The sequence below is a fragment of the Pseudoxanthomonas broegbernensis genome (genome assembly GCF_014202435.1).
Classification (GTDB): Bacteria; Pseudomonadota; Gammaproteobacteria; order Xanthomonadales; family Xanthomonadaceae; genus Pseudoxanthomonas; species Pseudoxanthomonas broegbernensis.
This window is the reverse complement of the sequence record NZ_JACHGU010000004.1, coordinates 1-57,671: the sequence shown is the minus strand read 5'-3', so window position 1 is coordinate 57,671 and position 57,671 is coordinate 1. Positions and strand designations below refer to the sequence as shown.

The following is a 57,671-nucleotide window of genomic DNA, read 5'->3' as shown; positions in this document are numbered from 1 at the left end:
CATCGCTCGGGAGAAACGGGGTGCGGCACCGGCTGCGCCGGGGGGAGGGGAGCGGCGCAGCCGGGAACGTGCCGCCAGGACGATGATGGCCAAGCCGGCGTGTAGCCGGCTTGACGGATTCCCCCGCCAGGGCCGCCCGGACCGGCACAAACCCGCCCGCCCGGCCGAACCGGGGCCCCTGGAGGCGCGCTCAGGCCTGGCGCAGGGCGCGGTATTCGCGCGGGGTCATGCCCACCAGCGCCACGAAGCGCCGGGTGAACGCGCTCTGGTCGCCGAAGCCGCAGGCCTGGGCGATCTGGGCGATGCTCTCCGGCCCGCCGTGCAGCCGGTGCATCGCGGCCTGGATGCGGATCCGGGTGAGCAGTTGCAGCGGCGCCAGTTGGAACACCTTGTGGAAGGTGCGCTCCAGCTTGGACTCGGAAAAGCCGGTGATCGCCAGCAGGTCGTGGATGCGGATGTTCTCGGCGTGGTGCCGGTTCATGTGCACCAGCGCCTCGCGCAGGGAGCCGTAGTCCGCCTCCAGCCCCTCGCGGCCGGCCAGGTCGCGGGAGATGCCGATCAGCCCGACCACCTCGCCGTCCGCCCGCAGCGGGCGCTTGCAGGTCAGGCACCAGCCCGGCTCCTGGTCGGAGAACAGGTGCAGTTCCAGCACGTTGTCGATCACCGCCCCGGCCAGCACCTGCCGGTCCTGCAGGCCGTAGTTGGCGGCCAGCCCGCCCGGATACACGTCGCCGGCGCGCTTGCCGATGATGTCCCGGCGCGAGCGCAGGCCCAGCCGGCGCAGCATGGTCGCGTTGACGTGGGTGTAGCGGCCCTCGCGGTCCTTGATGAAGAACAGCACTTCCGGGATCGAGTCGAACAGCGCCTCGACCTCGGCGGCATCCACGGTGGAGGAAGCGGGCTTCACGGCGATCCGCGCGGGAGGGACGGGCCGGGGCGCGGCTGCGCACCGGGTGGCGCCGATTCTACGGCCCGCCCGGCCCGCGCGCCCGCGCGGTGCCCCGGCCCGCCGGCCGCCGCCGCCGCGCGCGTGCGCCGCGCGGCCTGCGCGGGGCTTGCACAGGATCAATGCGAGTTGCCGCTGGGCGTGCCGAACGCTTACCATCTTGGGGTTTTCCGCAGGCTGCATCTGGCGGTGGGCAACGTGATTGAGGTGGTGTCGCGGGGTTCCGGCGAGGCCGGCGCGCAGCTCAGGCTGCGCCCGCCGCGGGTCCTGACGGCCCGCCAGTTCAAGGCGTTGTTCGCCGCGCTGGCGGGGGCGATGTGGCTGACGGCCGGGCTCGGCTGGCTGGCCGGCAATGCCTTCGCCCCGGCCTTCGCGCTGCTGCATAGCGCGGGGGTCGCGCTGGCGCTGCGCTGGCTGTGGCGCAGCGGGGAACGCGGCGAGGAGATCGCCATCGGTCCCGGGGCGGTGGAAGTCCGCCGCGGGGCCGGCGCCGTTTTCAGCGCCCACCCGTACTGGGTGCGGATGCAGGTGCAGGCGGACGGCGGAAGGATCATGCTGTCCTCCAGCGGCAGGCATGTGGAGGTGGGCGCTTTCCTGGGCCCGGCCGAACGCACGCAACTGGCGCGGTGTTTGAAGGAATTCCTCGCGGCCGCCGGTGGCCGCAACCGATGACGCAACTAGGGTCTAGGCAATGATGCAAGCGAAGGGATGGTGGAAGCGGTGGACGGCGGCAGGCGCGCTGATGGCGGCTCCTGCGCTGGCCTGGGCCCAGTCGGCGGACCCGCACCGCTGGCAACTGAACATGGGGCGCGGCGTCACCCCCTCCTCGCAGAACGCCTACGACGCGCACATGATCGTGCTGTGGATCTGCGTGGCGATCGGCATCGTCGTGTTCGCCGCGATGGGCTATGCGATGTTCAAGTTCCGCAAGTCCAAGGGCGCGGTCGCCGCCCAGTTCACCCACAACACCACCGCCGAGATCGTCTGGACCACCATCCCGGTGGTGCTGCTGATCGCGATGGCCTGGCCGGCCACGGCCAAGCTGATCGCCATGTACGACACCCGCGAGGCGGAGATGACCGTCAAGGTCACCGGCTACCAGTGGATGTGGAAGTACGAATACCTGGGCGAGGGCGTGGAGTTCACCAGCCGCCTCGACCAGGAATCGGACCGCATCCGCCAGAGCGGCGAGCGCCCGGACCCGGAGAAGCACCCCTACTACCTGCTGGACGTGGACAAGCGCCTGGTCCTGCCGGTCGACACCAAGGTCCGCTTCGTCATCACCGCCGACGACGTCATCCACGCCTGGTGGGTGCCGGCGCTGGGCTGGAAGCAGGACGCGGTGCCCGGGATCATCAACGAGGCCTGGGCCAGCATCCACACCCCCGGCGTGTACCGCGGCCAGTGCGCCGAGCTGTGCGGCAAGGACCACGGCTTCATGCCGATCGTGGTCGAGGCGGTGTCCAAGGAGGAGTTCGCCCGCTGGCTGGCCTCGCAGAAGCCGGCCCCGGCCGCCGAGCCCGCGCCCGCCGCCGAGGAGACCGTGCCGGCCGACCCGGCCGCCGAGGACGCCGGAGAAGACCAAGCGCCCGTCGCCGGGACCGTGCCGGCCTGACCCGGACACGACGCACAGGCCCGCCGAGGCGGGCCGCCACGCAGACCGCATTGCAGAGGTAACACGCCATGGCCCATTCCGCAGTCGACCACCACGACGACCACCACGGCCACAAGCAGGGGTTCTTCGAGCGTTGGTTCTTCTCCACCAACCACAAGGACATCGGCACGCTGTACCTGTTGTTCTCCTTCACGATGTTCATCGTCGGCGCGGCGATGAGCGTGATCATCCGCCTGGAGCTGATGCACCCGGGCCTGCAGCACGTCACCCCCTACTTCTTCAACCAGATGACCACCGTGCACGCGCTGGTCATGATCTTCGGCGCGGTGATGCCGGCCTTCGTGGGCCTGGCCAACTGGATGATCCCGCTGCAGATCGGCGCGCCGGACATGGCCCTGCCGCGCATGAACAACTGGTCGTTCTGGCTGCTGCCGGTGGCCTTCAGCCTGCTGCTGATCACCCTGGTGCTGCCGGGCGGCGCGCCGGCCGGCGGCTGGACCATGTACCCGCCGCTGTCGCTGCAGGGCGGCTACAACGTGGCCTTCACCATCTTCGCCATCCACGTGGCCGGCATCAGCTCGATCATGGGCGCGATCAACATCATCGCCACCGTGCTCAACATGCGCGCCCCGGGCATCGACCTGCTGAAGATGCCGATCTTCTGCTGGACCTGGCTGATCACCGCCTTCCTGCTGATCGCGGTGATGCCGGTGCTGGCCGGCGCGGTGACCATGCTGCTGACCGACAAGTTCTTCGGCACCAGCTTCTTCTACGCGGCCGGCGGCGGCGACCCGGTGATGTACCAGCACATCTTCTGGTTCTTCGGCCACCCCGAGGTCTACATCATGATCCTGCCCGCCTTCGGCGTGGTCAGCGAGATCATCCCCACCTTCAGCCGCAAGCCGCTGTTCGGCTACCAGGCCATGGTCTACGCCACCGCGGCCATCGCCTTCCTGTCGTTCATCGTCTGGGCCCACCACATGTTCACCGTGGGCATGCCGCTGGGCGGCGAGATCTACTTCATGTTCGCCACCATGCTGATCTCGGTGCCGACCGGGGTGAAGGTGTTCAACTGGGTCAGCACCATGTGGAAGGGCTCGCTGACCTTCGAGGCGCCGATGCTGTGGTCGGTGGCGTTCGTGATCCTGTTCTCCATCGGCGGCTTCTCCGGGCTGATGCTGGCCATCGTGCCGGCCGACTTCCAGTACCACGACACCTACTTCGTGGTGGCGCACTTCCACTACGTGCTGGTGACCGGCGCGGTGTTCGCGCTGATCGCCGCGGTCTACTACTGGTGGCCCAAGTGGACCGGCCGCATGTACAACGAGAAGTGGGCCAAGGTGCATTTCTGGTGGACGATGGTGTTCTCCAACCTGCTGTTCTTCCCGCAGCACTTCCTCGGCCTGGCCGGCATGCCGCGCCGCATCCCGGACTACAACGTGGCGTTCGCCGACTGGAACCTGGTCAGCTCGATCGGCGCGTTCGGCATGTTCGTCACCCCGTTCCTGATGGGCGCGATCCTGCTGTCCTCGCTGCGCAGCGGCGCCAGGGCCGAAGCGCGGGCGTGGGAGAGCGCCAAGGGCCTGGAGTGGACCGTGCCGTCGCCGGCGCCGCACCACACCTTCGCCGCGCCGCCGGTCATCAAGGACGGCGACCTGGCCCACGGCGACGTCAGCCACTGAGGCGGGTTCCTCGCAAAGGCCCGCATCGTTGATGCGGGTCCCTCGCAAAAGCCGGCGCATCCATGTGCCGGGATTGGACAGGAAAACGACGTGACCGCACCGACCGACAACCAGGACCGCACGCAGCGCCGCAAGGGCGTGATGCGCACGGCGTGGGTGGTCGGCGTCATCGCGATCGCGATCTACGTCGCGTTCATCCTGTCCGGGGTGCTGGCGGCATGAGCGCGCCGCGGACCCCGGACAAGCGCGGCGCGGGCGGGCTGAAGCTGGTCGGCGTGGCGCTGGCCGCGTTCGCCTTCACCTTCTCGCTGGTGCCGCTGTACCGGGTCGCCTGCGAGAAGGTGTTCGGCATTCGCCTGGAGCAGGGGCCGGGGCAGGTGCGCGAGGGCGCGGCCGCGGCGGCGGCGCGGCAGTCGCGCACGGTGACCGTGCAGTTCGACGGCGGGGTGAACTCCAAGCTGCCGTGGGCGTTCCACCCCGAGCAACTGACCATGAAGGTGGTGCCGGGCGAGTTGAACGAGGCCCTGTACTTCGCCCGCAACGACAGCGACCACGCCATCGTCGGCAGCGCGGTGCCCTCGGTGGCGCCGGCGCGGGCCTCGGGCTACTTCACCAAGACCGAGTGCTTCTGCTTCACCGCCCAGACCCTGGAGCCGGGCGAGCAGCGCGACATGCCGGTGCGCTTCGTCGTCGACCCCGGCCTGCCGGCCGACGTGAAGACCATCACCCTGTCCTACACTTTCTTCAAGAACGATGCCTTGACCGCGCGACTGGGCGCGGCCTCGGCCTCGAACATGCCGCACGCGGCGCCCTGACCAGAGCAACGGATACCCACGCCATGGCCCAACCCCCGACCGACGCCACCAACTACTTCGTGCCGGCCAGGAGCAAGGCGCCGATCTTCGCATCGGCGTCGATGTTCGTCCTGGTGATGGGCGTGGCCATCTGGTTCAACGAGGTCGCCTGGGGCAAGTGGGCGTTCTTCACCGGCATCGCGATGATGATCGCCACCCTGTTCTACTGGTTCGGCGAGGTCATCCGCGAGTCGCAGGGCGGCCACTACAACCGGCAGGTCGACGGCTCGTTCCGGATGGGGATGATCTGGTTCATCTTCTCCGAGGTGATGTTCTTCGGCGCCTTCTTCAGCGCGCTGTTCTACACCCGCCAGTTCACCCTGCCGTGGCTGGGCGGCGAGGGCGACGGGGTGATGACCAACGCCTTGCTGTGGGACGGCTACAGCGCCGCCTGGCCGAGCGCCGGCCCGGGCCAGGTGGGCGGGCAGTTCCAGACCATCCCGGCCTGGGGCCTGCCGCTGGTCAACACCCTGATCCTGCTGACCTCGGGCGTGACCCTGACCATCGCCCACCACGCGCTCAAGGCCGGCAAGCGCGGTGCGCTGCTGCTGTGGCTGGGGCTGACGGTGGTCCTGGGCATGGTGTTCCTGTTCTTCCAGGCGGAGGAATACGTCCACGCCTACCGGGAGCTGAACCTGACCCTGGGCTCGGGCATCTACGGCTCGACCTTCTTCATGCTCACCGGCTTCCACGGCGTGCACGTGGCGCTGGGCACCATCATGCTGGCGGTGATGTGGGGCAGGGCGTTCAAGGGCCACTTCACCCGCGACCGCCACTTCGGCTTCGAGGCGGCGGCCTGGTACTGGCACTTCGTGGACGTGGTGTGGCTGGGCCTGTTCCTGTTCGTCTACGTGCTGTGAGGCGATGAGGGGAGCCGGCGAGTCCGGTTCCCCGCGTCTCGGGCCTGCCTGCAGGCCTGCCCCGGGCGCCCCAGTGGCGCCCGTGTCGTTCCTGGCCCGGGCGCGTCGCGCGGTGCGGGGCCTACCGGCCCACGCCGTGCGGCTGGATCACCCCGGTCCAGATGCCCAGGATCACCAGCAGGATCAGCGCCACCGACAGGCCGATGCGCCGGGTGAGCGCATTGACGGTACGCTTGCTCTGGCCGCGGTCGACCATCAGGTAGTACAGGGCCGAGCCGAGGTTCCACAGGATGACCAGCAGGAACGCCACCACGATCAGGATCTTGAGCGAATCGTTCACGGGTTCGGCCTCGTCGGGCGCGCGGAAGAGTCCTCCATTATCGCAGGCCATGGCGCCGCCGGCGTGTGGAGGCGGGCGGTGAGCCGGCGGCGTATGCCGCTGCCGGTCGGGTGGGCCCTGGCGCTGGCCGTGGCCGTATTGTTCGCCGGCCTGGGCGGCTGGCAACTGCAGCGCATGCAGGCCAAGCAGGCGCTGCTGGATGCCTCGGCCCAGGTGCTGCGGCAGCGCCAGGCGGTGCCGCTGGCCCGGGCCGCCGATCCGGCGCGCGCGCGCGACTACGACTGGGCCGCCGGCGCCGGCCGCTTCGCGGCGCTGCCGGCGGTATTGCTGGACAACCAGAGCCGCGACGGCCATCCCGGCGTGCGCGCCTATCGCGTCTTCCTGCCGGAGGCCGATGGCGGCGATGCCGCCCCTGCACTGCTGGTCGAACTGGGCTGGCTGCCGCTGCCGGGCGACCGCCGCCTGCCGACAGTGGCGCTGCCCGATGCCGGGCGCGTCGAAGGCCTGCTGCTGCCGCCGCCCTCGCCCGGCCTGCTGCGCTCGGTGGAGGCGCAGCGCGGCGCCGGGACGCTGCTGGCGATGGACCTGGAGCCGGCCGCCGTGGCCGCCGCGCTGGGCCTGCCGGCGCTGGCCCCGCGCATCCTGCGCCTGGACCCGGCGCTGCCGCTGGGCTACGCGCGGGACCTGGAACTGCTGCCCAACACGCTGCCGCCGCAGCGGCACCTGGGCTATGCGGTGCAATGGTTCGCGCTGGCCGCGGCGGTGCTGGTGGTCGCGCTGGTGCTGACCTTGCGCGGCCGCCGCCGGCCACGGGCCTGAGCGCAGGGCGATGACGGCCACGCAAAAACCCTTCCCGCGGCTGGTCATGCGAAAATCGACGGCATGACCGCTTCCGATTCCGCGCGCACCCTCCGCGGGCGCCTGATCCTGATCGCGCTGTTCGTCCTGTTCTTCGGCTCGGCCCTGGGCGCCGGCCTGCTGCGCTTCAGCGGCTGGATGCCGGCGGGACTGAAGAACCACGGCGAGCTGCTGGACCCGCCGGTGGACCTGCGCGTCCGGCCGCCGCAACTGGCCGATGGCCAGGCGTACGCATGGAATCCGGAATCGCGCACCTGGCGCATCCTGGCGGTAGTGCCGGCCGCGGAGTGCGGCGCCGAGTGCCCGGAAGTGCTGGAGCGGTTGGACAAGGTCTGGCGTCTGTTCGGCCACAACGCCGACCAGGTCGAGATCCTGTGGCTGGGCGCGACGCCCGAGGGCGCCGATGCGATGCCGGCGCTGCGCGCGCTGCGCGAGGACGCGGGCCTGCGCGCCGCGCTGCCGCGCTCGGTCGACCCGGCGGGCGTGCCGCTGTACGTGGTGGACCCCCACGGCTTCGTCATCCTGCGCTATGCGCCGCACGCCGATCCGGTCGGATTGCGCGCCGACGTGGCCAAGCTGCTGAAGCTGCGTTGAGGCCGGGCCGCCGATGAACGCACTCGCCCGTCCCGCGCTGGTCCGCCACTTCCACCGCATCGCCTGGCTGGCGGTGATCCTGACCGCCTGCGTGGTGGTGTTCGGCGCCTTCGTGCGCCTGTCCGACGCCGGGCTGAGCTGCCCGGACTGGCCGACCTGCTACGGCCGCGCCACCTGGCCCTCGGCGTCGCAGGACGCGGCCGGGCACGCGGCCAGCCAGATCCGCCCGTTCGACACCCACAAGGCCTGGCGCGAGCAGGTCCACCGCCACCTGGCCGCCAGCCTGGGCGTGCTGGTGCTGCTGCTGGCGCTGCTGGCCGCGCGCCGCAGGCGCCTGGGCGCGCTGCAGATCGTCGGCGCCTCGCTGCTGGTGGCCGCGGCGATCCCGGCCTACATGTACGGCCACATCGGCCCGGCCTTCGCCCTGGCCGGCGCGGGCGAAGCGGTACTGCTGCTGGCCGCGCTGCGCTGGTCCAACGTCGACCTGGCGCGCGCCGCGGTGCTGACCCTGGCGGTGATCGTGTTCCAGGCGCTGCTGGGCAAGTGGACGGTCACCCTGCTGCTCAAGCCGGTCATCGTCATGGGCCACCTGCTCGGCGGGCTCGCCACGTTCTCGCTGCTGGCATGGATGGCCTGGCGCGCCACCGACCTGCCGATCCACCTGGCCTACGCGCGCGCGCTGCGGCGCTGGGTGGCGCTGGGCATCGCGGTGCTGGGCGTGCAGATCGCCCTGGGCGGCTGGACCAGCGCCAACTACGCCGCGCTGGCCTGCGGCGGCGGCGGCTGGATCACCGCCGAGCACCACTATCTCGATTTCCCGCGCTGCGTGGGCCAGTGGTGGCCGCCGGCGGACTTCCGCGAGGGATTCGTGCTGTGGCGCGGGATCGGCGTGGACTACGAGGGCGGCGTGCTCGACGGCGCCTCGCGCATCGCCATCCAGATGGCGCACCGGCTGATGGCCATCGTGGCGGTGGCCTACCTGCTGTGGCTGGCCGTGCGCCTGCACCGCACCCCGGGGATGCGCGGCTGGGCGTTCGCGCTGGGCCTGCTGGTGGCGCTCCAGGCCGGCCTGGGCGTGCTCAACGTGAAGCTGGCCCTGCCGCTGTCGGTGGCGGTGCTGCACAACGCCGGCGCGACCGCGCTGCTGTTCGTGCTGGTGACGCTGCTGGCGCGGCTGAAGGAACCCGAGTCCGTCGCATGAGCGCCATTCCCCTCTGGCGCCAGTACCTGGAGCTGACCAAGCCGCGCGTGGTCGCGCTGCTGGTGTTCACCGCGCTGGTGGGCATGTTCCTGGCCGTGCCCGGCCTGCCGCCGGCGCGCGAAGCGGTGTTCGGCCTGCTCGGCATCTGGCTGGCTTCTTCCTCGGCCGCGGCGATCAACCACCTGATCGACCAGCGCATCGACAAGGTGATGGTGCGCACCGCGCACCGGCCGCTGGCCACCGGCGCGCTGCGCCCGGTGCAGGTGCTGGTGTTCGCGCTGGCGCTGGGCGCGGCCTCGATGGCGATCCTGGTGGCGTGGGTGAACGCCATCACCGCGCTGCTGACCTTCGCCTCGCTGATCGGCTACGCGGTGGTCTACACCGGCTTCCTCAAGCGCGCCACGCCGCAGAACATCGTCATCGGCGGGGTGGCCGGCGCGGCGCCGCCGCTGCTGGGCTGGGCCGCGGTGACCAACATGGACGGGCCGTGGGACTGGCAGCACGCGCTGCTGCTGGTGCTGATCGTGTTCGTGTGGACGCCGCCGCACTTCTGGGCGCTGGCGATCTTCCGCCGGCAGGACTACGCGCGCGCGCTGATCCCGATGCTGCCGGTCACCCACGGCGTGGTCTACACCCGCTGGCAGATCCTGTTCTACACGGTGCTGCTGGTGGAGGTGAGCGTGCTGCCGGTGCTGTTCGGCATGAGCGGCCTGTTCTACCTGGGCGGCGCGCTGGTGCTGGGCAGCGTGTTCCTCTGGTACGCCTGGCGCCTGCTGGACCCGCCGGACGAGTTCTTCGCCATGCGCGTGTTCAACTGGTCCATCGTCTACCTGATGGCGCTGTTCGCCTTCCTGTTGGCCGACCACTGGCTGCCGCTGCTGCTGGGCGCGTGAGGCCGCGCCGCGCGTCTGCGCTCTTTGGTCCTCGGCCGCGCGGTCTCCGCGTTCTTGCAGAGCCGGCTTCAGCCGGTGACCGCCATGGCGGCAAGCCGGCCGGCCCTGGCCCGATACTTGTCGCAGGCTGAAGCAGGCTGATGCGGGAATCGCCGCGGCGGTGGCCCGTGGCGGCCCGGCGCGGGCTGTAGGAAATCGTTGCCGCCCTGGCCGGCGATGTGGGGTGCGCCGCATCGCCGGGGGAGGCGCCTCAGCCGTCCCCGGCCGCGGCGGCGGCCCGTTGTTCGCGCCGGCGTATCCACAGGTTGATCGTCTCGACGAACACCGAGAAGGCCATCGCCGCATACACGTAGCCCTTGGAGATGTGCTGGCCGAAGCCGTCGGCGATCAGCACCAGGCCGATCATGATCAGGAAGCTCAACGCGAGCACCTTGACCGTGGGATGGCGCTCGACGAAGTCGCCGATGGGGCCGGCGAAGCCGATCATGAACACGATCGAGATCAGGATCGCGGCCACCATCACCCAGCGCTCGTCGACCATGCCCACCGCGGTGATGATCGAGTCCAGCGAGAACACGATGTCCAGCAGCATGATCTGGACGATGGTGCCGCCGAAGGACGTGGCCGCGCGCGCCAGGCCGGGGCCGTCGCCGTCGCCGGCCCCTTCGATCTTCTGGTGGATCTCGTGGGTGGCCTTGGCGATCAGGAACAGGCCGCCGCCGATCAGGATCAGGTCGCGCCAGGAGAACGGGTGGCCGAGGGCCTCGAACAGCGGTGCGGTCAGGCCGATGATCCAGGTGATGGTGAACAGCAGGCCCAGGCGGGTGATCGCCGCCGCGGCGATGCCGAGCCGGCGCGCGCTGTTGCGCTGTTGCGGCGGCAGGCGGCCGGCCAGGATCGAGATGAAGATGATGTTGTCGATGCCCAGCACCAGTTCCAATGCGGTCAGGGTGGCCAGGGCGATCCAGATTTCGGGGGTGAGCAGGGTATCCATGGTCGGTCCGGTCGGTCGCGTGCGTCGACAGGCTGACGGCGTGCCGGTGCATGCGACGTGGTGAAGGCGGGGGAGGCCGGCTCAGCGGCCGGGCGGCGCGATCGCGGGCGAGGGGGCATCGCCGGCGGACGAAGCCGCGTGCCGGATGGCGGCGTCGCAGCCTCCGGCGTGCGCGGAAGGCGGGGTTTCGAAATCGGCAGGGTGCATGCGGGCTCCGGGAGTCACGGGGCCGCGGCGCGGAAGGCATCGGATGCACGGGGACGGTGCGCCTTCGCCGCGGGGCGGCGAAGGTCTTGCCCACAGGCCGCATGGCCTGCCGCTGCGCCGGGGCGGTGGAGCCCGTCATGACGACGACAGCGTGTGGGGGCTACTCCCCTTCGATGCGCGATCCTAGCATGCCGGACGGCCCCGCTCAGCCGCGGCCGGCCAGTGCCTGCAGCAGCATCCGCATCTCGTACTTGTCGGTTTCGTCCAGGCCCTGCGCGCGCTGCTTCTGCTGCAGTTCGTCGATGCGCTGCTGCAGGGTCTGCCGCTCCAGTTGCGCCACCGCGTCGTGCAGTTCGTGGGCCCAGCCGGCCTCGTCGCCGGGCAGGACCTGGGCGGCGAGCCGGCGCAGGGCGTCGGCCTGTTCGTGCTCGGCGAAGCGCTCCAGCAGCGCGCCGGTGCTGATGCCGGGCCGCTGCACCACCGCCTCCAGCAGCTCCAGCAGCAGCGGCATGCCGGGCAGGCGCAGCCCGGCGAAGCGGTAGGGACGCTCGATCTGCAGGCTCAGCGCCGGTTGCTGCAGCAGCAGGGCGATGGCGCTGCGCACCAGGCTGCGCCTCTGCGCCGGTGCGCCGCCGCGGGCGGGCGGGCGCGGCGCCGGGCTGGCCGGTCGCGCCGTGTCCACGCCGGTCCGGCGCTGCAGTTCCTGGCGCATCAGGTCGGCGAAGGCGCCGTCGGGCAGTTGCGCCAGCAGCGGCCGCGCGCGCTCGGCCAGCCGCGCGCGGCCGTCGAGCGTGGCGTGGTTGATGTCCCGGCCCAGTTCCTCGAAGAAGAACTGCGACAGCGGCGTGGCCTGGGCCAGGCGCGCGTCGAACCCGGCGGCGCCCTCCTTGCGCACGATGCTGTCCGGGTCCTCGCCCTCGGGCAGGAACAGGAAGAAGGCCTGGCGGCCGTCCTTCATCCGCGGCAGCGCCGATTCCACCGCGCGCCATGCCGCGCGGCGGCCGGCCGCGTCGCCGTCGAAGCAGAAGTACACGTCCGGCGCGTTGCGGAACAGCAGTTCGGCATGGTCGGGGGTGGTGGCGGTGCCCAGGGTGGCCACGGCCTGGGTGACGCCGTGCTGGAACAGGGCCACCACGTCCATGTAGCCCTCCACCACGATCAGCCGCTCCAGCTTCTGGTTGGCCTGGCGCGCCTGCCACAGGCCGTACAGCTCGCGGCCCTTGTGGAACAGCGCGGTCTCGGGCGAGTTGAGGTACTTGGGGCCGGCATCCTTGCCGTCGGCGGGCGCCGACAGCACGCGGCCGCCGAAGGCGATCACCCGTCCGCGCCGGTCGTGGATGGGGAACATCACCCGGTCGCGGAACTTGTCGTAGACGTGGCCGCGGTCGTTCTTGGACAGCATGCCGGTGCGGTCGAGCAGCTTGAGCCGGCGCTCGTCGGTGCCCAGCGCGTCCTTGAGCGTGGAGAAGCCGTCGGCGGCATAGCCGATGGCGAAGCGGGCGCGGTTCCCCGCGTCCACGCCGCGGCCGTCCAGGTAGTCGCGCGCGCGCGCGCTGTCGGCGAGCTGGCGCTGGAACAGCTTGGCCGCCGCCTCCAGCGCGGCGTACTGGTCGCGCAGGTCGCTGTCCTGGTTGTTCTGCCGGGTCTCGCGCGGCACTTCGATGCCGGCGCGGCGGGCCAGTTCCTCGACCGCGTCGAGGAACTCGAGGCGGTCGTAGTTCATCAGGAAGCTGATCGCGGTGCCGTGCGCGCCGCAGCCGAAGCAGTGGTAGAACTGCTTGGTCGGGGAGACGTAGAACGAGGGCGTGCGCTCGTCGTGGAACGGGCAGGGCGCGGCGTATTCGCGGCCCTTGCGCTTGAGCTGCACGCGCGAGCCGACGATCTCGACGATGTCGGTGCGCGCGAGCAGGTCGTCGATGAATGCGTCGGACAGGCGGGCCATCGGCATAGCATGCCATCGCGGCCCATCCTTGGCGGCATCGAGGCGGGGGCATCGCGCGGCCATCGCCGCTACCGCAGGAGCGGAGAAAAGTGCCCGGGGCCGCGCGGCTTCGGAGCGAGTCCGCCGCCGCCCGGGAGGGGGGCGCCCCGAAGGGTGCGCCCCATGCCCGCAGGACGGCGGCCTCCTTCCGAAGCCGCCGCCTTTGCGCATCTACCCCAGGTCAAGTCGAAGCCGCCAATCGCCAGCGACGATGCGAACGGATTTCCCCGGGTCTATTCCAGGGCGGGCGGCACCCCGCCATCTTCCCGGCCCGCCTCCGCTTCGGCCTCCTCCTCCCGCCCGTGCGCGCGCTCGTCGATCACCGCGGTGATCAGCGCGCCGGCAAAGAACACCACCGCCGCGTAGTACATCCACATCAGCAGCAGCACCAGCGCGCCCATCGAGCCGTAGGCGCTGCCGGGCGCGGCCTGGGCCAGGTACAGGCCGATCAGGTAGCGGCCCAGGGCGAACAGCACGGCGGTGATCGCCCCGCCCAGGAACGCCTGGCGCCATGCCACCCGCCGGTCGGGCAGGTAGTGGTAGAGGAAGGCGAAGGCCAGCGCGTACAGCAGCAGGGTGGTGGCGTAGCCGATGGCGGGCAGCAGCGAGGGCAGGTGCGCGAACGCCACCTGCAGCGCGGTAGTGGCGATCATCGACACGATCAGCAGGAAACCCAGCGCCAGCACCACGCCCAGCGAGAACACCCGCTTGCGCAGCCATGCGCGCAGGCCGCCCAGGCGCTGCCCGCCGGTGCGGAAGATCAGGTTCAGCGCGCCCTGCAACTGGGCGAAGACCACCGTGGCGCCGACGAACAGCAGCGCCGTGCTCCACAGCCCGGCCAGGGAGCCGATGCCGGGCTGGTTGGCGGCGTTGCGGATTACCGTCTCGGCCTCGCCGCCGGCCAGGCCGCCGATCTGCGCCACCAGCGAGGCCTGCGCCGGCGGATACAGCGAGGCGGTCAGCCACAGCAGCAGCACCAGCAACGGGGCCAGCGACAGCAGGGTGTAGAACGAGAGCGAGGCGGCCTGGGTCATCAGGTCGGCCTCCACGAAGCGCCTGACCAGGGCCGCCGGCAGGCTTCGTTCCAGGCGCCCGAGGGAGCGCCGCAACCGGGTGCGGGACAGACGGTTCATCGACCCTGCGGGACAAGTGCGGTGCGGGCCAGCATCGGTCGCGCGGCGTGGCCGCCGCGTGAGCGCGGCTCATGATCGTGCGAGGCGATGCCCGGCGCCCCGCCCTGCGGCGCCGACTCCCATCGACCTCCGCATGCTCTGTGGCGCAGACGCCGGCGGGCGCCTACCGCTGCCGCTTTCCCGGCCGTGCCCGCGGCCTGGCCGGGAAAACGCGCGATCAGCCTGCCAGCCGCCGCTTCACCAGGGCCGAGACCTGGCCCATGTCGGCCTGGCCGGCCAATTGCGGCTTGAGCACGCCCATCAGCTTGCCCATGTCGGCCGGGCCGATGGCGCCACCGCCTTCGGCGGACACGCGGGCGATGGCCGCATCGATCGCGGCCAGGATCGCGGCCTCGTCCAGCTTGGCCGGCAGGTAGTGTTCGATCACCGCGATCTCGGCCCGTTCCACCTCGGCCAGGTCCTCGCGGGCCGCCGCCTCGTACTGGGCGACCGAGTCGCGCCGCTGCTTGACCATCTTGTCCAGCACGGCGACCACGGCGGCATCGTCCAGCTCGATGCGCTCGTCCACTTCCCGTTGCTTGATCGCGGCATTGACCAGCCGGATCGTGCCCAGCCGGGTCTTCTCGCCGCTCTTCATGGCGGCCTTCATGTCCTCGGTCAGTCGCTGTTTCAGGCTCATCGCAGCACCTCGGTGTGTTCGTGGAACGGGGCCGGCTTTCCCGGAAAACACAAAAAGCCGGTCACGCGCGTGCGTGCCGGCTTCCGGTTGCCTCGGACCGCGGGGCGGGCCCGTGCGGGCGCCCCGTGGAACGCAGCGCGGCGAATCAGTACAGGCGCTGGCGCTTGGTGACGTCGCGCGACATGCGGCGCAACTGGCGCTTCACCGCCGCGGCGGCCTTGCGCTTGCGCTCCTGGGTCGGCTTCTCGTAGTACTCGCGCTTGCGGGTCTCGGCCAGGACGCCGGCCTTCTCGCAGGTGCGCTTGAAGCGGCGGAGCGCAAATTCGAACGGCTCGTTTTCGCGGACTTTGACGCTGGGCATGGAATCTCCGGACACAAAAGACCGGGCCTTGCCCGGTGAGCCGCGTATCATAGCCATGCTCCGGGGCCGGCTGCAAGCCGGTCCCTCCCCCGTATTCACGCTCCCCTGCTGGCAGTCCATGCGCGTCCTCGGCATCGAAACCTCCTGCGACGAAACCGGCGTGGCCGTCTACGACACCGCCGCCGTACCCGGTACCGGGCAGGTTGCGGCCGGCGCCGGCGGGCTGCGCGCCCACGCGGTCTACAGCCAGATCGCCCTGCACGCCGAATACGGCGGGGTGGTGCCGGAGCTGGCCAGCCGCGACCACGTGCGCAAGCTGCTGCCGCTGATCCGGCAGACCCTGGCCGAGGCCGGGATGACGGCCTCGGACCTGGACGGGGTGGCCTACACCGCCGGCCCGGGCCTGGCCGGGGCGCTGCTGGTCGGCGCCGGCACCGCGCGGGCGCTGGCCTGGGCGCTGGACGTGCCGGCGGTGGCCGTGCACCACATGGAAGGCCACCTGCTGGCGCCGCTGATGGAGGACGACCCGCCGCAGGCCCCGTTCGTGGCCCTGCTGGTGTCGGGCGGGCATACCCAACTGGTCGCGGTGGAGGCCATCGGCCGCTACCGGCTGCTGGGCGAGACCCTGGACGATGCGGCCGGCGAGGCCTTCGACAAGACCGCCAAGCTGATGGGCCTGCCCTACCCGGGCGGCCCGCAACTGGCGGCGCTGGCCGAGCAGGGCACGGCGGGCGCGTACCGCTTCGCCCGGCCGATGACCGACCGCCCCGGGCTGGATTTCAGCTTCAGCGGGCTGAAGACCCAGGTGCTGCTGGCTTGGCAGCAGTCCGACCGCAGCGCGCGCACCCGCGCCGACATCGCCCGCGGCTTCGAGGACGCGGTGGTGGACACCCTGGCGATCAAGTGCGAGCGCGCGCTGGACGCGGCTGGCTGCGACGTCCTGGTGGTGGCCGGCGGCGTCGGCGCCAACACGCGCCTGCGCGCCAGGCTGCAGGCCATGTGCGCGCAGCGTGGCGGCCGCGCCTGTTTCCCGAGGCCGTCGCTGTGCACCGACAACGGCGCGATGATCGCCTTCGCCGGCGCGCTGCGGCTGGAAGCGGGCCAGCGCGAGGACGCGCAGGTGAAGATCGCCCCGCGCTGGGACATGGCCGCGCTGCCGCCGCTCGCGGCCGCGCCGCGGGCGGGCGCGGGCGGCCCGGAATAGCAAAAGGCCGTACGATCCCCACCTCCGCCCGCATCTACGCCCGCATGGACAAGGTATTCATCGAAGGCCTCGAGGTCGACGCGCTGATCGGCATCTACGATTGGGAGCGCCGGATCCGGCAGACCCTGCGCCTGGACGTCGAAATGGCCTTCGACAACCGCCGCCCGGCGGCCAGCGACGACATCGCCGACACCCTGGACTACAAGGCGGTGAGCAAGCGCCTGATCGAGTACGTGCAGCAATCCGGCTTCGGCCTGGTGGAGACCCTGGCCGAGCGTTGCGCGGAAATCGTGATCGCCGAGTTCGGCGTGCAATGGGTGCGGCTGAGGCTGGGCAAGCCCGGCGCGGTGCGCGGCGCGCAGGCGGTGGGCGTGGTGATCGAGCGCACGGCCGCGGCGAACGGAGGTTGAGCGGATGCCGATGATGGCGGGCGCGGTGGCGCCGGTGGCGTTCCCCTGGCTGGAACGGACGCAGGCGGCGCTGGCGCCCTGGCCCTGGGTTTGGCCGGCCCTGCTGCTGGCCGCGCTGCTGCTGGCCGCCTGGCTGGCCAACTTCGTCACCCGCCGCATCCTGCTGCGCGCGCTGCGCCGCTTGCTCGACCTGATGGCCCGCCAGCCCGGCCATTCCGGGGCGGTGCGCATGCGGGTGGTCCCGCGCCTGGCCAACGTGGTGCCGGCGCTGGTCGTCTCCGCCGGCATCGGCTGGATCCCGGGCTTGCCGCCGGCGTTGTCGGCCTTCATCCACGGCGCCTGCCAGGCGTGGGTGGTGCTGACTCTGGCGCTGGCGCTCTCGCACGCGCTGGACGTGGCCAACGAGCTGTACGAGCGCCGGCCGGATGCGCGCAACAAGCCGATCAAGGGCTACCTGCAGGTGGCCAAGATCGCGATCTACGTGCTGGCCGGGCTGTCGATCGTGGCCACCCTGGCCGGGGTGAAGCTGCTGCATCTGGTCACCGGCCTGGGCGCGGCCACCGCGGTGCTGATGCTGATCTTCCAGGACACCATTCTCTCGCTGGTGGCCAGCGTGCAGATCAGCGGCGACGGCCGCGTGCGCCTGGGCGACTGGATCGAGATGCCCAGCCAGAACGCGGACGGCGACGTGATCGACATCGCCCTGCACACCATCACCGTGCGCAACTGGGACAAGACCATCACCACGGTCCCGACCAAGAAACTGATCAGCGAGTCGTTCAAGAACTGGCGCGGGATGCACGAGACCGGCGGGCGCCGGATCAAGCGCGCGCTGTACCTGGACCAGTCCAGCGTGCGCTTCCTCGGCGCCGAGGAGCGCGCCGGGCTCAAGCGCTTCGTCCTGCTGCGCGACTACCTGGAAGGCAAGGAGCGCGAGCTGGCCGAGTGGAACGCGGGCCTGGGCGCCGACGGCGAGCTGCCGTTCAACGCGCGCCGGGTTACCAACCTGGGGACCTTCCGCGCCTACGTGGAGCGCTACCTGCGCCGCCATCCCCGCGTGCACCAGGAGCTGACCCTGCTGGTGCGGCAGTTGCAGCCGGGCGCCACCGGCATCCCGCTGGAGGTGTACTGCTTCACCAACGACACGCGCTGGGCGGTGTACGAGGGTGCGCAGTCCGACATCTTCGACCACCTGCTGGCGATCTTGCCGGAGTTCGGCCTGCGGGTGTTCCAGAACCCGGCCGGCGCGGACTTCCGCACCCTGGTCGACGCCCGCGGGGACGGTCCGGACCTGGTGCCGTCCCGCTAGGCGGCGCGGCCGGCGCTGGTCACGGCGCGGGCCGCTGCATAGAATCGCGGCGCAGCATCCCACGGGCCTTCCATGAATCATCGCGCCGGCATCGAGGTGGACGAGGGCCCGGCCGCGCCCGGGCGTGCGCCTGCATGCCACGCGGCGGCACCCCGGCGCCGCCCCGGTTCCACCGCGTGGCCGGAGCGTGCCGTGGAGGCAGTGCGCGCCGCTTCGCGGACGGCCGGCCTGCCGCGGCCAGCGCAGGTCCGGGCCGGCCATCCGCGCCCGGCATCGTCCTGAGTGTCGGGACCCGGCATGCCGATGCCTAGCGCCGCCGCGCGCGATCCCGTCCTGGTGCTGCTCAGTCTGGGCAGCAACATCGACCCCGAACGCCACCTGCGCGCCGCGCTGGACGAGTTGCGCGCCGCGTTCGGGCCGATGACGGTCTCGCCGGCCTACCGCACGCCGGCGGTGGGCTTCGATGGCGCCGCCTTCCTCAACAACGCCGCCGGCCTCCGCACCTGCATGCCGCTGCCGGCGCTGGAGGACTGGCTGCACGCCCTGGAGGACCGCCATGGCCGCCGCCGCGACGGCCCGCGCCTGGCCGACCGCACCCTGGACGTGGACGTGGTGTTCTACGGCGACCTGGTCCTGCGCGAGGGCGCGCGCGTGCGGGTGCCCCGGCCGGAGCTGAAGCATGCGTTCGTGCTCAAGCCCATGGCCGACATCGCCCCGGAGTTCGTCGAACCGCTCAGCGGCCGCACCCTGGCCGAGCTGTGGCGCGCGCACCCGCAGCGCGAGGAGTCCTTCGAGACGGTGCTGTTGTAGGTGCGGCTTCGGTCGGCGATCTCCGCCGGTCACGCTCGTTCTTCTCCGCCTCCTGGGCCTGTCGCCGGCCGAAGCCGGTGCCTGCGAGGGCGGGGGCGCTCCCCGGCGTCGTGGGAAAGCCCGGGGCGTGCGCTCAGCGCGTGCGCCCGCCGTCCACGTGCAGCACCTGGCCGGTGACGTAGCCGGCCTCGGCCGACAGCAGCCAGTGCACCGCCGCGGCGATGTCCTCCGGTGCGCCGATGCGTCCCAGCGCGGTGGCCGCCAGGATCGACTGCCGCGCGGCGTGCGCCTGTGCCTGTTCCGGCCACAGGATCGCGCCCGGCGCCACCGCGTTCACCCGCACCTGCGGCGCCAGCTCCTGGGCCAGGGCGCGGGTCAGCGACACCAATGCGGCCTTGGTCGCCGAGTAGAGGGCGTGGTCGTGCAGCGGCCGCTGTGCGTACAGGTCGGCGAGGTTGACGATCGCCCCGCGCGCGGCGCGCAGGTGCGGGGCGGCGGCCTGGGCCAGGAAGAACGGCGCGCGCGCGTTGACCGCGAACAGCGCCTCCCACTGCGCCGGCACGGCGCTGCCCACCGGCGTGGGATGGAACAGGGAGGCGTTGTTGACCAGCGCGTCGAGCCGGCCGTAGCGGCCGATGCAGGCGGCCACCAGCTCCGGCAGGCGGTCGAACCGGGCCAGGTCGGCCCGCAGCACCAGCGTGCCGCCGCTGCGCACGGCCTCCAGTTCCGCCGCCAGCGCCGCGGCCTCGGCGCCGGAGCCGAGGTGATGCAGGGCCAGGTCGAAGCCGTGCGCATGCAGGCGCCGGGCGATCGCCGCGCCGATGCGGCGCGCCGCGCCGGTCACCAGGGCGACGGGACGGGGATGGGGCATGCGGCAGGGTCCGCTCGGCTATCCTGACCATTGTCCACGCCCGCCCCCCACGATGCACGCCCACCTGCCTGCCCCCGATCCGGACGCCCTGCGCCACAGCGATGCACTGGCGGCGCACATCCGCGCCGAAATCGCCCGGGCCGGCGGCGGCATCCCGTTCTCGCGCTTCATGGAGCTGTGCCTGTACGCGCCGGGGCTGGGCTACTACAGCGCCGGCAGCACCAAGTTCGGCCAGGGCGGCGATTTCGTCACCGCGCCCGAGTCCGGGCGCCTGTTCGCGGCCACCGTGGCCGGCGCGCTGGCCGGCGTCTTGCGCCAGCTCGGCCCGCAGGCGCGGGTGCTGGAGCTGGGCGGCGGCAGCGGCGCGTTCGCCGAGGTCGCGCTCAAGCGCCTGCTGCAACTGGACGCGCTGCCGGACCGCTACGCCATCCTCGAACCGAGCGCGGACCTGCGCCAGCGCCAGCGCGAGCACTTGCAGCGCATGCTGATCCCGCCGGTGTTCGCCCTGGTGGAGTGGCTGGACCGCCCGTTCGAGGACGCCTGGGACGGCGTGCTGTTCGCCAACGAGGTGATCGACGCGCTGCCCACGCCGCGCCTGGCCGTGCGCCAGGGCGAGGTGCTGGAGGAACACGTGGCGCTGGACGGCCATGGCGCCTTCGTGCGCGTGGACCGGCCGGCCGATGCGTTGCTGCGCGCCGCGGTGCGCCACGTGGAGCAGTACCTGGAGGCGCCGCTGCCCGACGGCTACCGGTCCGAGCTGCTGCCGCAATTGCCCTACTGGCTGCAGGCGGTGGCCGGCGGCCTGGGCGCGGGCGCGATGCTGTTCTTCGACTACGGCTATCCGCGCCGCGAGTACTACCTGCCGCAGCGCGCCGACGGCACCCTGCGCGCGTTCTACCGCCAGCGCATGCACGACGACGTGCTGCGCTGGCCCGGCCTGCAGGACATCACCGCCTCGGTGGACTTCACCGCACTGGCCGAGGCCGGTACCGGCGCCGGCTTCGAGCTGGCCGGCTACTGCAGCCAGGCCAGCTTCCTGCTGGGCAACGGCGTTGACGGTTTGCTGGAGCAGGCGCTGGCGCGCACCGACGAGGCCGGCGCCCTGCGCCTGCGCCAGGAACTCAAGCGCCTGACCCTGCCCGAGCAGATGGGCGAGCGCTTCCAGGCGATGGCGTTCTCGCGCGACGTCGACCTGGACGCCATGTTCCTGCTGGGCGACCTGACCTGGCGGCTGTGAGCGGCCAGCCATGAAGCGCGCGCCATGAAGGGTACGCTCAAGCCGTTCCGCCGGCCCGGGCTGTGGCTGGGCCTGTGGTGCGCGGCGGTGGCGCTGGTGGTGGTCCTGAGCCTGGTTCCGCCGCCGCCGCTGCCGTTGCCGCGGCATGGCGACAAGCTCGAGCACCTGCTCGCCTATGCCTTGCTGTCGGCGGCCGCGGTGCAGGTGCTGGCCGGGCGCTGGCGCCTGCTTGTCGCGGGCGCGGGCCTGGCGCTGCTGGGCATGGCGCTGGAGTGGGCGCAGGGCGCACTGACCGTCACCCGCCAGGCCGACATGGCCGATGCTGTGGCCAATGCGCTGGGCGTGGGGCTGGGCCTGCTCACCGCACTGTCGCCGTGGCGCGATGCGCTGCTGCGCCTGGAGCGGCGCCTCGCCCGCCCCCGGGGCGGATGAAGCGGTGGGGCGCTACAGCCCCGCCCCCGCTTCTTGATAGGAGCCGGCTCCAGCGGGCGACAGGTTCCGGAGGCAGGGAGCCCGGCGCGCAGGCAGGGCGATCGCAGGCCGGGGCCCGCGCCCGCCGCCGCGCGATCTCATCGGCCGGGCTGTAGCGTCACTCGATCGAGCACCCACATCTGCGGGCGCGTATCGCCGCTGAAGGTCAGGCACAGGTCGGTGCGGCCATCGGGGGCGGCACGCAGCGGCGCCTCCAGCTCGACGAAGCCGTCCGCGCCCGGATGCTCCGGCAGCGGGACGGAGGCCAGCACCGGGCCGTCGCAGCCGGCGCGCGCCTCGAACTCGCCGTGCGCGGCCACCGGCGCGCGGTAGCCGCGCGTGGATTCCTCCTCGCGCAGCAGGCCGAAGTTGTACGGGATGCGCCCGGCGCGCACCTTCACCGCGGCGATGCCGTCCAGTTGCGCGCCTTGCCACTGCCAGCACGGGTGGAAAATGGTCACGTCGAAGCTCGCGCGCGGCCCTTCCGGCGGGTTGTCGTCCTCCAGGCGCAGCAGCAGGCGACCGCCCCGCGGGCATGGGGCCAGGGTCTTGTCGGTGCGGGTCAGCAGCGATGCGCCGTCCAGCGGCCAGGCGCTGGGCCGGTCGGCGAGCGGCCTGCCGTCGAAGAAGGCGGCCGCCTTCAGCTCGGTCGGCACCTCCAGCGTCAATGGCGCGGTGTAGGCGGCCGACTGCGCCGTCGGCGCGCTGCCGTCGGTGGTGTAGCGGATGTCGAGGTAGCCCAGCGGATTGGACAGCGCGGCGGTGACGGTGCCGGTGGCGCGGTCGTCGCGGCGCTGCAGCGCCACCGCCAGCGCGGTCTGCGCGTACGGGATGCCCAGCGCGCGGTAGCGCTGCAACTGCGCCGGCAGGCGCGCCAGGAAGTCGCCGTAGTCCTTGCGCGCCGGCGCCGTCCAGGCGATCTCGGCCAGCGCCGACAGGCGCGGGAACACGTTGTGCTGCACGCGCTCGAAGGTGCGCATGTGCTCGGTCCAGACGTTGGCCTGCACGCCCAGCACGTGCGCGCGTTGCGCCGGGGTCAGGACCCCGGGCACCGGGTCGAAGGCGTAGATCTTCTGCATCGAGGTGAACTTCGGCCGGCCCGGCGGCTCGTCCGGCAGGTCGGTCTGCAGGAAGTCCAGGTAGAGGGTGTCGCCCGGCACCATCACCACGTCGTGGCCGCGGGTGGCCGCCTCGATGCCGCCCTCGATGCCGCGCCAGGACATCACCGTCGCCTGCGGCGGCAGGCCGCCCTCGATGATCTCGTCCCAGCCGATCAGCTTGCGGCCGCGCGCCTCCAGGAACGCCTCCAGGCGTTTGAGGACGTGCGACTGCAGCGCCTCCTCGTCCTTCAGGCCCAACTCGCCGATGAGGGCCTGCACCTGCGGCGAGGCTTGCCATTGGTACTTGACCGCCTCGTCGCCGCCGATGTGCACGTAGGGGCCGGGGAACAGCTCGATCACTTCCTCCAGGATGTCCTCCAGGAAGCGCACCGTTTCCTCGCGCGGGTTGAACAGGTAGGGGTTCACGCCCCAGTTGTGCGAAGGCTCGGTCGGGCCGTCGACCACGCCGTGCTCCGGATACGCGGCCACCGCGGCCTGCGCATGGCCGGGCACGTCGATCTCGGGCACCACGGTGATGTGGCGCGCGGCGGCATGGGCGACCACCTCGCGGATCTGTTCCCGGGTGTAGTGGCCGCAGTACGGGTGGAGCGTGCCGTCGGCGCCGGTGCCGGCCTCGCCGGCGGGGATGCGGCAGCCGCCGATCTGGGTCAGCTTCGGGTAGCGCTCGATCTGGATGCGCCAGCCCTGGTCGTCGGTCAGGTGCCAGTGGAAGGTGTTGAGCTTGTGCACGGCCATCGCGTCCAGCAGCGACTTGATCTGCTCCACGCTCTGGAAATGGCGCGCCGAGTCGAGCATCAGCCCGCGCCAGCCGAAGCGCGGCGCGTCCTCGATGCGCATGGCCGGCAGCCACACCGCGGCGGCCTGCTGGCCGGCCAGCAGTTGCCACAGCGACATCGCCCCGTAGAACAGGCCGCGCGCGTCGCCGGCCCGGACCAGGATGCGCCGCGGGCCGATGTCCAGCGAATAGGCTTCCGGAGACGCCTCGCCGGCGTTGGCGTCCAGCCGGAACACGATGCCGGCGGCGGAAGCCTCGTCGCCGTCCAGCGGCGCGGCCAGGCGGATCGGCGTGGTGTCGCCGAGCAGGCCGGCGAACTGCCGCGCCACCTCGGCGGCGGCCGCGCCTTCGGCCCGCACCGCGGTACCGGCGTCGACGAGGAAGCGGCCCGGGGCCGGCCGTATCGAGGCGGGGCGGGGGATCAAGGGCGCGCCGCGCACCTGCGCCGCGGCGGCGACCTCGGCGTGCGCATGCGCACAGGCGCCGGTGCCCGCCATGGCCAGGGCCAGCATGGCGGCCAGCGGGAGCAGGGGACGGCAGGGGACGGTCATGATCGATCCTTTTCGGAAACGGCGGGCGGCCGGGTATCCCGCATGCCCGGGCGCCGCCGGAGTCGCATGGCGGCGCAGCGGAACGGAAAGGGAGAAGGCCGTGCGGGGAATGCCGCCCCGCACGGCCGAAGGTCAACGCAACTGCAGCGTGGCCCGGTCCAGCACCCAGGTCCGCGGACGGGTATCGCCGGTGAAGCGCAGGCACAGGTCCTGGCGCCCGGACAGGCCCTGCGGCAGGGCGGCGGTCAGCTCGACGAAGCCGTCCGCCTCGGGCGCGGCCGGCAGCGGCACGCTGGCGATGCGCTCGCCCTCGCAGCCGTCGGCCAGGATGTCCAGTTCCCCATGCGCCGAGCGCGCCGGTTCGAAGCGCCGGTGCGGCTCGTCGTGGGCAAGCTGGAAGTAGTAGGGGATGGTGCCGGCGCGCACCTTGATCGACGCCACCCCGTCCAGGTCCGCCTCGCTCCACAGCCAGCACGGGTAGAAGATGGTGAGGTTGAAGATCGCGCGCTCGCCATCGGCCGGGCCGTCGTCCTCCAGCCGCAGCAGCAGGTCGCCGGCCGCCGGGCAGGTGGCCAGTTGCTCGTCGCTGCGCACCCGCAGCGAGGCCGCGTCGTAGGCGTAGTCGCGCGCCGGCGCCAGCGGCCGGCCCTCGAAGAACGCCGCCGCGCGCACCGTCGCCGGCAGAGTCACCGGCAGCGGCGCCGAGTACAGCGCCGAGTCCGCCTGCGGTTCGCCGCCGTCGGTGGTGTAGCGCACCTCGTAGTCCAGCGGGTTGGACAGGGTCACCGTGGCGGTGCCGGTGGCGCGCTCGTCCCGCGCCACCGCGTCCACCTGGAACGGGGTGAGCGCGTAGCCGATGCCCCAGCGCTGGTAGCGGCGCAACTGCGCCGGCAGGCGCTGCAGGAAGTCGCGGTAGTCCTTGCGCGCGGCCGGCGTCCAGCCGGTCTCGGCCACCGCCGCCAGGCGCGGGAACATGTGGTGCTGCAGGCGCTCGAAGGTACGGGTGTGCTCGGTCCACAGGTTGGCCTGCAGGCCGAGGATGTGCCCCTGCCGCTCGGCCTCCAGTTCCGCCGGCACCGGCTCGAAGTCGTAGACCTGCTGCAGGGTGATCGTGGCCGGGCGGCCCGGCGGCTCCTGCGGCGAGGACGTCTGCAGGTAGTCCAGGTACAGGTCGCCGGAGGGCGCCATCACCACGTCGTGGCCTTCGCGCGCGGCCTTGAGCGCGCCCTCCCCGCCGCGCCAGGACATCACCGTGGCCTGCGCCGGCAGCGGGCCTTCCAGGATCTCGTCCCAGCCGATCAGGCGCTTGCCATGGCCGGCGAGGAACTTCTCCAGGCGCGCGACCAGCAGGCTCTGCATCGCCATCTCGTCCTTGGCGCCCAGCTCGCGCATGCGCTGCTGCACGCGCGCCGAGGCCTCCCACTGGTCCTTGACCGCCTCGTCGCCGCCGATGTGGAAGTAGGGGCCGGGGAACAGCGGCACCATCTCGGCGATCACGTTCTCCAGGAAGCGGAACGTGGCCTCCTCGGTGTTGAACAGGTTGGGGAACACGCCCCACTCGCTGGAAGGCACCAGCGGCGTGTCGAGGGTGCCCAGTTCCGGGTAGGCCGCGATCGCCGCGGTGGCATGGCCGGGGACGTCGAACTCCGGGACGATGGAGATGTGGCGCGCGGCGGCGTAGGCCACCACCTCGCGCACCTGGTCCTGGGTGTAGAAGCCGCAGTACGGGCGCGGCTGGCCGCTGGCCGGGTCGATGCCGCCGTCGCCGGCGGGGATGCGGCAGCCGCCGATCTCGGTCAGCTTCGGGTACTGCTTGATCTCGATGCGCCAGCCCTGGTCGTCGGTGAGGTGCCAGTGCAGGGTGTTGAGCTTGTGCAGCGCCATCGCGTCGATGACCTGCTTGACCTGTTCCACGCTCCAGAAATGGCGCGCCGGGTCGAGCATGAAGCCGCGCCAGCCAAAGCGCGGCGCGTCCTCGATGCGCAGCGCCGGCAGCGCCACCGTGTCGGCGTCGTCCAGCGTGGCCAGTTGCAGCAGGGTCATCGCGCCGTAGAACAGGCCGGCCGCGTCGCCGGCGACGACGTCCACGCCCTGCGGCGAGACGTCCAGCCGGTACGACTCGGCGCCCGTCGCGCGGGCCGGGTCGATGGCGAAGCGGATCGCGCCTTCGCCGCCGGCGCCGTCGGCGGCCAGTTCCGGCGCCAGGCCGCGGCCCTTGGCCAGCAGCGCGGCGAACTGCGCGGCCACGGTGCGGGCCTGCTCGCCCTCGGCCAGCAGCGGAGTGGCGGCGGTCAGGACGAACCGGCCCTGTGCCGGCTCGATGCGCGCCGGCTGCGGGATCAGCGAAACCCGGGCGGGGGCGGCGTCCGGCGCCTGGGCGGCGGGGCCATGGCCGGCCGGGTCGCCGCCGCAGGCGGCCAGCGCCGCGAGCAGCCCGGCGATCCCGAGGGCGCGCCATCGATGCGGAAGACCGCTGGAATGGATCGTCATTTCGTTTCCTCCGGTGTTGCGGTGCGGGAACGGAAGCGGGCCCGGATCGCTCCAGGCCCGCCGTTCCCATGTTTCCGGCGGACGGCCCGTGCCGTCCGCCGATCATGCCTCGATCAGAACTGGAACCGAAGCGAAGCCATCAGGCGGCGGCCGGTGCGGTAGTCGCCGCGGACCAGCTTGTCCGTGTTCGCGATCCCGGGAACCTCGGCATAGGTGTAGTAGTTGCTGTCCAGCAGGTTCATGCCGTCCAGCCCCAGGCTCAGGTAGTCGTTGATCCTGAAGTTGATGCTGGCGTCCAGGGAGTCGTAGTCGTCGGTGACCAGGTAGTTGCCGCGGTCGACGCTGGTGTAGTACTTCGAGCGCCACGAGTAGGTGACGCGCGCGCTCCAGCGGTCGTTCTCGAAGAACGGGCTGACGTTGAGCTGCTCCTTCGAGTTGTACGGCAGGTGGTCGCCGTTGTCGGCCTTGGCATCGGCGTAGGTGTAGTTGGCCAGCAGGCCGAAGCCGGCGCCGAAGCTCTGCTGGAACGCCAGCGATACGCCCTCCACCTTGGCGCTGCCCGCGTTTTCCGGGCGGGACACGGTGAACGCTTCGACCTGGCCGTTGGATTCGTTGCGGTGCTGCTCGGTCCGGGTGGTGTAGAGGATGTAGCTGTCGACGTTCTTGCGGAACGCGGTGGCGGCCAGGATGGCGTTCTCGGCGAAGTACCACTCGGCCGAGATGTCCAGGTTGGTGGACTCGTACGGCTCCAGATTCGGGTTGCCGCCGCCGCCGGTGCGGGTCTGCGGGCCCAGCCACAGGTAGTTGGACATGTCGCCGTAGTTGGGGCGGGCGATGACCTTGGCCGCCGAGCCGCGCAGGACCACGGTGTCGGTGGCGTCGAACACCACGTTGAGGTTGGGCAGCACGTCGCGGTACTTCTTCTTGACGCTGACCAGCTCGTAGGTGTGGACGCCGTTGTTGGCCGCGGCGGTGGAGGTGCAGTCGGCGCTGACGCGGCACTGCCAGCCCACGCTGTCGGACTCGGTCTCCACCAGGCGCACGCCGAAGTTGCCGCGCAGCCGGTCCCAACTGTAGTCGGCCTGCAGGTAGGCGGCGTTCACGTCCTCGGACACGGCCCAGGTGTTGGAGACGAAGTCGGCGTGGCTGAAGGTGCTCGGCTGCGGCATGGTCTGCCACGGCGCCAGCCAGTCGCCGCTCAGGATGTAGTCCGACAGCGCCCAGCCGTCGATCGTGAAGCGGCTGTCGAGGTCGCCCACGCCGCTGAAGCCGCTGAGGTAGTTGCCCGGCAGCGAGCGCGGGTCGAACATGTCGGCGGTCGCGTTGCCGTACCCGGCCACCGCGGCCAGGGAAACGCCGCCCATGGTCTGGGTGGTCTTGTGCTCGCGGCGCTTGAGGCCGAAGCGGACCTGGTAGATCGGCGAGTCCAGGCGGATGCCGAAGTCGACCTGGGCGTACTTTTCCTCGTCGGTGGTCGGCTTGAACACGATGTTGCCGCCCCAGCCGGTGTTCCAGTCGCTGTTCTCCGGGCTGCCCGACGCGCCGGCCCAGCCGCCGTCGATCTGGAAGGCGGAGGGATCGAGGAAGGGATTGTTGCCGCTGAAGGTCAGGCTGCGGTTGCCGCTGATGTCGTAGCTGTAGTCGGACCAGTTCAGGAACTCGCCGTAGACCTGGCGGCCGGTGCCGCCGGTGGCCTTGGAGGTGCCGGCATGGGCCGAGGCGAACCAGCGCTCGTCGTTCCAGGTGGCCTTCAGGTCGTAGGAGTCGGTGTCCACGGTGGCCTGGCGGTTGATCAGGTCGTACACCACCAGCGCGTTCTCGAACGTGGCCTTGGTGATGACGCCGCCATCGACCGTGAGGTCGGTCATCTTCATCAGGCCGTTGTAGTCGTTGCCGTTGAACGCGAACATGGAGTGGCTCATGTTGTCGTAGCCGGCCTTCACGTCGAGCGCGTTGAACTCGATGTCCAGCTTCTCGTGCGGCTTGAACTGCAGCGCCAGCGACAGGGTGTCGCGCTCGCGCTGCTGCTCGAAGTAGTGGGCGCTGATCGAGTTCGGGCCGACCGCACCGGGGTTGGCCAGCAGGGTGGTGGCGCAACTGCCCTGGCACGAGGCTGGCTTGGTCTGCCAGTTGCCGTCGGCGTCGGCCGGCAGCGACCAGTCGATCGGCAGGTTGTTGATCGAGCCGCCGCCGCCCCGGCCATCGATGTAGTTCTCGCCGGTCACGGTGCCGTAGGACTCGATGCCGTCGCGGCGGATGCCCTCGTGCGAGCGCTGCGCCGAGACGATCACGCCGAAGTTGGAGGCATCGTTCTTCCAGCCGAACAGGGCCGAGACGGAAGGGTCGCCGGTGCCGATGCGGTCGTTGTGCAGGTAGCTCACCGCCCCGGAGATGGTGGTGCGGTCCAGGTCCAGCGGCTTGCGGGTGGAGATGTTGACGGTGCCGCCGACCGAGCCCTCGTCCAGCCACGCTTCCGGCGACTTGTACACCTCGACCTTGCTGACGACCTGCGGGGCCAGCAGCGAGTAGTTGAAGGTACGGCCGGGCTGGTCGGTGATGAACCAGTCGGCCGAGGCCACGGTCTGGCCGTTGAGCAGGGTGCGGTTGAGCGCCGGGTCGGTGCCCAGGATGGAGACCTTCTCGCCCTGGCCGAAGGCCTTGTCGATGGTCACGCCGGGGATGATGGTGATGGCCTCGGCCACGTTGGTGGCCGGGAACTTGCCCACGTCCTCGGCGGTGACCACGTCGATGATCGCGTCGGCGTCGCGCTTGCTGTCCAGCGCTTGCTTGAGGCTGCCGCGGATGCCGACGACGGTGATCGTGGTCAGCTCGGTGGCCTGCTCGTCGGCCTGCGTGGCCGGGGCTTCCTGCGCCTGGACGTGCGCCGATACCGACAGGCACGTCACGATGGCGGCGGAAAGGACTGACTTGCGGTACTTCATGATGTCTCTCCCATCATTATTTTCGAATTCGCCGGGAACCCCGGCGGCGAACGCTTCGGGCGCTCGGCCCGATGGCCGGGAACGTCCCGTCCCTACTCCCTTCGGCGCTTCCGGCGCCGAACTGCCTCACTTCTCCTGAACATGCGACGCCAGGTACCAACTGGCCGCGCCGATGACGCCCAACTGCCCGTGCTCGACCAACTTGACCGACACCCGCTCCAGCGCCTCGCGCATGGGGCCCTTGTTGAGGAAGCGGCCGACGAAATCGCTCTGCACCAGGAACTGGCGGATATGCGGCAGGATGCCGCCGGCCAGGTAGACGCCCTGGGCGCCGTAGAGCAGGGCCATGTCGCCCACGGCGCTGCCGAGCAGGCCGCAGAACACGTCCAGGCTCTCGCGCGCCATCGGGTCGCCGCCGCCCATGGCGGCCGCGGTGAGCTCGCCCGGCGTGGTCAGCGCTGGGGCCGCGCCGCGCAGCGCGCACAGCGCGCGGTAGAGGTTCATCAGGCCCGGCCCGGAGAGCGCCTGCTCGATGGAGACGTGGGAGCGCTGGCCGAGCATCTGCTGCAGCAGCGCCATCTCCAGGTCGGTGCCGACGGCCAGGGCCGCCTGTCCCGCCTCGGTGGCCAGGACCACGGGCTGGCCGGCGGTGGGAATCCACACCGCCGCGCCCAGGCCGGTCCCGGGGCCGAGGATGAGGATCGGGCCGCGGGGCGTGGCCGAGGGGCCGGACAACTGCAGGACCTGGCTGGCGTCGACCTGCACGGCGGCGTGGGCCAGCGCCTCGAAGTCGTTGATCAGGCGCAGTTCCTCGAGGCCCAGGTGCTCCTCCAGCCTGCGCATCGGCAGCGGCCAGGGCAGGTTGGCGGTGATGACGGTGCCGTCGTCCAGCGCATAGCCGGCGCTGGCGATGACGCCGCGGCGCACCGGCGTGGCCGCCTGCCGCAGGAAATCCTCGAGGATCTGGTCCAGGCCGGCGTAGTCGCCGCAGCGGTACTTGGCGTAGTGAAGCAGCCGGACCGGCGCGTCGGCCGGGCCGCGCGACGCCAGGCCCACGCGGACATGGGTGCCGCCGACGTCGGCCGCCAGGAACGGCTCGCGGTGGGCAGGCAGGCAACTGGGTGTAGCAAGCACGTTTGGATCCCCTTTTCCGTAGACACCGCGCAGGGGCGGTGTGAAATGCGAGCCGAGTGTCGTCTGCCGCTGACAACGATGTCAACAGGGACTGTGAAAATTTTCCTGATCTTCCAAAATGAATACGCTAAATAAATTTCTGAAGTAAATATCATTTAATTATCAATGGCTTATTTGTGCAAGAAAATTCCATCTCTCCTGCCACTTGGCCTTGTTTGCCGCATGGCAACAAAGAACTGGGAGCCTTTCATCGCCATCGCGGCCGGCGGTACCGACGGCCGCATGCCCTTTCCGGGTCGGAGAGAAACCAAAAAAAGGGCCCCGATGTCCGGGGCCAGAGGAGGGTACTGGAACGGAGGGGAACTCCGTCCGTACCGTGCTGGGTACGGACGGAGCGGGCGGCGCTCAGAACTTCAGGCGCATGTTGAGGTAGTACTGGCGACCGTTGCTGTAGAACGCGGTCGGGATGGTCGCGCTCTGGTAGTAGGTGATGCTCGGGTCGTTGAGGTTCAGCGCGTCGAGGGTGAAGCTCAGGTGGTCGTTGACCTTGTAGCTGAGCGCGGCCGACAGGGTGCCGAAGTCGTCCTGGTAGTACGGGTTGGCGCCGGACAGGCCGATCAGGAAGGCCGAGCGATGGGTGTAGCTGACGCGCGCGCCGAAGGCGTCGTTCTCGAAGTAGGCGCCCACGTTGTAGGTGTTCTTCGAGGTGCCCACCAGGTTGTTGCTGCCGTCGGCCCAGGTGTGCGAGGTGCTGCCGTCGGCGTAGGTGTAGTTGGCGCTGATGCCGAAGTTGTCGCCGATCGGCTGCTCGTAGGCCACTTCCACGCCGGTGACCTTGCCGTTGGAGTTGACCGGCACCGAGACCAGGTAGTCCTCCAACTGGTTGGTCAGTTCGCTGAACAACTGCCGCGTCTCGGTGCCGAAGGCCACGTAGTCCTTCAGGTTCATCGAGTAGGCGCCGACGGAAAGCAGGCCGCGCGGCATGAAGTACCACTCGACGTTGGCGTCGAAGTTGGTGGACAGCACCGGCTTCAGGTTCGGGTTGCCGCCGCCGCCGGTCTTGTTCAGGTCCGAACCCCAGGACGAGGCGCCCAGCGCGGAGTAGTCCGGCAGGGTCTGGGTCTGGGAAGCGGCGAAGCGGAACACCAGGTCGTCGGCCAGTTCGAACTTGAGGTTGGCGCTGGGCAGTACGCGGCTGTGCTTGTTGTTGGTGAACAGGCGGATCCACTGGCCGAACAGGCTGGACACGTCGGCGTTGGCAGGGTCGGAGACCGACTGGTAGGTGTCGATGTCCTGGTCCACGCTGACGTAGCGCAGCCCGAGGTTGCCGCTCCAGCGGTCGCCGACGAAGTTGGCCTGGACGTAGGCGGCGAGGTTCTTCTCGGCCACCTTCCATTCGCCGCCGTAGTTGTGGCGGCCGGTCGGGCCGTCGTCGTCGGACAGCCAGGTGGAGTTGTTGAGCACCGCCTCCTTCATCGCCGCCGGGGTGAAGTACCACAGGTTGCGCGGGAACTGGCCGCCGATGTTGCTGGCGAAGCCGCCGGGGTACGGGCGGGTGGCGCCGTTCTGCAGTTCGCTCCAGATGTCGCCCGGGGACGCGCCTTCCGGCGACAGGGCTTCACGCTCGTGGTCGGCATAGCGGGCGCCGAAGTCAATCGAGGACAGGGCGCCGCTGTTGAAGTAATGGCTGAAGTCCGCGGTGAACCACTGCTCCTCGTCCTTGGCCGTGACCTGCTGGTTGCCCCAGGTGCCGAAGCTGGTCACGCCGGCCGGGGTGATGTCGCCGCCGACGGTCCAGTCCAGCGGTGCGCTGTTGCCGTGGCTGTTCCAACTGGCGCCGCCGCCGTTGGCCAGGGTGACCTCGGCGATGAACTGGCGCGGGGTCGAGCCTTCGCCCTTGGTGCTGCCGGCCTGGAACTTGGAGACCAGGTTGTCGTTGATCTGCCAGTCGGCGTCGAGGGTGACGTAGCTGCTCTTGGCCGTGGCTTCGCGGTAGATCATGTCGTAGACCGCGTAGTCCTGGCCCGGTACGCCGGTGTACGTGGCCTCGGCCAGCACGCCGTCCTTGACCACGTAGCCGGCGTCCGGCGCATGGGCACGGGCGAAGTTTCCGCCCCACAGCATGAAGTTGCGGTTGTAGTTGTTGGCGTCCATGTCCGAGCGGAAGCCGCTCAGGCCCAGGGTCAGGTCGTCGTTGGGCTTGAACTGCAGTTCGATCAGGCCGCCCTTGCGCTCGCGGGTCTGCTCGAACAGGGTCGAGCCGAGCAGGCCCGGCGCCCAGACGCCGACCAGGTCGGGGTGGGTGGCCGCCGCGCCGTCGTCGGCGCCGATCTGGAAGAAGCCGCCCGGAACCTCCTGGGCTTCGCGGCGCAGCTCGCGCTTCTGGCTGAACGCCTGCACCATCACGCCGAAGGTGCCGTCGTCGTTCTTGTAGTTGAACAGGGCCGACAGTTGCGGATCGTTGGACTTGGCCTGGTCCGAGCGCACCGCGCCGATCGAGGCCTCGGCGGTGACCTGCTTGGCGAACTCCAGCGGCTTGCGGGTGATGATGTTCACGGTGCCGGTGGTGCCGCCGTCCTGCAGCTTGGCCTGCGAGGACTTGTGCACTTCCACCGAGCTGACCAGCTCGGACGGCAGCAGGGTGTAGCTGACGCTGCGGCCGACGTTGTTGCCCTGGCTGAGCACGAACCAGTCGGCCGAGCCGACCGAGTGGCCGTTGATCAGGGTCTGGGTGAGGCTGGGGCTGGTGCCGCGCAGGCTGACGCGGTCGGCCTCGTCGAAGCCGCCTTCGTCGGCGGAGGACGAGCTGATGTTCACGCCCGGCAGGCGCTGCAGGGTGTCGGCCACGTTGTGCGCCGGCAGCTTGCCCACGTCCTCGGCGGTGACCACTTCCACCCGCGAGTTGGCCTCGCGCTTGGTGTCCAGCGACTTCTCGGTCGAGCCGCGGATGCCGGTCACCACCACCGTATCCAGTTCGGTGGCCTGCGCGGTGTCCTGCGCCTCCTGGGCCTGCACGTGGGCCGACAGGACCAGACAGGTCACGATGGCGGCGGAAAGGACTGACTTGCGGTGCTTCATGATGTCTCTCCCATCATTGTTTGGATAACGCCGGGGGGACCCCGCGGCGCCTACTTCCGTGCGCGGGCCCGTGCGGGCCGCGCGCACCTGCTTGCCGGCGCCCGTGCGCCGTATTGCTTCACTTCTCCCGGGACGGGCCTCCCAGGTACCAGTTGGCCGCGCCGACCACGCCCAGTTGCCCGTGCTCGACCAATTTCACCGGGACCCGTTCGAGCGCTTCGCGCATGGGCCCCTTGTCGAGGAAGCGGGCGACGAAGGCGCTGTCCAGCAGGAACTGGCGGATCCGGGGGAGGATGCCGCCGGCCAGGTAGACGCCCTGGGCGCCGTAGAACAGGGCCATGTCGCCGACCACGCTGCCGAGCAGGCCGCAGAACACGTGCAGGCATTCGCGGGCGATGGCGTCGCGGCCGTCGATGGCCGCGGCGGTGATCTCGCCGGGCGCCGCGTACTCGGGCCGGACGGCGCGCAGCGCGCACAGGGCCCTGTAGAGGTTGAGCAGCCCCGGCCCGGAGAGCGCGTGCTCGATGGGCACGTGGGAATGCTCGCGCAGCATCTGGCGCAGCAGTTCCACCTCCAGCTCGGTGGTGGCGGCCAGGGCGGCCTGGCCGGCCTCGGTGGCCAGGACCGCCGGGCGCCCGGCGGTGGGAATCCACACCGCCGCGCCCAGGCCGGTGCCGGGGCCCAGCACCAGCAGCGGGCCGGGCGCGCCGAGCGCCGGGCCGGACAGCCGCAGCACCTCGCTGGCGCCCAGGTGCGGCACGGCATGGGCGACGGCCTCGAAATCGTTGACCAGGTGCACCGCCTCCAGGCCGGTGTCCTCGCGCACCTGCGCCGGCGACAGGCGCCAGGGCAGGTTGGCGGCGATCACGCTGCCGTCGGCCAGGGGGTAGCCGGCGCTGGCGATCACCGCCACCCGTGCCGGCTGGGCGCCGAGGCCGGACAGGAAGGCGCGCACGATGTCGGACAGGCTGGCGTAGTCGGCGCAGCGGAACTTGCTGTAGGCGAGCATGCTCAGCGGCGCATCGCCGTTCGCGCCGGGCCGCACCAGGCCGATGCGGACGTGGGTGCCGCCGACGTCCGCGGCGATGAACGGTTGCGATATCCGGTCGGACCGGGACATGGCGGGTGTGGCTGGCACGCGGATTCCCCGTAGGCGATGGTGCGTCGCCGTTCCTCCCCTCGGGGATTTCCTGGCGATGCGAACGCGGCGGAGTGTGAAAGCCGTCTGACAACGATGTCAACTCTGGGCGGGAATCTCCGCCCGATTCGCGCGGAGTGTGCCGAATCCGCGCGAAGGCCAGCGTTGTCATTCCTGATTGGCATCATTTTTGGCAATTATCCCGCAAGAAATTGCGTATTCATGTGCGATTGCAAAAATCCTCGATGCTGCAAGGCAACATCCGCCGGGCATGGGCCGGACGCCCCGAGGTTGACAAGCGGGGCCTGGTCGAAGCCAGAATGTGACAACGTTGTTCCCGCCTTTTCACCATCCCGGTGGGGCGGTTTCCAATCAGCAGGGGAGCTCCGCCGTCATGTCCGCGACCACCGCCGCGCCTGCGCGCGCCAGCCTGGCCTCGTCGATCGCCATCGTCGGCGGCCTGTTCTTCATCCTCGGCTTCTTCACCTGGCTCAACGGGCCGCTGATCACGTTCGTGCAACTGGCCTTCGACGTCAGCGAGATCTCCGCGTTCCTGGTGCTGATGGTGTTCTACCTGTCCTACTTCTTCCTGGCGCTGCCGTCGTCGTGGATCCTGCGCCGCACCGGCATGAAGCGCGGGCTGGCGCTGAGCCTGGTGGTGATGGCGGTGGGCGCGCTGGCGTTCGGGCAGTTCGCCACCTGGCGCATCTTCCCCGGCGCGCTGGCCAGCCTGTTCGTGCTCGGCGGCGGCATGGCCCTGCTGCAGACCTCGGTCAACCCGTACATCTCCATCCTCGGGCCGATCGACACCGCGGCGCGGCGCATCGCGCTGATGGGCATCTGCAACAAGGTGGCCGGCATCCTCGCCCCGCTGCTGCTGGGTTCGCTGGTGCTGCACGGGGTGGGCGACCTGGCCGCGGAAGTGGCCCAGGCCGCCCCGGCCGCCCGCGACGCGCTGCTGTCGGACTTCGCCGGCAGCATCCGCGGCTTTTACCGGGTGATGTTCGCGATCCTGCTGGTGGCCGCGTTCGCGGTGCTGTTCTCGCCGCTGCCGGAAGTGCGCGCGGAGGAGGCCAACGCGGTGCCGCCCGGGGCCGGCGGCGCGGCGCGCGACAGCATCTTCCGCTTCCCGCACCTGTGGCTGGGCGTGGTCTGCCTGTTCCTCTACGTCGGCGTGGAGGTGATGGCCGGCGACGCCATCGGCACCTACGGCGTGGCCTTCGGCCTGCCGCTGGACCAGACCAAGTTCTTCACCTCCTTCACCCTGTTCGCCATGCTGGTGGGCTACCTGGCGGGGCTGGCGCTGATCCCGCGCTTCGTCTCGCAGGAGCGCTACCTGAGCGTGTCCGCGGCGCTGGGCGTGCTGTTCTGCCTGGGCGCGCTGTTCACCCACGGCTACGTCTCGGTGGGCTTCGTGGCGGCGCTGGGCTTCGCCAACGCGATGATGTGGCCGGCGATCTTCCCGCTGGCCATCCGCGGGCTGGGCGGGTTCACCCAGATCGGCTCGGCGCTGATGGTGATGGGCATCGCCGGCGGGGCGATCATCCCGCAACTGTTCGCGGTGCTGAAGCAGCACTACGACTTCCAGTGGGTGTTCGCCGGGCTGATGGTCCCCTGCTACCTGTACATCCTGTACTACGCGCTGCGCGGGCACCGGGCCGGGCTGCCGGAAGGCCGCTGATTGACGCATCATGGACGGCGGAACCATTCCATGGACAGAAGGCATGCGCAGGCCGACCATCAAGGACGTCGCCGAACGGGCGAGCGTCTCGCTCAAGACCGTATCGCGGGTAATCAACAACGAACCCTCGGTGATGCAGGCCACCCGCTCGCGCGTGCTGGCCGCCATCGCCGAGCTGGACTACGAGCCGGACGCGACCGCGCGCAACCTGCGCAGCGGCACCCCGTTCGTGGTCGGGCTGGTGTACGACAACCCCAACCCGTACCACATCATCGGCGTGCAGAACGGCGTGCTGGCCGCCTGCAAGGAAACCGGCTTCGGCCTGCAGATCCACCCCTGCGACTCCACCTCGCCGCTGCTGGCCGAGGAGCTGGCCGAGTTCGTGCAGCGCTCGCGCCTGGCCGGGCTGGTCCTGACCGCGCCGATGTCCGAGCGCGACGACCTGGTGGCCGCGCTGGTCGCGCGCGGAATCCGGGTGGTGCGGATCATCGCCGCCACCGACGACCCGGGCGATGGCCCCTGCGTGTACATCGACGACCGCGACGCGGCCTACGAGATCACCGAGCACCTGATCCAGCTCGGCCACCAGCGCATCGGCTTCCTCTGGGGCGGGCCGCAGCACCGTTCCTCCGGCGAGCGCCATGCCGGCTACGAGTCGGCGCTGAAGGACTACGGCATCCCGGTGGACAAGCACCTGGTGGTGCCCGGCGACTACACCTTCGACGACGGCTTCCGCGGCGCGCGCCGCCTGCTGGCGCTGCGCGAGCCGCCCACGGCGATCTTCGGCAGCAACGACGAGATCGCCTCGGGCGTGCTGGCCGCGGCCAAGTCGGTCGGCTTGAACGTGCCCTACGACCTGTCCATCGCCGGCTTCGAGGACAGCCCGTTCTCGCGCCAGTCCTGGCCGCCGCTGACCACCGCCAAGCAGGCCACCGAGGAGATCGCCCGCCATGCCGCCCGCCTGCTGATCGGCAGCCTGCGCCAGGACGCCTACGACGACCATCCGCTGGCCGTGACCAACCAGGGCTTCGTGCCGCAACTGGTGGTGCGCGGCTCCACCGGGCCCGCGCCGCTGCAGCCGCGCAAGCGCCCCGAACCCGAGCCCGACATCGATACATGAACATGCCCATCGCCCTGCCCGCCGAAGACCGGACCCTGATGCACAACGAGGCGGCCCAGGCCGCCGACCTGATCGCCGCCCAGTTCGCCCGCAACCGCGACGCCATCGCCACCTTGGCCGCGCAGTTGCGCGCCGGGCCGCCGCCGTTCGTGGTCACCTGCGCCCGCGGCAGTTCCGACCACGCCGCCACCTACGCCAAGTACCTGCTGGAGACCCGCCTGGGCGTGGTCACCGCCTCCCTTTCGCCGTCGGTGGGCTCGGTGTACGAGGCGCCGCTGCGGCTGCGCGGCGCGCTGTTCATCGCCATCTCGCAGTCGGGCAAGAGCCCCGACCTGCTGCGCAACGCCGAGGCCGCCAAGGCCGCTGGCGCGCACGTGGCCGCGCTGGTGAACGTGGAGGACTCGCCGCTGGCGCACCTGGCGCACACCGTGATCCCGCTGGGCGCCGGCGCGGAGAAGAGCGTGGCGGCGACCAAGAGCTACCTGGCCTCGCTGGCGGCCATCGCCCAGTTGGCCGCGCACTGGCAGGGCGACGCGGCGCTGCTGGAGGCGCTGGAGGCGCTGCCGGCGGCGTTGCGCCAGGCCTGGGCGCAGGACTGGTCGGCGCTGACCGAGGGCCTGGCCGGCGCGCACAACCTGTTCGTGCTCGGTCGCGGCCTGGGCCTGGCCGCGGCCCAGGAGGCGGCACTGAAGTTCAAGGAGACCTGCGGCCTGCACGCCGAGGCGTACAGCTCGGCCGAGGTCAAGCACGGGCCGATGGCCCTGGTCGGCGCCGGCTTCCCGGTGCTGGCCTTTGCCCAGCCGGATGCGACCGAGGCCGGTACCCTGGCGGTGGCCGAGGAATTCCGCGCGCGCGGCGCGCAGGTGTGGACCGTGGCCGCCGGCGGCGACCTGCCGCTGGCCGCCGCGCCGCACCCGGCGCTGGCGCCGCTGCTGGGCGTGCAGAGCTTCTACCGCGCGATCAACGCCCTGGCCCTGCGCCGCGGCCACAACCCGGACCTGCCGCCACACCTGAACAAGGTCACGGAGACGGTGTGATGGCCGCGCGCGCGCTGGTCAACGCCGTGGTCCTGCTGGACGACGGCTTCCACGACGACCTGGCGGTGCTGCTCGACGGCATCGGCCGGATCGAGGCGCTGGTGCCGGCCGGGCAGGCGCGGCTGCAGGCGGCCGAGGTGGACGACCTGGGCGGCGGCTTCCTGCTGCCGGGCTTCATCGACGCCCAGGTCAACGGTGGCGGCGGCGTGCTGTTCAACAACGACACCGGCGTGGAGGCGATCGCCGCCATCGGCCGCGCCCACCGCAGGTTCGGCACCACCGGCTTCCTGCCCACCCTCATCAGCGACGACGCGCAGGTGATGGCGCGCGCGGTGGCGGCCACGCGCGCGGCCATCGCCGCCGGCGTGCCGGGCGTACTCGGCATCCACCTGGAAGGGCCGTACATCGCGCCGGCGCGCAAGGGCACCCACGACGCGGGCAAGTTCCGCGTGCCCGATGCCGCCGAGACGGCGATGGCCACTTCGCTGGACAACGGCGTCACCCTGATCACCCTGGCGCCCGAGCGCGTGCCGCTGGATACGATCCGGGCGATGGTCGCGCGCGGTGCCATCGTCGCGGCCGGGCACACCGCCGCCGCCTACGGGGAGATCCGCGCCGGGCTGGACGCCGGCCTGCGCGGCTTCACCCACCTGTTCAACGCGATGTCGCCGCTGCAGGGCCGCGAGCCCGGCACCGTCGGCGCGGCGCTGGAAGACCGCGAAAGCTGGTGCGGGATCATCGTCGACGGGGTGCACGTGCACCCGGGCAGCCTGCGCGTGGCGCTGGCGGCCAAGCCGCGCGGCAAGCTGTTCCTGGTGACCGACGCGATGCCGATGGTCGGCGCGGACGATCCTTCGTTCGCGCTGTACGGCGAGGTCATCGCCGCGGTGGACGGCGTGGTCCGCAACGCCGCCGGCGCCTTGGCCGGATCGGCCCTGGACATGGCCACCGCCGTGCGCAACTGCGTGGACCTGCTGGGCCTGCCGCTGGAGGAGGCCGCGCGCATGGCGTCCACCTATCCGGCGCGGTTCCTGGGGCTGGATGACCGCCTCGGCCGCATCGCCCCCGGCTACCAGGCCGACCTGGTGCTGCTGGATGCCGCGTTGCGGGTGCGCGGGACCTGGATCGCCGGCGCACCGTCGACGGCCGCCCGAGCGGGCGCGAACTGACCACGGGGAAAAGGGCAGCGCATGCATCCGACGATGGCCGCCTCCGCACCCCGGTCGCCCCGATGCATGCGCGGGCGGGCCGGCACGGCGTGGCGCGCGTGAACACGGCGGCGGCATCCCGCCCGGCCCGCTTCGCCTCGGTCGATGCGCTGCGCGGCCTGACCGTGGCGGCGATGCTGTTGGTCAACACCCCCGGCGACTGGGGCCACGTCTACGCGCCGCTGCTGCACGCGCCATGGCACGGCTGCACGCCGACCGACCTGGTGTTCCCGTTCTTCCTGTGCATCGTCGGCGTGTCGATCGCGCTGGGCGTGATGCCGCGCCTGGAAGCGGGCGTCGAACGCGGCGCGCTGATGCGCGCCGCGTCGGTGCGCGCGCTGCGCATCCTCGGCATGGGACTGCTGCTGCACCTGCTGGCGTGGTGGTGGCTGGACCTGCCGCACTACCGGCCATGGGGCGTGCTGCAGCGGATCGGCCTGTGCTTCCTGGTGGCCGCCGCCGTGGCGCTATGGCTGAAGCCGCGCGGGCAATGGGCGCTGCTGGCCGCGCTGCTGCTGGGTGGGTGGGCGCTGCTGGCCTGGGGCGGCGGCTACGCGCCGTTCGAGAATATCGCCAGCCGGATCGACGATGCGCTGCTCGGGCCGTGGCTGTACCAGCACGACCCGGCGACCGGCCGCGGCCACGACCCCGAGGGGCTGGCCAGCACCCTGGGCGCGCTCGCCACCACCGTACTGGGCCTGCGCGCCGGCGACTGGCTGCGGCACGGACGCGCGCGCGCGCTGTGGGCCGGTGCCGCCGCGGCGCTGCTGCTGGGCCTGGCGTGGTCGGCGCTGCTGCCCTGGAACAAGAACCTGTGGACCTCGTCCTACGTGCTGTGGAGCGGCGGCTGGGCGCTGCTGGCGCTGGCCGCCGCGCACCTGCTGATCGACCGCCGCGGCGGGCCGGCGCTGGGCCGCGCGTTCGGCGTCAACGCCATCGCCGCCTACGCGGGATCGGCGGTGATGGTCTATGCGCTGGCCGGCCTGGGCTGGCTGGAGCCGATCTACCGTGTCGGCTTCGCCGGCTGGATGACCCCGAAGTTCGGGCCGTACCTGCCGTCGCTGGCCTTCGCGCTGGCGTTCGTCGCGCTGTGGTGGTGCATCGTGGCCTGGATGGACCGGCGGCGCTGGTACCTGAAGATCTGACCCTTCGCCATGGCGCGGCGCTCGCGCGGTCGCCGACCGAGGCCGGCTCGTCGGTCCCTACAGGAGGGCGGCATCGTCCCGCACGCCGCTACGGGGCCAGGCGCTCGATCCGTACCCAGTCGACGTCCACGTGGCCGTGCGGCGCCGTGCCTTCGGTGCGCGCGTAGTTGAACAGCATCGGCCGCGCGCCCTTCCACCAACTGAAGCGCATCGTCGACGGCTCGCCCAGTGCGACGAAGCTGCGGCCGTCGTCGAGGCTGTACGCGTAGCTCACGCGCTGGTCGGCCACGTGCTGGCGCAGCCGCACCACGTCGCCGCGCAGTGCCGGGCCGCGGGTCTCCACGCCGGCGGAGGCGAACACGAGGTGGCGCACGCCCGCTTCCTGGACCACGCCGATCCAGTTGGGCTGCACCTGCAGCATGCCCAGGCCGGCGCGCTCGCCGTCGCGCAGGCCGGATGCGTCCAGGCGCACGGTGGTGCGCGAGGCGCTGCCGTGGTGGACCTGGGTCAGCGTATTGCGTGCGCCGACCAGGCTCGGCGCGTGCATCGCCGCCAGGCGCAGATGGCCGGGACGCGCGGCCAGGCTCCAGTGGGTATCGACCGGGTTGTGGTTCCACTCCCACTGCAGGCCGAGCGCGGCGCCGTCGAACTCGTCCGAGGCTTGCGGCCGCACCGGCGGGTGCGTGCCGCCGACGTCGGGCATGGCATGGGCGGCGACCGGCTGGCCGGTGGTGTCGGAGATGGGCTCGCCGATGATCGGCCAGTCGTCCACCCAGCGCACCGGCTGCAGGTGGACGATGCGGCCGTAGGCGCCGGTGCTGTTGAAGTGCGCGAACCAGGCCTGCCCCGAGGGCGTCTCCACGTAGCCGCCCTGGTGCGGCGCCTGCACCGGGGTGTCGCCCTGGGCCAGCACCGTGCGCCACTGGTAGGGGCCGCGGATGTCGCGCGCGCGCAGCACCGCCTGCGGGCCCTTCTCCACCCCGCCGTAGGGCGCGAACACGTAGTACCAGCCATTGCGCTTGAGCATCTTCGGCCCTTCCAGCACCGGCAGGTTCACCGGGTCTTCCATGATGACCGTGCCTTCGTCCAGCACGCGGGTGCCGTCGGGCGCCATCCGCCGCAGGATCAGTGGGCCGGCGCCGACCCTGGAATGGACGAGGTACGCGTTGCCGTCGTCGTCCCAGAACGGGCAGGGGTCCTCCAGCCCGGCCTGCGCGACCAGCGCCACCGGCGGCGTCCATGGGCCTTCGGGGTGTTCGGCGGAGACCATGAAGATGCCGTCGGTGGGCGTGGCGAAATAGATGTAGTAGCGGCCGGCGTGGTGGCGGATGGCCGGTGCCCATACCCCGGCGCTGTAGCGGTGGCCCATGGCCGGGTCCAGGCGCGCGCGCTCGGAGGCGTCGTCGAAGTTCAGCGGGCCGGGCAGGTCGTAGGCCGGGCCGAACGGCAGCCGCGGCAAAGCGTGGGCGACGAGGGTCCAGTGCACCAGGTCCTTCGACTTCAGCACCGGCAGCCCCGGCGAGAAGTGGAAGGTGGAGGCCGTCATCACGTAGTCCTCGCCCACCCGGATCACGTCCGGGTCGGAATAGTCGGCGAACAGGATCGGGTTGCGATACTGCGGTGTCGGTGTCGGTGTCGGTGTCGGCTGTGCGTGCGCGGCAACGGCCGCCAGCGCCAGCAGCGCCGGCGCGAGCCTGCGCAGCGGGAAGGGGCGGATGGCGCGCGCGGCGATGTGCACTGCGGTCTCCTCGGCGGTGGGTCCGCGGGCGAGGGTACCCCGCTTGCCAGGGTGCCGCACCGTGCCGTCGTGCCCGGTGCCGCCGCGACGCGGCGGACGCGCGCGGACCGCCACCGCCGCTCCTGCCGTCTCGCCTTGTCCGTCGCACATGCCGGCAGGGGGGCGGATGCTCTTGTGCGGGCGATGAAGCTCAGGCCGGTCCGGCGCGCAACGTACGCGCCGCGCCGATCGCGGCGACGCGCGCGCGCCGCAGCGCCTGGCCGACCTGCGGGCCGTCCAGGCCGTCGCGGTGGACCAGGTCGCGCGCATTCACCGCCACTGCGGCCGCGTGCAGGCGGCGCAGTTCCGGGCCCTGCGGGTACCCGGCGTCCTCGCTGCCCAGGCGGCCGCGCGCGTCGGCCTCGCAGGCGGTAGCGAGGCGCTCCACGCGCCCGGGGCGGCGGAAGGCGTCGCAACGTTCCAGCAGTTCGAGCACGGTGGCGTCGCGCAGCTCGGCCAGGCGGTGCACGTTGAGGTGGTCGCGGCATACGGCCTCGGCCAGACGCCGGTGTTCCAGCGGCACCCTCAGCCGTTCGCACAGGGCGGCCAGCGGTTTCAGGCCGGCCTGCTCGTGGCCGATGTGCCGCGGCAGCTTCTGCCGGGGGGTGAGCGCCTTGCCCAGGTCGTGGGTGAGCGCGGCGAAACCGGTCAGGTCGTCGCCCGGCGCCAGCCGGGCGGCCATGTCGCTGACCAGTTGCTGGTGCAGGCCGGTGTCGACCTCCGGATGGTACTCGGCGCGCTGCGGCACGCCGTACAGCGCGTCCACCTCGGGCAGTACCGCGGCCAGCGCGCCGCACTCGCGCAGGGTGGACAGGAACGCGGACGGACGCGGCGAGGCCAGCGCCTTGCGCAGTTCCTGCCAGACCCGCTCGGCCACCAGCGTGTCCAGCTCGCCGCCGGCCGCCATCCGCCGCATCAGCGCCAGCGTTTCCGGGGCGACGCCGAAGCCCAGCGAGGCGAAGCGGGCCATGAAGCGTGCCGCGCGCAGCACCCGAAGCGGGTCCTCGGCGAAGGCCGGGCCCACGTGGCGCAGCACGCGCCGCTCGATGTCGTCCACGCCGCCGTAGGGGTCGATCAGGTTGCCCCGCGCATCGCGGGCGATGGCATTGAGGGTGAAGTCGCGGCGCTGCAGGTCCTGCTCCAGCGTTACCGACGGGTCGGCGTCGACCACGAAGCCGCGGTGCCCGCGCCCGGACTTGCGCTCGGTGCGCGCCAGCGCGTGCTCCTCGCCGCTGCGCGGATGCAGGAACACGGGGAAATCGCGGCCCACCGGCCTGAAACCGGCGTCGAGCATCCGCTGCGGCGTGGCGCCGACCACCACCCAGTCGCGGTCGCCGGGCGGCAGCCCCAGCAGTTCATCGCGGACCGCGCCGCCGACGAGGTAGATGTCCATGAGGCCGATCCTAAATGCATCGTGGAAGCGATGCATTTTTGTTGAAGCGCTTTTTAATAGGTTGCCTTGATGAATTCACTGTGATAAACGCGTCTTGAATTTCAGTTTGCGCTTGATCGATTTATCCAGAAGCGCTGAATCGCGCAGTTAACGGCGGTTCGCCCGCGCGTTCTCGCACGCATACTCGTGGAGCGCAGTCGCCCTGATGCGCAGTTCGAATTCCCGCAACGCCGGCTGCGGGGCACAACCGGATACGGAGGCCGCCATGCGGGTTTCAAGGAAGAATCGGATATGGGGTGCGCTGGGGTTGGGATTGGCCTTGTCGCTGCCGGTCCACGCCCAGACCTACAGCCGCACCGAGACGATCGTCTACCACGACAACACCGCCAAGTGGGTGCTGGGCCAGGTGGCCAGCCGCACGGTGGATGGGGTGGTGGTGGCTGAGTCGCGCACCTTCGATCCGGTGCATGCTTCTCCGCTGACCTACAGCGCCTACGGCAAGCTGCAGCAGACCCTGACCTACAACGCCGACGGCACCGTGGCCACGGTCAAGGACGGCAACAACCGCGTCACGACCCCCTCCAACTGGTATCGCGGCATCCCGCGTTCGATCAAGTACGCCGACAACAAGACCCAACTGGCGGTCGTGAACGCCTCGGGTTGGATCACGTCCGTGACCGACGAGAACGGCCACACGACCGGGTACGGCTACGACGCGATGGGCCGGCTGAGCAGCGTCACCTACCCCACCGGCGACAGCACGGCCTGGAACGCGTCCACCCGGACCTTCGTGCAGGTGAGCGCGGCCGAGTACGGCATCCCGGCCGGGCACTGGCGGCTGACCGAGGCCACCGGCAATGCGCGCAAGATCACCTACTACGACGCTCTGTGGCGCCCGCTGCTGACCCGCGAGTACGACACCGCCAACGAGACCGCCACGCGCCGGTTCCAGCGCTTCGGCTACGACCATGACGGCCGGGTCACGTTCGCCTCCTATCCGGGCAGCACCGATGCGTTGAGCGTCGGCACCACGACCGCCTACGACGCCCTGGGCCGGGTGACAGGAACCAACCAGACCTCCGAACTGGGCGCCCTGACCACCACCACCGAGTACCTGGCCGGGTTCAAGACCCGGGTGACGGATCCGAAGGGCAACCAGACCACCACCAGTTACCAGGCCTGGGACCAGCCCATCTACGACTATCCGGTGTCGATCCAGCAGCCGGAAGGGGTGTACACCGACATCGTCCGCGATACGTTCGGCAAGCCGATCTCGATCACCCAGCGCAACGCCGGCAGCAGCGTGTCGGTGACCCGCCACTACAAATATGACGCCCACGAGCGGCTATGCAAGACGGTGGAGCCGGAGACCGGCGCCACCGTGCTGGACTACGACAATGCCGACAACCTGCTGTGGTCGGCCAGCGGCCAGGCGCTGCCCACGCCTACGGCCTGCAATCGGATGTCGGTGGCGTCCAACCAGAAGATCGTCCGGGCCTACGACGCGCGCAACCGTTTGATCTCGATGACCGTGCCCGGCAACCACGGCAGCCAGGATTGGACCTACACCGCCGATGGCCTGCCGTCCTCGGTGACCACCTACAACGATGCCGGCGCCAGCACGGTGGTCAACGCCTACACTTACAACAAGCGGCGCCTGCTGACCGGCGAGAGCCAGGTGCAGAGCACCGGCAGCAACTGGGCGTTCGGTTACGGCTACACCGCCAACGGTCACCTCACCAGCCTGGTGTACCCGACCGGGTTCACCGTGGACTACCTGCCCAACGCCCTGGGCCAGCCGACCCAGGCCGGGTCGTACGCCACGGGGGTGCAGTACCACCCGAACGGGGCGATCAAGCAGTTCACCTACGGCAACGGCATCGTGCACACGATGAGCCAGAACGCGCGGCAGTTGCCGGCGCGCAGCACCGACAGCGGCGATGTGCTGGACCTGGGCTACGGCTACGACAAGAACGGCAACGTGGCCGCGATCACCGACCACACCACGCTGGCCCGCCAGACCCGGAGCATGGCCTACGACGGCCGCGACCGGCTGCTGACGGTGGCCTCGCCGCTGTACGTGGGCGGGGCGACGTACGCCTATGACGTGCTGGACAACCTGACCCGGGTGACGGTGGCCGGGCGCGACCACCGCTACGTGTACGACGCCAGCAACCGGCTCACCAACGTCACCGATGGCCCGTCCGGCCCGAGCGTGATCGGGCTGGGCTACGACGCCCGGGGCAACCTGTCCAACAAGAACGGGGACCTGTACCAGTTCGACCTGGGCAACCGGCTGCGCACGGCGCTGGGGACGGAGAGCTACCGTTACGATGCCTGGGGCCGGCGGACGCTGTCGATCAGCAGCGGGGGCTCGCTGTTCGAGATGTACAGCCGGGACGGGCAGTTGCTGTGGCAGCGCGACGAACTGACGGGGATGCGGTTCTGGCACGTGTACCTGGGCGGGAGCCTGGTGGCCTCGCGCCGGCTGCCGATCGGCAGCACGACCGAGACGGTGACGTACCGCCACACCGATGCGCTGGGCAGCCCGATCGCGGCGACGAACGATTTCGGGGGCATCGACCAACTGACCGAGCACGAGCCCTACGGGCGGATGTTGAACCGCAGCAACGACAACCGGCCCGGGTACACCGGGCACATGATGGACAAGGGCACGGGCCTGGTCTACATGCAGCAGCGGTATTACGATCCGATGCTGGGAGTGTTCCTGTCGGTTGATCCGGTCACCGCTTACGATTCAGGTGATTGGCGGCAGTTCAATCGCTACGCATATGCATTCAATAATCCCTACAGGTTCACTGACCCCGATGGTCGTTGCCCTGAATGCAGGGATTGGCTCGTGAGCAAGGGGATTCTTCCTGGAGGGCCAAATGCGCATACGCCCATACCGGGCGCGAGCCGTGGAGACGCCAAAGTCGTTGGATTACTTGTAGGCTCTGCGACTGTAGGCGCTGCGGCCGGCGCTGCTGTTGCAGTGGGGGCTCCTTCGATGGTTATGGCTGCAGCAGAAGGGGCTAGTCTGCAGATAGGGATGGCCGCCCAGCAGGCCACAAATGCCGTGACGGGTGCAGTTGTAGCTGCCAGCGGAGCGACTACTAATGCAATGGTGGGCGCAACGGTACGTACGCTGACAGCAGTGGAAGCCGAAGCAAGCATGGTGGCTTCACACTATGGAGCTAGCACAACTACTGCCAATGCCATTGGCGCGTCTGCGGCTGCAGCGACCCCAGTAGCAGTTGCAGAATTCGCAACTGGTGCTATCACTGGTGCGGCTGGGGTTGATAGTCCCGCAAGCTCTGTCGCCAATCAGGCTGGAAGTACAGTAGGTGCAATAGTGCGGGACGAGCTTAAAATTCAGAAATAATTAACGGTGCGATGAATGTCATATCTCGGCCTTGCTGTTCTGCTGTTGATGCTTGGATTTTATCTCCTGTTCGGCGATAAGAGTTATTTCCCAATAGGTGCAAAAATACCGATCGATTTCGGAGAATATAAAAACATAGTCGGTTCATTTCTGATATTGATCGGAATTGTCTTGGGGCGGTTCGGAATAAAGTCGTTCAAGGAGAGATAACATTTGGATCTGCCATCTTCGTTCTAGTAATGTAATGACCCAGCGGTTTCTGCACAGGTCAGGCCGCTAATGCATATGCCTCAGCGGGTGTCTTCATGCCCAGCGCCTGATGCGGTCGCCGGTGGTTGTAGAACTGGATCCAGTCGCCGACCACGCGGGTGGCATGCTGCTGGCTCTCGAAGCGGTGACGATGGATGCACTGCTCCTTCAAGGTGCGGATGACCCGCTCGACCATGCCGTTCTGCTGCGGGCAGTGCGGGGTGATGGACTCTTGCTGCACCCGTAGCTGCGGACCAGTCGGGTGTAGTGCCGGCTGGTGAATACCAGGCCGTTGTCCGACCGCAGCAGGAACGGGGGCGGCACCCGGCCGAGCGTGCCGTACCGTAAGCTCCCCCTGACCCCGCACACCTAAAAAGTAGAGCTTTCTGGCATCTTTCGCGCCAGGAGGTTCCATGAAGAAGTCCAGGTTCAGCGAGTCGCAGATCGTCTCGATCCTCAAGCAGGGTGACGCCGGCGTCCCGGTCAAGGACCTGTGCTGGCAGGCCGGGATCAGCTCGGCCACCTACTACCAGTGGACGTCCAAGTACGGCGGCATGGATACCTCGGACCTGAAGCGGGTCAAGGAACTGGAGGCCGAGAACGCCCGGCTCAAGCGGATGTACGCCGAGTTGGCACTGGACAACGCGGCGATGAAGGACCTGATCGCAAAAAAACTCTAGGGCCGACGCACAAGCGCGAAGCGGTGCGCTACCTCATCGAGGTGCATGCGCGTCCGCTACGGCGCGCATGCGACTGCGTCGGCCTGTCACGCTCGGCCTGGTACACGCCCGCGCTGGACTGGACGGTGCGCGATGCCGAGGTCATTGCCGCCCTGGCCCGGCTGGTCGAGGCCCAGCCCAGCCGCGGCATCGGCAAGTGCTGCCAGCTCCTGGAAAAGAGCCATCCGCACTGGAACCACAAACGCATCTACCGGGTGTACTGCGCCATGAAGCTCAACCTGCGCCGGGCAGCCGGCCGGCGACTGCCCAAGCGCGAACGTGTGCCGCTGTACGTGCCGGATCGCCCCGATCGGGTCTCGTCAGCCGACTTCATGCTCGACGCGCTGGCCTGCGGCCGGCCGTTCCGGACCTTCAATATCCTCGAGGACTTCAACCGGGAGGCCATCCACATCGAGGTCGACACCTCGATCACCTCGGCCCGTCTGGTGCGCATCTTCGAGCGGATCGCTCAAGAGCGTCTGCTGCCGCAGGTCCTGCGCACCGACAACGGTCCTGAGTTCCTCGGTGAAGCCTTTGTCCAGTGGGCCAAGGCCCACGGCATGGCGATCCAGTACATCCAGCCGGGCAAGCCGAACCAGAACGCCTACATCGAGCGGTTCAACCGGACCTACCGCGAAGAGGTACTGGACCAGTACCTCTTCGCCCGGCTCGAGGACGTGCGCGAAGCAACCTGGCAGTTCCTGATCGACTACAACGAGCACCGTCCCCACAACGCCCTCGGCGGCATGACACCGACCGAGTGCCGCATCCACCACGCCGGAATCTCTACTTCCAAAGTGTGTGCTTGACGGGGGAGCTTACGGGCCGACTAAGGAGCCGGCGAACTGCTCTCGGTGACCATGGTCGGCCTGCCTAAGTCATCGAGACAGGGCGCCGATCCGGTCCCCGAGCAGCTATTGGCGACTTCCCACTTGAACGTTCTGGATTGCATGACCTTCGTCGTACTCAACTTGGGCCGAAGATGCGTGGCAGGAACCCGATCGAATGCATCCGGGAAATATCCGACGGGCTTGGGAAATCCTGGAGCATTCGTTCCGATTGCGTAGGTATGGGTTTCCCCCATAAGTACCTGATGCGGCTGCGCATTGGCGACGCGAGTGTGGGACAGCAGCAACCCCTCGTCGTCGGAGTACGTATTCCCGAAAGTATAGGTGTCAAGCGCGCCATCTGGCCCCAGTATCCTCGTCCTGGTGGTTCCATTGGCCATCGGAGCGAAGCCGATGTCGGACTGATAGCCGTATTTCCATAGCGCCGGAGGCATGCCGGGTCCGGTTACCTTCTTGCCGGTCAGGGCCGGCCTGTATCCTCCGAGGAAACGCCGAGGAACCTGAAGAGGCGTTGACCCCGCTGGAGATGCGCCAGGGGAATAGCAGCCATCCTCGACCGCGGATCGGCCAAGCAGGACGGCTTGAACCCGGAAAACCGCGCGTGCACCGGAGGGCGCGTCAACCGTATACCCGGTGAAGTCTGTATCTCCCACGGTCGTGGCATCCGTGTTGACGCCCTGAGTCCATGACAGGTCGTCACATGGCCTGATGACGGGAGGCGGAGCAGGCGGGTGCGAGACCCCTGAATATAGCCAGCGGGACGAATCCGGATTGCTAACTTCAACCAGCCGCATGGCGCTCAATGGAATGAAGGGGACGCCGGATGGGTTGCTCTGATAGACGTATGACCATGTACGCCCGTTGGCGGTAACGGTGGTCAGGTACCCGTTGACATACCCGACATTGATGATCCTTTCGTCGCTGGATTCGATCTTGTCGAGCTTTACTGATTCATTGCTCTTGTTCGAGTAGGTGTACGTCACCCAGTTTCCAAAACGATCTTCGATCCGGGTTGGATACAGGGCCAGGGTCGCCTGCTGTAGGGTGACCTCCATCACGCCACCCGAAGGATTCTGCGCAGACGACATCGAAGGCAGAATACTCTCCAGGGCCATCCAGTCGAACCAGTACTTCGTGCCGTCGGCACGGGTGACCAGATAGCCCTCCCCCCGGCCGAAAATCCGCTCCTGGGAATCGATCGGAAGCGAGTCGTTCTGGTTTTTCAGTGCGCCAATGCACGAAGCTGCATCTTGGCGGGTGGTGGTCCACAAGTAGGGGCCGCTTGAGGTCGGAACGGGCATGCCCGATGAGTTGTGCACAAGCAGTGCCGAAGATCCATCCGGATAGTGGAGCGTGGGGGGATTCCAGAACATGTGCGCCCGGAAGGTGCTGGGATATTCTTGTCCCGGTGGCGGCTCCATGTACGAGGGCTGCGTTATCGAGCAGTTCCTCGTGGGCCGGCTGGGGTCCGAGGTGATCCAGCCCACTTTGGCGTCGAAGGTGCCCTCTATCTTTGGCAGCGCCATCGCCCAGTCGCCCAAGCGAGTCCCCGGGTATGCGTAGGCATAGTTGTTGACCTGTTTCAATGGATCGGTTGCAGCCAAGGTGCGCCTGAACTCGACCGAAAGATTGTTATTGCCCGGAATATCCACGTCCACCACGTTGAAGCTCAGGGAGCCGCTTTCGATTCCGTGCTGATCCCCGAACACGTTCCCCGGCGTAGTTTTGTTGCGATCCTGGCGCTTGAGCAAGCTGTCGTAACGGAGGTCGACCCCTTCCGCAGTCGACCGGGCAAGGCATGGCATGGGAGCGTCTAGTTCGCTAGGACTATTCGAGCAGTCGTGACGGTCATCGTCCCCTTGCGCGGTCGACCGGGCAAGGCATGGCATGGGAGCGTCTAGTTCGCTGGGACTATTCGAGCAGTCGTGACGGTCATCGTCCCCTTGCGCGGTCGACTGGGCAAGGCACGGCATGGAAGCGGTCAGTGCACTGAGGCTCATCCAGAACAAGAGGTGTGCCAAACAGGTGCGTCCAAATGTTCCGTGCTGATTTGAGGTTTCCTTCATGGCTCTACGGACCTCTGAAATGTTGTCGCAGCAGGTCGTGGCTGCATTCCGAAACGGCTTTATCGCCAGAATTTCGCAAGCGATGCGCGATAAGACGCCGTCGCTAAAGGGATGCAATCGTAGGATGAGTATCGCAGTCCCCATGCGATTTGGCTGGACAATAACGCAAGGTTTAACCCCGCGCAAATTACTGGAGTTTTTGCTGGAGGCTTCGTAAAGTCACTCCTGAAAAACCCGGCACACCGCTGATTCCATGTGGTTTGCTGACCGGTGGCAGTGGCTGTCAGCCGGCTCGTAGGGCTGGCGTGGCAAGGTCCAAACGCCGGTTGAATCGCCACATCGTTTCGGCCAGAGTGCGATGGATAGCCGGGCCGGCTTGAAGGGGTGGCAGGCCCCGCCCAGTGTGCGCTGGGGTTGGACGGCGGGCTGTTGACCATGGGCTGATCGTCCAGCGAAGTTTCGCGAGGGTGGACGAGAACGGGGGTATTGAACAGGGGCTCAGAGGGTGGCGGTCGCCGTCGGGCAGGCGAAACCCTTGCGCGCGCCGTCCATGCGGCCCATCAGGCGGTCGCTCACCGGCAGGGCGTTGCCGTTGAGGCGCCAGTCGTAGATCACGCTGAAGGCCAGCACGCGGGCGACGTAGTCGCGGGTCTCCTTGTAGGTGATGGTCTCGATCCACAGGTCCGGGTCGAAGCCGGGGCGCTGCGACATCCAGCGCGCCACCGGCACCGGGCCGGCGTTGTAGGCGGCGATGGCCTGGTAGGTGAGGCCGTACTTGTCCTCCATCTGCCGCAGGTAGGCGCTGCCCAGGGCGATGTTGGTGGCCGAGTCGTACAGGCTCTCGGCGCCGGCGTAGGGCAGGCCGGTGCGCTTGGCCACGCTTGCGGCCGTGCCGGGCAGCAGTTGCATCAGGCCGCGCGCGTTGGCGCTGGAGCGGGCGTTGGGATTGAAGATGCTCTCGGCGCGGATCTCCGCGGCAATCCACGCCGGGTCGAGCGCATTGCGCTGCGCCGCGGCGCGGATCTGGGCATCGTGGTGCAGCGGGAAGCGCAGGGCGTACAGGCGCTGTTCCTCCGGCTGCCTGCCCAGCGAGAACACGGCGCGGTCGAACCAGCCGTTCTCCTGGGCCAGGGCCACCGCGATGCGGCGGCGGACATCGTCGAAGCGGGCCAGGGCGTCGTTCCATTCGCGCACCGCCCAGCCGGGGCGGTCGATGCGGTACAGGGCCAGGGCCCGGACCAGGGCCGGGTCGCGCGCCACCTCGGCGCGCAGGCCGGGCGGCTCGGCCTGCGACCACGGGCACAGCGCGTAGGGCAGCCCGAGCCGGTCGGCGGCGAGGAAGCCGTGGAAGTTGGGCGCGGTGGCCGCGGCGCGCAACAGCGCCTGGGCCTGCGCCGCCTGCCCGGTCTTCTCCAGCATGCGCGCCTCGAACCAGCGCCAGCGCGCGTCCTCGCGCATGGCCGCGGGCAGCTTGCGCAGCGTCGCCAGGGCGCCGTTCCAGTCGCCGCGGGCCAGCGCCTCGCGCACGCGGAATTCGTAGAGGCGCTCGTCGTAGGCCGAGTCGGGCACCGCGGCCAGCCGCCGCGCCGAATCGGGCAGGTAGGAGGCCACCGTCTGCAGGGCGACTTGGTACAGGACCGGGCCGCGCTCGGATTCGTCCATGCCCAGCACCGGCGCGAGCTGCGCCAGTTGCCGCTCGGCGCCGGCCGGATCGTTGCGCGCCAGGCGGGCCAGCCCGGCCGAGGCGACCTTGCGGCTGCGTGCGTCGCGCGGCCATTGCGCGGCGCGCGGGTGCGGGGCCTGGACGAAGGCAGCGTAGTCCTGGGCAAGCGCCAGCGCATCGGGCGGTAGCCCGCGCGCGGCGGTGCGCATCACCGCGGGGTCGCCGGCGGCCACGGCCAGGTCCAGGCGCTGCCAGCGCAGGGCGTCGTCCAGGCCGCCGCGCGCGGCCAGCGCGGCGAACACCGGGTCGCAGGCATCGGGCATGGACTTGCCCGAGCGCCACAGCGCCTGGGCTTCGCCGTTCCAGCCCGCATCGGCGCGGCCCTGCGCCTGCAGCGCGTTCAGGCGCGCGCAGCGCAGGCCGGCATCGTCCAGCGGCCGCCAGTCGGCCAGCAGGGCGCTCCAGTCCTGGCGCCGGGCCAGCGAGGCCAGCCACAGTTCGCGCAGCGCCGTGGCCGCGGCCTGGCCGTCGTGGCGCTGCAGGAAGGCGCGCACCTGGGCCGCGTCGGCGCCATCGAGGTTGCGCGAGAGACGGGCGAATTCCAGCCATGGGAAGCGCGGGTCCCCGCGCAGGGCCTCGGCCTGGGCGGGGGCGAGCTGGCCGCGCTGGGCGGCGGCGATGGCGGTCTTCATCGCCGCGTCGGCTTCGGCGCCGGCGGCTTGCGCGTGCGCGGCGGCGGCCGGGGCGAGGAGCACCGCCAGCAGCAGGGAGAGCAGGGAAGGTGCGCGTCGCGGCGCGGGGAGCTTGGCGGAATCCGGCATGCGCCCGAATATACCCAACGCGCCTGAATGGGCGTGACGGTGCGCCATCGCCGAGGTGAAGGGAGCCGTCGCCATCCCGCGCCGGCCCCGGCTGGCGAACGGCTTTACTTTCCCGGAGAGGCTCCTGAGTGGACGTGCCATCGACGATGTACCTGCTTTTCCCGCTGCTCGGCATTGCCGCCGGGGTGCTGGCCGGGCTGCTCGGCGTGGGCGGCGGCCTGGTGCTGGTGGCCGCGCTGGCGTGGCTGCTGCCGCTGTTCGGCGTGCCGCAGGAGGCGGCGATGCATGCGGCCCTGGCCAGTTCGCTGGCCAGCATCGTGCTCACCGCCGCTTCTTCGGCGCGCTCGCATGCGCGCCGCGGCGGCGTGCTGTGGCCGACGGTGGCGTGGATGGTGCCGGGCCTGTTGCTGGGCGGCTGGCTGGGCAGCGGCCTGGCGGTGGCGCTGGACGACGCGGTGCTGCGCTGGGTCGTATGCGGCTACTGCCTGCTCGCCGCCTGGCAGATCGGCTTCGGCGGCACCCGTCCGGTGGCCGGCGGCGGCGAGGCGCCAGCGCCGCGCGGCTGGCCGATGAGCCTGGCCGGCGGCGGCATCGGCGCGCTGTCGGCGGTGGTGGGCATCGGCGGCGGCAGCATGACCGTGCCGCTGCTGGTCTGGCGCGGAGTGCGGCCGGTGCGCGCGGTCGGCACCTCCAGCGCCTGCGGCGTGGCCATCGGCCTGGCCAGCGCGCTGGGCTACGCGCTGCACGCGCCGCCTGGGGCGCTGCCGCAGCACGCGGTCGGCTACGTGTACCTGCCGGCGGCCATCGGCGTGGCCGCGGCCTCGGTGCTGGCCGCGCCGTGGGGCACGCGGCTGGCGCACCGGCTCAGCGGACAGGCGCTGCGCAGCGTGTTCGCGCTGTTCCTGCTGGCGGTGGCGGTGAGCGTGCCCGTGTCGGGTTGAGCGGCGGCGCTAGCGGCGGCCCGCCGCGCCGCGCTGGGCCAGCAGCAGCGCTTCCATCGCCTCGGCCGGCATCGGCCGGCCGCAGTGGAAGCCCTGCAGCTCGTGGCAGCCGTGGCGGCCGGCCCATTCGGCCACCTCGGCCGTCTCCACGCCCTCGGCGACGATGGTGACCCGCATCAGCCGGCACATGGCGATGATGGTCTCGACGATGGCGGCGTTGCGCGGCAGGCCGAAGACCAGGCTGCGGTCGATCTTGATGCAATCGATGTCGGTGTCGCTGAGCCGGGCCAGGTTGGAATAGCCGGTGCCGAAGTCGTCGATGGCGATGCGCATGCCCAGCGCGCGCACCTGCTCCAGGTTGTCGTGCACGGTGAGGTTGCCCTCCACCAGCAGGGTCTCGGTGAGTTCCAGCTCGATGCGGTCGCCCTGGCAGCCGGTCTCGGCCAGCAGGCGCGCGACCAGGGCGCCGAAGCCCGGGTCGCTGAGCTGGCGCAGCGACACGTTGACCGATACCGCGATGTCCAGGCCCAGCGCCTGCCACCGCCGCTGCTGGCACAGCGCGCGCTGCAGCACGAAGGCGCCCAGCGGGTTGATCAGGCCGGCCCGCTCGCACAGCGGGATGAACTCGCTCGCCGGCACGGTCCCGCGCACCGGGTGGTGCCAGCGCGCAAGCGCCTCGACCACCACGGTCCGCTCTTCGGCCACGGAGTGGCGCGACTGGTAGTGCACGTCGAACTGCCCGCGGGCCAGCGCCTCCTTCAGGTCCGCCAGCATTTCCAACTGGCCTTCCATCCGCGTGCGCAGGCGGTCCTGGAACAGGCGGTACTGGTTGCGCCCCTGGGTCTTGGCCTCGTACATGGCCCAGTCCGCGCAGCGCATCAGCGACTGCGCGTCCTCGCCGTGGTCGGGGAAGCGGGCCAGGCCGATGCTGGGAGTGACCACCAGGCGACGGCCGCTGCTGCCCACCGGCATCGACAGGCGGTCCAGCATCTCCGAGGCCAGCGCTTCCAGGCGCGGCCGGTCCGGCGCCTCGGTGGCCAGGAACAGGAACTCGTCGCCGCCCAGCCGCAGCACGGCGTCCTCCGGGCCGCGCAGGGCCGACAGCCGCCGCGCCACTTCCATCAGGAAGGCGTCGCCGTGCTGGTGGCCGAGGGTGTCGTTGATCGACTTGAACTGGTCCAGGTCGATGAAGAACACGCCCAGCCCGGCGCCGGCCGCGCGCGCGCCGGCGCTGAGCCGGTCGAAGATCGGCGACAGCATGAGCCGGTTGGGCAGGCCGGTCATGGAGTCGTGGTGGGCCATGTCCTGGGCCAGCGCCTCGGCCTGCTTGAGGTTGCTCACGTCGGTGGCGCTGACCAGGACGGACGGGTCGCCGGAGGCCGGGTCCAGGCAAGTGCGGGCGGTGAACTCGTGCCAGCGGATGCCCTCGCAGGTGTGGAACCGGGCGGTCAGGCGGGTCTCGCGGTGCCGCGCCAGCGCGTCCCGCATCCGGGCGTGGTCCTCCGCCTGGACGAAGCGCTCGGCCAGCCGTTCCTGGCGGCCGTCGAAGGCGCTGCGCGCGGCGGGGTTGAGGTACAGCGTGCGGCCGTCGTCCCGGTGCAGGGAGATCATCATCTGGGTGTGCAGCAGCGCGTCGGCGCTGCGCATCACTTCCGGCTCCATGCCGTTCTCGGCGGTGCCTTCGCACAGCATCCCGGTGCGGTCGCCGTCCAGCCGGACGCCGCTGAAGCGCACCCGCATCGGCCGCGGCACGCCGTGCGGGTACAGCGTCCACAGCTCGGTGAACATCGCGTTGCGCGCGGCGAAGTCGGCCTGGTACTGCTGCAGGCGGCGCAGCACCGCGGGCGAGGTGGTGTCCTTCATCCGGCGTGCACGCAGCTCGGCCAGGTCGTCGGCGTTCCAGATTTCCAGCGCGGCGGGGTTGGCCCAGACGACGCTGCCGCGGTCGATGTCGTAGATCCACACGGCCGTGCCGAGGCGATCGAGCATCCAGCCGTTGCCGGACAGGGGGTCGTGCCGGGGCAGGCGCGCGGCGGCCGGCACGGTCACCCGGCCACCATGACCGTGGCGGCCTGCCGTGGGCGTGGGCCCCATGCCACGGCAAGGACGCATGGACGGGCGGATTCCCGGCCTGGATTGGTTGGATGCATGCTGGCGCTCCCCTGCCTGCGCCGGGGGCCGACGAGCGGTGCCGGTGCAGGCTCCGACCCGTGCCTTCCAGGCCCGTGCCGGCAAACTCCGAGCCCCCTCCCCGGGAGCGCCGGGGTTCCGTTCCCCGGTGGCTTCGTCATGCAGCATAACGGCCAAACGGCCGTGGAATGAAACGGTCGCCGAAAGCTTCAGCCGCCGCAACCGGTATCGGCGACGATCCTGGCCAGCCGCTGGTACTCGTCGCGGCGGCGTTCGGCATTGTCGGGATGGGCGAAGCGCCAGCGCGACTCGGCCTGGCGCGCATGGCGGCGCCAGGCCTCGCACGCGGCGCCGTCGGGCACGCGCACGCACTGGTCGCGCACGACCTCGCAGGCCTGCCCCGCGCCGGGGCTGCCGTCCAGGCCGGTGGTGCGCAGCGCCACGCAGCGCGGCGGCTGTTCGGGGTCCTCGGCCAGGTAGCCGTCGCCGTCGTAGGTGGTGCTCGACTCGGCCAACATCAAGCTGGGCGAAGCAGTCGCCCCTGAAAAACCCATCCCACGCATGAGGTATAGCCGCTTCCGCGCATTTCCTGCGTGCCGGCACTCCCCGTTTTCGCTACGCTGAGCGCTGTTTCCTTGCAGTCTGGAACCAGCGCATGCGCAAGCAGCCCGTTGCCGTGGATAGTGCCGCAGCCCACGCCGACGATCTTTTCCGCTCCCGCCTGGAGAACCAGATCGACCTGCGCCATC

General features: G+C 70.3%; 45 protein-coding genes. 24 read left to right on the top strand and 21 right to left on the bottom strand.

Annotation, left to right across the window (positions count from 1 at the left end; all coding sequences use genetic code 11):
• Positions 1–190: 190 nt before the first annotated feature.
• Positions 191–907, bottom strand: coding sequence for an AraC family transcriptional regulator (locus HNR76_RS09430; RefSeq protein ID WP_162311964.1), 717 nt, complete (start codon positions 905–907; stop codon positions 191–193).
• Between the two features lie 237 nt (positions 908–1,144).
• On the opposite strand from HNR76_RS09430, the gene HNR76_RS09425 reads away from it, so the two are divergent.
• The 6 genes from HNR76_RS09425 to HNR76_RS09405 all read left to right on the top strand — a co-directional run bounded on the left by HNR76_RS09425 (position 1,145) and on the right by HNR76_RS09405 (position 5,957).
• Positions 1,145–1,618: a DUF2244 domain-containing protein gene (locus HNR76_RS09425; protein ID WP_162311969.1), complete on the top strand. Its 474-nt coding sequence runs from the start codon at positions 1,145–1,147 to the stop codon at positions 1,616–1,618.
• A gap of 19 nt (positions 1,619–1,637) precedes the next feature.
• The gene (gene coxB, locus HNR76_RS09420; protein ID WP_162311963.1) at positions 1,638–2,561 is read left to right on the top strand and encodes a cytochrome c oxidase subunit II; all 924 of its coding nucleotides are present in this window, start codon (positions 1,638–1,640) and stop codon (positions 2,559–2,561) included.
• A 68-nt stretch (positions 2,562–2,629) separates the two neighbouring features.
• On the top strand, positions 2,630–4,243 hold the full coding sequence (ctaD, locus tag HNR76_RS09415) for a cytochrome c oxidase subunit I (RefSeq protein WP_162311962.1): 1,614 nt from the start codon (positions 2,630–2,632) through the stop codon (positions 4,241–4,243).
• A gap of 90 nt (positions 4,244–4,333) precedes the next feature.
• A complete protein-coding gene (locus tag HNR76_RS15605) occupies positions 4,334–4,465 on the top strand; it encodes a hypothetical protein (RefSeq protein ID WP_281383386.1) in 132 nt (43 codons plus the stop codon).
• Positions 4,462–5,058, top strand: a complete 597-nt coding sequence (locus tag HNR76_RS09410) for a cytochrome c oxidase assembly protein (RefSeq protein WP_162311961.1) — start codon at positions 4,462–4,464, stop codon at positions 5,056–5,058. The genes HNR76_RS15605 and HNR76_RS09410 overlap by 4 nt, the downstream gene beginning before the upstream one ends.
• 23 nt (positions 5,059–5,081) lie before the next feature.
• Positions 5,082–5,957: a cytochrome c oxidase subunit 3 gene (locus HNR76_RS09405; RefSeq protein ID WP_162311960.1), complete on the top strand. Its 876-nt coding sequence runs from the start codon at positions 5,082–5,084 to the stop codon at positions 5,955–5,957.
• A 121-nt stretch (positions 5,958–6,078) separates the two neighbouring features.
• Here HNR76_RS09405 and HNR76_RS09400 read toward each other — a convergent pair whose 3' ends face one another.
• Positions 6,079–6,297, bottom strand: coding sequence for a twin transmembrane helix small protein (locus HNR76_RS09400; RefSeq protein WP_162311959.1), 219 nt, complete (start codon positions 6,295–6,297; stop codon positions 6,079–6,081).
• A gap of 93 nt (positions 6,298–6,390) precedes the next feature.
• On the opposite strand from HNR76_RS09400, the gene HNR76_RS09395 reads away from it, so the two are divergent.
• From HNR76_RS09395 to HNR76_RS09380, 4 genes are all read left to right on the top strand, one after another.
• Positions 6,391–7,116 (top strand): SURF1 family protein, encoded by a 726-nt coding sequence (locus HNR76_RS09395; protein WP_162311968.1) that lies wholly within the window; start codon positions 6,391–6,393, stop codon positions 7,114–7,116.
• Positions 7,117–7,179: 63 nt separating this feature from the next.
• Complete coding sequence (locus HNR76_RS09390) at positions 7,180–7,749, top strand: hypothetical protein (RefSeq protein ID WP_162311958.1); 570 nt, start codon at positions 7,180–7,182, stop codon at positions 7,747–7,749.
• Positions 7,750–7,762: 13 nt separating this feature from the next.
• Positions 7,763–8,950 (top strand): COX15/CtaA family protein, encoded by a 1,188-nt coding sequence (locus tag HNR76_RS09385; RefSeq protein WP_162311957.1) that lies wholly within the window; start codon positions 7,763–7,765, stop codon positions 8,948–8,950.
• Positions 8,947–9,843, top strand: coding sequence for a heme o synthase (locus HNR76_RS09380; protein ID WP_162311956.1), 897 nt, complete (start codon positions 8,947–8,949; stop codon positions 9,841–9,843). Before HNR76_RS09385 ends, HNR76_RS09380 begins: the two co-directional genes overlap by 4 nt.
• Before the next feature lie 250 nt (positions 9,844–10,093).
• On the opposite strand, the gene HNR76_RS09375 is transcribed toward HNR76_RS09380, so the two are convergent.
• From HNR76_RS09375 to rpsU, 5 genes are all read right to left on the bottom strand, one after another.
• A complete protein-coding gene (locus HNR76_RS09375) occupies positions 10,094–10,837 on the bottom strand; it encodes a TerC family protein (RefSeq protein ID WP_162311955.1) in 744 nt (247 codons plus the stop codon).
• Between the two features lie 412 nt (positions 10,838–11,249).
• Positions 11,250–12,986, bottom strand: a complete 1,737-nt coding sequence (gene dnaG / locus HNR76_RS09370; RefSeq protein ID WP_162311954.1) for a DNA primase — start codon at positions 12,984–12,986, stop codon at positions 11,250–11,252.
• Between the two features lie 272 nt (positions 12,987–13,258).
• The gene (locus HNR76_RS09365; RefSeq protein ID WP_162311953.1) at positions 13,259–14,158 is read right to left on the bottom strand and encodes a YihY/virulence factor BrkB family protein; all 900 of its coding nucleotides are present in this window, start codon (positions 14,156–14,158) and stop codon (positions 13,259–13,261) included.
• A gap of 217 nt (positions 14,159–14,375) precedes the next feature.
• Entirely contained in the window at positions 14,376–14,837 is a 462-nt protein-coding gene (locus HNR76_RS09360; RefSeq protein ID WP_162311952.1) for a GatB/YqeY domain-containing protein, read from the bottom strand.
• A 145-nt stretch (positions 14,838–14,982) separates the two neighbouring features.
• Positions 14,983–15,198: a 30S ribosomal protein S21 gene (rpsU, locus tag HNR76_RS09355; protein ID WP_013533886.1), complete on the bottom strand. Its 216-nt coding sequence runs from the start codon at positions 15,196–15,198 to the stop codon at positions 14,983–14,985.
• A gap of 118 nt (positions 15,199–15,316) precedes the next feature.
• On the opposite strand from rpsU, the gene tsaD reads away from it, so the two are divergent.
• The 4 genes from tsaD to folK all read left to right on the top strand — a co-directional run bounded on the left by tsaD (position 15,317) and on the right by folK (position 18,931).
• A complete protein-coding gene (gene tsaD, locus HNR76_RS09350) occupies positions 15,317–16,402 on the top strand; it encodes a tRNA (adenosine(37)-N6)-threonylcarbamoyltransferase complex transferase subunit TsaD (RefSeq protein ID WP_162311951.1) in 1,086 nt (361 codons plus the stop codon).
• A gap of 44 nt (positions 16,403–16,446) precedes the next feature.
• Entirely contained in the window at positions 16,447–16,812 is a 366-nt protein-coding gene (folB, locus tag HNR76_RS09345) for a dihydroneopterin aldolase (protein ID WP_162311950.1), read from the top strand.
• A gap of 10 nt (positions 16,813–16,822) precedes the next feature.
• On the top strand, positions 16,823–18,121 hold the full coding sequence (locus HNR76_RS09340; protein ID WP_425501826.1) for a mechanosensitive ion channel family protein: 1,299 nt from the start codon (positions 16,823–16,825) through the stop codon (positions 18,119–18,121).
• A 297-nt stretch (positions 18,122–18,418) separates the two neighbouring features.
• Entirely contained in the window at positions 18,419–18,931 is a 513-nt protein-coding gene (gene folK / locus HNR76_RS09335) for a 2-amino-4-hydroxy-6-hydroxymethyldihydropteridine diphosphokinase (RefSeq protein ID WP_246429087.1), read from the top strand.
• A gap of 133 nt (positions 18,932–19,064) precedes the next feature.
• Here folK and HNR76_RS09330 read toward each other — a convergent pair whose 3' ends face one another.
• Positions 19,065–19,802 carry a pteridine reductase gene (locus tag HNR76_RS09330; protein WP_162311949.1) on the bottom strand — a complete coding sequence of 246 codons (738 nt, stop codon included), beginning with the start codon at positions 19,800–19,802 and terminating at the stop codon, positions 19,065–19,067.
• A gap of 52 nt (positions 19,803–19,854) precedes the next feature.
• Between HNR76_RS09330 and HNR76_RS09325 the strand changes: the two genes are divergently transcribed.
• Entirely contained in the window at positions 19,855–21,039 is a 1,185-nt protein-coding gene (locus tag HNR76_RS09325) for a class I SAM-dependent methyltransferase (RefSeq protein WP_162311948.1), read from the top strand.
• 24 nt (positions 21,040–21,063) lie between these two features.
• On the top strand, positions 21,064–21,471 hold the full coding sequence (locus tag HNR76_RS09320; RefSeq protein ID WP_162311947.1) for a VanZ family protein: 408 nt from the start codon (positions 21,064–21,066) through the stop codon (positions 21,469–21,471).
• Positions 21,472–21,608: 137 nt separating this feature from the next.
• Here HNR76_RS09320 and HNR76_RS09315 read toward each other — a convergent pair whose 3' ends face one another.
• The 6 genes from HNR76_RS09315 to HNR76_RS09290 all read right to left on the bottom strand — a co-directional run bounded on the left by HNR76_RS09315 (position 21,609) and on the right by HNR76_RS09290 (position 34,721).
• Positions 21,609–23,957, bottom strand: coding sequence for a beta-N-acetylhexosaminidase (locus tag HNR76_RS09315; protein ID WP_162311946.1), 2,349 nt, complete (start codon positions 23,955–23,957; stop codon positions 21,609–21,611).
• Positions 23,958–24,089: 132 nt separating this feature from the next.
• Complete coding sequence (locus HNR76_RS09310; protein ID WP_162311945.1) at positions 24,090–26,447, bottom strand: family 20 glycosylhydrolase; 2,358 nt, start codon at positions 26,445–26,447, stop codon at positions 24,090–24,092.
• 113 nt (positions 26,448–26,560) lie between these two features.
• Positions 26,561–29,389 (bottom strand): TonB-dependent receptor, encoded by a 2,829-nt coding sequence (locus tag HNR76_RS09305; RefSeq protein ID WP_162311944.1) that lies wholly within the window; start codon positions 29,387–29,389, stop codon positions 26,561–26,563.
• A 126-nt stretch (positions 29,390–29,515) separates the two neighbouring features.
• On the bottom strand, positions 29,516–30,523 hold the full coding sequence (locus tag HNR76_RS09300; protein WP_162311943.1) for a glucokinase: 1,008 nt from the start codon (positions 30,521–30,523) through the stop codon (positions 29,516–29,518).
• A gap of 405 nt (positions 30,524–30,928) precedes the next feature.
• On the bottom strand, positions 30,929–33,601 hold the full coding sequence (locus HNR76_RS09295) for a TonB-dependent receptor (RefSeq protein WP_162311942.1): 2,673 nt from the start codon (positions 33,599–33,601) through the stop codon (positions 30,929–30,931).
• A 118-nt stretch (positions 33,602–33,719) separates the two neighbouring features.
• Positions 33,720–34,721: a glucokinase gene (locus HNR76_RS09290; RefSeq protein WP_162311941.1), complete on the bottom strand. Its 1,002-nt coding sequence runs from the start codon at positions 34,719–34,721 to the stop codon at positions 33,720–33,722.
• A gap of 412 nt (positions 34,722–35,133) precedes the next feature.
• Here HNR76_RS09290 and HNR76_RS09285 point away from each other — a divergent pair, with 412 nt between their 5' ends.
• The 5 genes from HNR76_RS09285 to HNR76_RS09265 all read left to right on the top strand — a co-directional run bounded on the left by HNR76_RS09285 (position 35,134) and on the right by HNR76_RS09265 (position 40,930).
• Positions 35,134–36,420, top strand: a complete 1,287-nt coding sequence (locus HNR76_RS09285) for a sugar MFS transporter (RefSeq protein WP_162311940.1) — start codon at positions 35,134–35,136, stop codon at positions 36,418–36,420.
• 43 nt (positions 36,421–36,463) lie between these two features.
• Positions 36,464–37,540, top strand: coding sequence for a LacI family DNA-binding transcriptional regulator (locus HNR76_RS09280; RefSeq protein WP_162311939.1), 1,077 nt, complete (start codon positions 36,464–36,466; stop codon positions 37,538–37,540).
• A gap of 8 nt (positions 37,541–37,548) precedes the next feature.
• Positions 37,549–38,577, top strand: a complete 1,029-nt coding sequence (locus HNR76_RS09275; protein ID WP_162311965.1) for an SIS domain-containing protein — start codon at positions 37,549–37,551, stop codon at positions 38,575–38,577.
• Positions 38,577–39,746: an N-acetylglucosamine-6-phosphate deacetylase gene (gene nagA / locus HNR76_RS09270; RefSeq protein WP_162311938.1), complete on the top strand. Its 1,170-nt coding sequence runs from the start codon at positions 38,577–38,579 to the stop codon at positions 39,744–39,746. Before HNR76_RS09275 ends, nagA begins: the two co-directional genes overlap by 1 nt.
• Before the next feature lie 98 nt (positions 39,747–39,844).
• A complete protein-coding gene (locus tag HNR76_RS09265) occupies positions 39,845–40,930 on the top strand; it encodes an acyltransferase family protein (RefSeq protein WP_282959744.1) in 1,086 nt (361 codons plus the stop codon).
• An 88-nt stretch (positions 40,931–41,018) separates the two neighbouring features.
• Here the strand turns inward: HNR76_RS09265 and HNR76_RS09260 are convergent, their stop codons facing one another.
• Together HNR76_RS09260 and HNR76_RS09255 are read right to left on the bottom strand one after the other, a co-directional pair.
• Positions 41,019–42,668 (bottom strand): glycoside hydrolase family 43 protein, encoded by a 1,650-nt coding sequence (locus HNR76_RS09260; RefSeq protein WP_211373188.1) that lies wholly within the window; start codon positions 42,666–42,668, stop codon positions 41,019–41,021.
• 190 nt (positions 42,669–42,858) lie between these two features.
• Complete coding sequence (locus HNR76_RS09255; protein WP_162311935.1) at positions 42,859–44,100, bottom strand: multifunctional CCA addition/repair protein; 1,242 nt, start codon at positions 44,098–44,100, stop codon at positions 42,859–42,861.
• Between the two features lie 205 nt (positions 44,101–44,305).
• Between HNR76_RS09255 and HNR76_RS09250 the strand changes: the two genes are divergently transcribed.
• Entirely contained in the window at positions 44,306–47,485 is a 3,180-nt protein-coding gene (locus HNR76_RS09250; protein WP_162311934.1) for an RHS repeat-associated core domain-containing protein, read from the top strand.
• 268 nt (positions 47,486–47,753) lie between these two features.
• On the opposite strand, the gene HNR76_RS15430 is transcribed toward HNR76_RS09250, so the two are convergent.
• A complete protein-coding gene (locus HNR76_RS15430; protein WP_249065698.1) occupies positions 47,754–47,975 on the bottom strand; it encodes an integrase core domain-containing protein in 222 nt (73 codons plus the stop codon).
• A 172-nt stretch (positions 47,976–48,147) separates the two neighbouring features.
• Between HNR76_RS15430 and HNR76_RS09240 the strand changes: the two genes are divergently transcribed.
• A protein-coding gene (locus HNR76_RS09240) for an IS3 family transposase (protein WP_170298604.1) occupies positions 48,148–49,262 on the top strand; the annotation gives its coding sequence in 2 pieces (ribosomal slippage) (positions 48,148–48,400 and positions 48,400–49,262; 1,116 coding nt in all).
• 20 nt (positions 49,263–49,282) lie between these two features.
• On the opposite strand, the gene HNR76_RS09235 is transcribed toward HNR76_RS09240, so the two are convergent.
• The gene (locus HNR76_RS09235; protein ID WP_162311933.1) at positions 49,283–51,052 is read right to left on the bottom strand and encodes a hypothetical protein; all 1,770 of its coding nucleotides are present in this window, start codon (positions 51,050–51,052) and stop codon (positions 49,283–49,285) included.
• Between the two features lie 813 nt (positions 51,053–51,865).
• A complete protein-coding gene (locus HNR76_RS09230; protein ID WP_162311932.1) occupies positions 51,866–53,851 on the bottom strand; it encodes a transglycosylase SLT domain-containing protein in 1,986 nt (661 codons plus the stop codon).
• A gap of 146 nt (positions 53,852–53,997) precedes the next feature.
• On the opposite strand from HNR76_RS09230, the gene HNR76_RS09225 reads away from it, so the two are divergent.
• Positions 53,998–54,792: a sulfite exporter TauE/SafE family protein gene (locus HNR76_RS09225; protein ID WP_162311931.1), complete on the top strand. Its 795-nt coding sequence runs from the start codon at positions 53,998–54,000 to the stop codon at positions 54,790–54,792.
• A gap of 9 nt (positions 54,793–54,801) precedes the next feature.
• On the opposite strand, the gene HNR76_RS09220 is transcribed toward HNR76_RS09225, so the two are convergent.
• A complete protein-coding gene (locus HNR76_RS09220; protein ID WP_162311930.1) occupies positions 54,802–56,904 on the bottom strand; it encodes a putative bifunctional diguanylate cyclase/phosphodiesterase in 2,103 nt (700 codons plus the stop codon).
• 227 nt (positions 56,905–57,131) lie between these two features.
• The gene (locus tag HNR76_RS09215; protein ID WP_162311929.1) at positions 57,132–57,440 is read right to left on the bottom strand and encodes a hypothetical protein; all 309 of its coding nucleotides are present in this window, start codon (positions 57,438–57,440) and stop codon (positions 57,132–57,134) included.
• Between the last annotated feature and the right edge of the window lie 231 nt (positions 57,441–57,671).

Excerpts from the sequence above, each read along its gene's own strand:
- HNR76_RS09290 (WP_162311941.1), bottom strand. The coding sequence starts at position 34,721 with ATGTCCCGGTCCGACCGGATATCGCAACCGTTCATCGCCGCGGACGTC.
- HNR76_RS09365 (WP_162311953.1), bottom strand. The coding sequence starts at position 14,158 with ATGAACCGTCTGTCCCGCACCCGGTTGCGGCGCTCCCTCGGGCGCCTG.
- HNR76_RS09225 (WP_162311931.1), top strand. The coding sequence starts at position 53,998 with ATGTACCTGCTTTTCCCGCTGCTCGGCATTGCCGCCGGGGTGCTGGCC.
- HNR76_RS09285 (WP_162311940.1), top strand. The coding sequence starts at position 35,134 with ATGTCCGCGACCACCGCCGCGCCTGCGCGCGCCAGCCTGGCCTCGTCG.
- HNR76_RS09250 (WP_162311934.1), top strand. The coding sequence starts at position 44,306 with ATGCGCAGTTCGAATTCCCGCAACGCCGGCTGCGGGGCACAACCGGAT.
- HNR76_RS09325 (WP_162311948.1), top strand. The coding sequence starts at position 19,855 with ATGCACGCCCACCTGCCTGCCCCCGATCCGGACGCCCTGCGCCACAGC.
- HNR76_RS09395 (WP_162311968.1), top strand. The coding sequence starts at position 6,391 with ATGCCGCTGCCGGTCGGGTGGGCCCTGGCGCTGGCCGTGGCCGTATTG.
- HNR76_RS09320 (WP_162311947.1), top strand. The coding sequence starts at position 21,064 with ATGAAGGGTACGCTCAAGCCGTTCCGCCGGCCCGGGCTGTGGCTGGGC.
- HNR76_RS09385 (WP_162311957.1), top strand. The coding sequence starts at position 7,763 with ATGAACGCACTCGCCCGTCCCGCGCTGGTCCGCCACTTCCACCGCATC.
- HNR76_RS09215 (WP_162311929.1), bottom strand. The coding sequence starts at position 57,440 with ATGTTGGCCGAGTCGAGCACCACCTACGACGGCGACGGCTACCTGGCC.
- tsaD (WP_162311951.1), top strand. The coding sequence starts at position 15,317 with ATGCGCGTCCTCGGCATCGAAACCTCCTGCGACGAAACCGGCGTGGCC.
- HNR76_RS09340 (WP_425501826.1), top strand. The coding sequence starts at position 16,823 with ATGATGGCGGGCGCGGTGGCGCCGGTGGCGTTCCCCTGGCTGGAACGG.
- HNR76_RS09380 (WP_162311956.1), top strand. The coding sequence starts at position 8,947 with ATGAGCGCCATTCCCCTCTGGCGCCAGTACCTGGAGCTGACCAAGCCG.
- HNR76_RS09305 (WP_162311944.1), bottom strand. The coding sequence starts at position 29,389 with ATGAAGTACCGCAAGTCAGTCCTTTCCGCCGCCATCGTGACGTGCCTG.
- HNR76_RS09375 (WP_162311955.1), bottom strand. The coding sequence starts at position 10,837 with ATGGATACCCTGCTCACCCCCGAAATCTGGATCGCCCTGGCCACCCTG.
- HNR76_RS09220 (WP_162311930.1), bottom strand. The coding sequence starts at position 56,904 with ATGCGTCCTTGCCGTGGCATGGGGCCCACGCCCACGGCAGGCCGCCAC.
- HNR76_RS09390 (WP_162311958.1), top strand. The coding sequence starts at position 7,180 with ATGACCGCTTCCGATTCCGCGCGCACCCTCCGCGGGCGCCTGATCCTG.
- HNR76_RS09310 (WP_162311945.1), bottom strand. The coding sequence starts at position 26,447 with ATGACGATCCATTCCAGCGGTCTTCCGCATCGATGGCGCGCCCTCGGG.
- rpsU (WP_013533886.1), bottom strand. The coding sequence starts at position 15,198 with ATGCCCAGCGTCAAAGTCCGCGAAAACGAGCCGTTCGAATTTGCGCTC.
- dnaG (WP_162311954.1), bottom strand. The coding sequence starts at position 12,986 with ATGGCCCGCCTGTCCGACGCATTCATCGACGACCTGCTCGCGCGCACC.
- HNR76_RS09280 (WP_162311939.1), top strand. The coding sequence starts at position 36,464 with ATGCGCAGGCCGACCATCAAGGACGTCGCCGAACGGGCGAGCGTCTCG.
- HNR76_RS09405 (WP_162311960.1), top strand. The coding sequence starts at position 5,082 with ATGGCCCAACCCCCGACCGACGCCACCAACTACTTCGTGCCGGCCAGG.
- folK (WP_246429087.1), top strand. The coding sequence starts at position 18,419 with ATGCCGATGCCTAGCGCCGCCGCGCGCGATCCCGTCCTGGTGCTGCTC.
- nagA (WP_162311938.1), top strand. The coding sequence starts at position 38,577 with ATGGCCGCGCGCGCGCTGGTCAACGCCGTGGTCCTGCTGGACGACGGC.
- coxB (WP_162311963.1), top strand. The coding sequence starts at position 1,638 with ATGATGCAAGCGAAGGGATGGTGGAAGCGGTGGACGGCGGCAGGCGCG.
- HNR76_RS09230 (WP_162311932.1), bottom strand. The coding sequence starts at position 53,851 with ATGCCGGATTCCGCCAAGCTCCCCGCGCCGCGACGCGCACCTTCCCTG.
- HNR76_RS09410 (WP_162311961.1), top strand. The coding sequence starts at position 4,462 with ATGAGCGCGCCGCGGACCCCGGACAAGCGCGGCGCGGGCGGGCTGAAG.
- HNR76_RS09295 (WP_162311942.1), bottom strand. The coding sequence starts at position 33,601 with ATGAAGCACCGCAAGTCAGTCCTTTCCGCCGCCATCGTGACCTGTCTG.
- HNR76_RS09360 (WP_162311952.1), bottom strand. The coding sequence starts at position 14,837 with ATGAGCCTGAAACAGCGACTGACCGAGGACATGAAGGCCGCCATGAAG.
- HNR76_RS09315 (WP_162311946.1), bottom strand. The coding sequence starts at position 23,957 with ATGACCGTCCCCTGCCGTCCCCTGCTCCCGCTGGCCGCCATGCTGGCC.
- HNR76_RS09255 (WP_162311935.1), bottom strand. The coding sequence starts at position 44,100 with ATGGACATCTACCTCGTCGGCGGCGCGGTCCGCGATGAACTGCTGGGG.
- folB (WP_162311950.1), top strand. The coding sequence starts at position 16,447 with ATGGACAAGGTATTCATCGAAGGCCTCGAGGTCGACGCGCTGATCGGC.
- ctaD (WP_162311962.1), top strand. The coding sequence starts at position 2,630 with ATGGCCCATTCCGCAGTCGACCACCACGACGACCACCACGGCCACAAG.
- HNR76_RS09330 (WP_162311949.1), bottom strand. The coding sequence starts at position 19,802 with ATGCCCCATCCCCGTCCCGTCGCCCTGGTGACCGGCGCGGCGCGCCGC.